Source organism: Flavobacterium sp. MMS24-S5 (assembly GCF_050320125.1).
In the GTDB taxonomy this organism is placed as follows: domain Bacteria; phylum Bacteroidota; class Bacteroidia; order Flavobacteriales; family Flavobacteriaceae; genus Flavobacterium; species Flavobacterium tyrosinilyticum.
This window is the reverse complement of record NZ_CP190016.1, coordinates 1,672,472-1,730,142: the sequence shown is the minus strand read 5'-3', so window position 1 is coordinate 1,730,142 and position 57,671 is coordinate 1,672,472. Positions and strand designations below refer to the sequence as shown.

At 34.1% G+C, this 57,671-nt stretch carries 50 protein-coding genes, 6 tRNA genes, 3 rRNA genes and 4 pseudogenes (2 of these 63 running past the window's edge); 26 read left to right on the top strand and 37 right to left on the bottom strand.

The features are described from left to right. From ACPWTF_RS07805 to ACPWTF_RS07795, 3 genes are all read right to left on the bottom strand, one after another. Positions 1-346, bottom strand: the 5' portion of a protein-coding gene (locus ACPWTF_RS07805) for an RNA polymerase sigma factor (protein ID WP_235831011.1). Its footprint begins 170 nt before the window's first position; only the first 346 of its 516 coding nucleotides appear in the window; it begins with the start codon at positions 344-346; its stop codon lies beyond the left edge, outside the window. An 87-nt stretch (positions 347-433) separates the two neighbouring features. Next, positions 434-835 carry a hypothetical protein gene (locus tag ACPWTF_RS07800; protein ID WP_427875044.1) on the bottom strand — a complete coding sequence of 134 codons (402 nt, stop codon included), beginning with the start codon at positions 833-835 and terminating at the stop codon, positions 434-436. Between the two features lie 7 nt (positions 836-842). Then, positions 843-1,718 (bottom strand): protease complex subunit PrcB family protein, encoded by an 876-nt coding sequence (locus ACPWTF_RS07795; RefSeq protein ID WP_427875043.1) that lies wholly within the window; start codon positions 1,716-1,718, stop codon positions 843-845. Positions 1,719-1,904: 186 nt separating this feature from the next. On the opposite strand from ACPWTF_RS07795, the gene rmuC reads away from it, so the two are divergent. The 4 genes from rmuC (at position 1,905) to ACPWTF_RS07775 (ending at position 5,212) form a co-directional block, all read left to right on the top strand. Further along, the gene (gene rmuC / locus ACPWTF_RS07790) at positions 1,905-3,278 is read left to right on the top strand and encodes a DNA recombination protein RmuC (protein WP_427875042.1); all 1,374 of its coding nucleotides are present in this window, start codon (positions 1,905-1,907) and stop codon (positions 3,276-3,278) included. Positions 3,279-3,416: 138 nt separating this feature from the next. Then, positions 3,417-3,965 (top strand): acyl-CoA thioesterase, encoded by a 549-nt coding sequence (locus tag ACPWTF_RS07785; protein WP_095929541.1) that lies wholly within the window; start codon positions 3,417-3,419, stop codon positions 3,963-3,965. A 42-nt stretch (positions 3,966-4,007) separates the two neighbouring features. Continuing rightward, positions 4,008-4,403 carry a VOC family protein gene (locus ACPWTF_RS07780; protein ID WP_427875041.1) on the top strand — a complete coding sequence of 132 codons (396 nt, stop codon included), beginning with the start codon at positions 4,008-4,010 and terminating at the stop codon, positions 4,401-4,403. Positions 4,404-4,645: 242 nt separating this feature from the next. Continuing rightward, complete coding sequence (locus ACPWTF_RS07775; RefSeq protein ID WP_250837214.1) at positions 4,646-5,212, top strand: YceI family protein; 567 nt, start codon at positions 4,646-4,648, stop codon at positions 5,210-5,212. Between the two features lie 3 nt (positions 5,213-5,215). Here ACPWTF_RS07775 and ACPWTF_RS07770 read toward each other — a convergent pair whose 3' ends face one another. Further along, complete coding sequence (locus ACPWTF_RS07770) at positions 5,216-6,127, bottom strand: TIGR01777 family oxidoreductase (RefSeq protein ID WP_427875040.1); 912 nt, start codon at positions 6,125-6,127, stop codon at positions 5,216-5,218. A 148-nt stretch (positions 6,128-6,275) separates the two neighbouring features. Here ACPWTF_RS07770 and ACPWTF_RS07765 point away from each other — a divergent pair, with 148 nt between their 5' ends. Then, the gene (locus ACPWTF_RS07765; RefSeq protein WP_427875039.1) at positions 6,276-6,884 is read left to right on the top strand and encodes a TetR family transcriptional regulator C-terminal domain-containing protein; all 609 of its coding nucleotides are present in this window, start codon (positions 6,276-6,278) and stop codon (positions 6,882-6,884) included. Beyond that, the gene (locus ACPWTF_RS07760; RefSeq protein ID WP_427875038.1) at positions 6,884-8,188 is read left to right on the top strand and encodes an ABC1 kinase family protein; all 1,305 of its coding nucleotides are present in this window, start codon (positions 6,884-6,886) and stop codon (positions 8,186-8,188) included. The genes ACPWTF_RS07765 and ACPWTF_RS07760 overlap by 1 nt, the downstream gene beginning before the upstream one ends. Before the next feature lie 302 nt (positions 8,189-8,490). On the opposite strand, the gene ACPWTF_RS07755 is transcribed toward ACPWTF_RS07760, so the two are convergent. The 9 genes from ACPWTF_RS07755 to ACPWTF_RS07715 all read right to left on the bottom strand — a co-directional run bounded on the left by ACPWTF_RS07755 (position 8,491) and on the right by ACPWTF_RS07715 (position 15,975). Continuing rightward, on the bottom strand, positions 8,491-9,786 hold the full coding sequence (locus ACPWTF_RS07755; RefSeq protein WP_427875036.1) for a cryptochrome/photolyase family protein: 1,296 nt from the start codon (positions 9,784-9,786) through the stop codon (positions 8,491-8,493). Positions 9,787-9,942: 156 nt separating this feature from the next. Further along, on the bottom strand, positions 9,943-10,413 hold the full coding sequence (locus ACPWTF_RS07750; RefSeq protein ID WP_427875034.1) for an SRPBCC family protein: 471 nt from the start codon (positions 10,411-10,413) through the stop codon (positions 9,943-9,945). Between the two features lie 61 nt (positions 10,414-10,474). Continuing rightward, positions 10,475-10,915, bottom strand: coding sequence for a sterol desaturase family protein (locus tag ACPWTF_RS07745; protein ID WP_427875033.1), 441 nt, complete (start codon positions 10,913-10,915; stop codon positions 10,475-10,477). Positions 10,916-11,151: 236 nt separating this feature from the next. Further along, positions 11,152-11,991: a phytoene/squalene synthase family protein gene (locus ACPWTF_RS07740; RefSeq protein ID WP_427875032.1), complete on the bottom strand. Its 840-nt coding sequence runs from the start codon at positions 11,989-11,991 to the stop codon at positions 11,152-11,154. Positions 11,992-11,995: 4 nt separating this feature from the next. Then, complete coding sequence (locus ACPWTF_RS07735) at positions 11,996-13,462, bottom strand: phytoene desaturase family protein (protein ID WP_427875031.1); 1,467 nt, start codon at positions 13,460-13,462, stop codon at positions 11,996-11,998. Between the two features lie 39 nt (positions 13,463-13,501). Further along, entirely contained in the window at positions 13,502-14,401 is a 900-nt protein-coding gene (locus ACPWTF_RS07730; RefSeq protein WP_095929553.1) for a MerR family transcriptional regulator, read from the bottom strand. Between the two features lie 218 nt (positions 14,402-14,619). Then, complete coding sequence (locus ACPWTF_RS07725) at positions 14,620-15,120, bottom strand: tetratricopeptide repeat protein (RefSeq protein ID WP_248728007.1); 501 nt, start codon at positions 15,118-15,120, stop codon at positions 14,620-14,622. 196 nt (positions 15,121-15,316) lie between these two features. Next, a tRNA-Lys gene (locus ACPWTF_RS07720) sits at positions 15,317-15,388 on the bottom strand. A 185-nt stretch (positions 15,389-15,573) separates the two neighbouring features. Beyond that, positions 15,574-15,975, bottom strand: a complete 402-nt coding sequence (locus ACPWTF_RS07715) for a helix-turn-helix domain-containing protein (RefSeq protein WP_427875030.1) — start codon at positions 15,973-15,975, stop codon at positions 15,574-15,576. Positions 15,976-16,231: 256 nt separating this feature from the next. Between ACPWTF_RS07715 and ACPWTF_RS07710 the strand changes: the two genes are divergently transcribed. Then, a complete protein-coding gene (locus tag ACPWTF_RS07710) occupies positions 16,232-17,149 on the top strand; it encodes a WD40/YVTN/BNR-like repeat-containing protein (RefSeq protein WP_427875029.1) in 918 nt (305 codons plus the stop codon). A 134-nt stretch (positions 17,150-17,283) separates the two neighbouring features. Here ACPWTF_RS07710 and ACPWTF_RS07705 read toward each other — a convergent pair. From ACPWTF_RS07705 to ACPWTF_RS07695, 3 genes are all read right to left on the bottom strand, one after another. After that, positions 17,284-17,366: transfer RNA gene (locus tag ACPWTF_RS07705), tRNA-Leu, on the bottom strand. 44 nt (positions 17,367-17,410) lie between these two features. Further along, positions 17,411-17,482: transfer RNA gene (locus ACPWTF_RS07700), tRNA-Lys, on the bottom strand. 40 nt (positions 17,483-17,522) lie between these two features. Continuing rightward, positions 17,523-17,594 (bottom strand) — tRNA-Lys (locus ACPWTF_RS07695). A gap of 126 nt (positions 17,595-17,720) precedes the next feature. On the opposite strand from ACPWTF_RS07695, the pseudogene ACPWTF_RS07690 reads away from it, so the two are divergent. Next, a pseudogene (locus ACPWTF_RS07690) lies at positions 17,721-18,240 on the top strand (shikimate kinase). On the opposite strand, the gene ACPWTF_RS07685 reads toward ACPWTF_RS07690, so the two are convergent. Both ACPWTF_RS07685 and ACPWTF_RS07680 read right to left on the bottom strand, forming a co-directional pair. Further along, positions 18,232-18,732 (bottom strand): phosphoribosyltransferase domain-containing protein, encoded by a 501-nt coding sequence (locus ACPWTF_RS07685; RefSeq protein ID WP_427875028.1) that lies wholly within the window; start codon positions 18,730-18,732, stop codon positions 18,232-18,234. The pseudogene ACPWTF_RS07690 and the gene ACPWTF_RS07685 sit on opposite strands and share 9 nt — an antisense overlap. Positions 18,733-18,891: 159 nt before the next feature. Beyond that, positions 18,892-19,284 (bottom strand): RNA-binding S4 domain-containing protein, encoded by a 393-nt coding sequence (locus tag ACPWTF_RS07680; RefSeq protein ID WP_248728003.1) that lies wholly within the window; start codon positions 19,282-19,284, stop codon positions 18,892-18,894. A 79-nt stretch (positions 19,285-19,363) separates the two neighbouring features. On the opposite strand from ACPWTF_RS07680, the gene ACPWTF_RS07675 reads away from it, so the two are divergent. Beyond that, positions 19,364-20,557, top strand: a complete 1,194-nt coding sequence (locus tag ACPWTF_RS07675) for an FKBP-type peptidyl-prolyl cis-trans isomerase (protein ID WP_427875027.1) — start codon at positions 19,364-19,366, stop codon at positions 20,555-20,557. 328 nt (positions 20,558-20,885) lie between these two features. Here ACPWTF_RS07675 and ACPWTF_RS07670 read toward each other — a convergent pair whose 3' ends face one another. From ACPWTF_RS07670 to ACPWTF_RS07660, 3 genes and pseudogenes are all read right to left on the bottom strand, one after another. After that, a complete protein-coding gene (locus ACPWTF_RS07670) occupies positions 20,886-21,839 on the bottom strand; it encodes a transketolase family protein (RefSeq protein WP_248728000.1) in 954 nt (317 codons plus the stop codon). Between the two features lie 62 nt (positions 21,840-21,901). Continuing rightward, positions 21,902-22,751, bottom strand: a pseudogene (locus tag ACPWTF_RS07665) (transketolase). Positions 22,752-22,999: 248 nt separating this feature from the next. Beyond that, positions 23,000-23,314: a hypothetical protein gene (locus ACPWTF_RS07660; protein ID WP_427875026.1), complete on the bottom strand. Its 315-nt coding sequence runs from the start codon at positions 23,312-23,314 to the stop codon at positions 23,000-23,002. A 376-nt stretch (positions 23,315-23,690) separates the two neighbouring features. Here ACPWTF_RS07660 and tgt point away from each other — a divergent pair, with 376 nt between their 5' ends. The 10 genes and pseudogenes from tgt to ACPWTF_RS07610 all read left to right on the top strand — a co-directional run bounded on the left by tgt (position 23,691) and on the right by ACPWTF_RS07610 (position 34,243). Next, on the top strand, positions 23,691-24,821 hold the full coding sequence (gene tgt / locus ACPWTF_RS07655; protein ID WP_095931686.1) for a tRNA guanosine(34) transglycosylase Tgt: 1,131 nt from the start codon (positions 23,691-23,693) through the stop codon (positions 24,819-24,821). A gap of 98 nt (positions 24,822-24,919) precedes the next feature. Continuing rightward, positions 24,920-26,008 (top strand): LptF/LptG family permease, encoded by a 1,089-nt coding sequence (locus ACPWTF_RS07650; RefSeq protein WP_095931685.1) that lies wholly within the window; start codon positions 24,920-24,922, stop codon positions 26,006-26,008. Then, the gene (locus tag ACPWTF_RS07645; protein WP_095931684.1) at positions 25,995-26,885 is read left to right on the top strand and encodes a DMT family transporter; all 891 of its coding nucleotides are present in this window, start codon (positions 25,995-25,997) and stop codon (positions 26,883-26,885) included. Before ACPWTF_RS07650 ends, ACPWTF_RS07645 begins: the two co-directional genes overlap by 14 nt. Positions 26,886-26,997: 112 nt before the next feature. After that, complete coding sequence (locus ACPWTF_RS07640; RefSeq protein ID WP_095931683.1) at positions 26,998-27,951, top strand: acetyl-CoA carboxylase carboxyltransferase subunit alpha; 954 nt, start codon at positions 26,998-27,000, stop codon at positions 27,949-27,951. 140 nt (positions 27,952-28,091) lie between these two features. Beyond that, positions 28,092-29,635, top strand: a pseudogene (gene dnaB / locus ACPWTF_RS07635) (replicative DNA helicase). A 134-nt stretch (positions 29,636-29,769) separates the two neighbouring features. After that, positions 29,770-30,123 (top strand): hypothetical protein, encoded by a 354-nt coding sequence (locus ACPWTF_RS07630; RefSeq protein WP_427875025.1) that lies wholly within the window; start codon positions 29,770-29,772, stop codon positions 30,121-30,123. Positions 30,124-30,148: 25 nt separating this feature from the next. Continuing rightward, on the top strand, positions 30,149-30,778 hold the full coding sequence (locus ACPWTF_RS07625; RefSeq protein WP_427875024.1) for a hypothetical protein: 630 nt from the start codon (positions 30,149-30,151) through the stop codon (positions 30,776-30,778). Between the two features lie 277 nt (positions 30,779-31,055). Next, positions 31,056-31,850: a sensor histidine kinase gene (locus ACPWTF_RS07620; RefSeq protein ID WP_427875023.1), complete on the top strand. Its 795-nt coding sequence runs from the start codon at positions 31,056-31,058 to the stop codon at positions 31,848-31,850. A 117-nt stretch (positions 31,851-31,967) separates the two neighbouring features. Further along, positions 31,968-32,633, top strand: coding sequence for a response regulator transcription factor (locus ACPWTF_RS07615; protein WP_095931678.1), 666 nt, complete (start codon positions 31,968-31,970; stop codon positions 32,631-32,633). A 350-nt stretch (positions 32,634-32,983) separates the two neighbouring features. Beyond that, positions 32,984-34,243 (top strand): asparagine synthetase B, encoded by a 1,260-nt coding sequence (locus ACPWTF_RS07610; RefSeq protein ID WP_250837190.1) that lies wholly within the window; start codon positions 32,984-32,986, stop codon positions 34,241-34,243. Between the two features lies 1 nt (position 34,244). On the opposite strand, the gene ACPWTF_RS07605 is transcribed toward ACPWTF_RS07610, so the two are convergent. The 14 genes and pseudogenes from ACPWTF_RS07605 to thrS form a co-directional block, all read right to left on the bottom strand. Next, positions 34,245-35,048 (bottom strand): endonuclease/exonuclease/phosphatase family protein, encoded by an 804-nt coding sequence (locus ACPWTF_RS07605; protein WP_427875022.1) that lies wholly within the window; start codon positions 35,046-35,048, stop codon positions 34,245-34,247. Between the two features lie 68 nt (positions 35,049-35,116). Then, complete coding sequence (locus ACPWTF_RS07600) at positions 35,117-35,284, bottom strand: hypothetical protein (RefSeq protein WP_172426959.1); 168 nt, start codon at positions 35,282-35,284, stop codon at positions 35,117-35,119. A gap of 145 nt (positions 35,285-35,429) precedes the next feature. Continuing rightward, positions 35,430-36,098 (bottom strand): response regulator, encoded by a 669-nt coding sequence (locus ACPWTF_RS07595; protein ID WP_095931674.1) that lies wholly within the window; start codon positions 36,096-36,098, stop codon positions 35,430-35,432. Between the two features lie 8 nt (positions 36,099-36,106). Further along, complete coding sequence (locus tag ACPWTF_RS07590; RefSeq protein WP_427875021.1) at positions 36,107-37,861, bottom strand: hypothetical protein; 1,755 nt, start codon at positions 37,859-37,861, stop codon at positions 36,107-36,109. A gap of 28 nt (positions 37,862-37,889) precedes the next feature. Continuing rightward, a complete protein-coding gene (locus ACPWTF_RS07585; protein ID WP_427875020.1) occupies positions 37,890-39,512 on the bottom strand; it encodes a hypothetical protein in 1,623 nt (540 codons plus the stop codon). Between the two features lie 161 nt (positions 39,513-39,673). After that, positions 39,674-41,398 (bottom strand): tetratricopeptide repeat-containing sensor histidine kinase, encoded by a 1,725-nt coding sequence (locus tag ACPWTF_RS07580; RefSeq protein WP_427875019.1) that lies wholly within the window; start codon positions 41,396-41,398, stop codon positions 39,674-39,676. Positions 41,399-41,565: 167 nt separating this feature from the next. Next, entirely contained in the window at positions 41,566-42,000 is a 435-nt protein-coding gene (locus tag ACPWTF_RS07575; protein ID WP_427875018.1) for a carboxymuconolactone decarboxylase family protein, read from the bottom strand. A 79-nt stretch (positions 42,001-42,079) separates the two neighbouring features. After that, positions 42,080-42,652, bottom strand: coding sequence for a Crp/Fnr family transcriptional regulator (locus tag ACPWTF_RS07570; protein ID WP_427875017.1), 573 nt, complete (start codon positions 42,650-42,652; stop codon positions 42,080-42,082). 23 nt (positions 42,653-42,675) lie between these two features. Further along, positions 42,676-42,999, bottom strand: a complete 324-nt coding sequence (locus tag ACPWTF_RS07565) for a hypothetical protein (RefSeq protein WP_427875016.1) — start codon at positions 42,997-42,999, stop codon at positions 42,676-42,678. Between the two features lie 28 nt (positions 43,000-43,027). Continuing rightward, on the bottom strand, positions 43,028-43,489 hold the full coding sequence (locus ACPWTF_RS07560; RefSeq protein ID WP_427875015.1) for a hypothetical protein: 462 nt from the start codon (positions 43,487-43,489) through the stop codon (positions 43,028-43,030). A gap of 108 nt (positions 43,490-43,597) precedes the next feature. After that, the gene (gene rplT, locus ACPWTF_RS07555; protein ID WP_007810721.1) at positions 43,598-43,942 is read right to left on the bottom strand and encodes a 50S ribosomal protein L20; all 345 of its coding nucleotides are present in this window, start codon (positions 43,940-43,942) and stop codon (positions 43,598-43,600) included. Between the two features lie 171 nt (positions 43,943-44,113). Continuing rightward, positions 44,114-44,311: a 50S ribosomal protein L35 gene (gene rpmI / locus ACPWTF_RS07550; protein ID WP_022827375.1), complete on the bottom strand. Its 198-nt coding sequence runs from the start codon at positions 44,309-44,311 to the stop codon at positions 44,114-44,116. Positions 44,312-44,410: 99 nt separating this feature from the next. Beyond that, positions 44,411-44,906: pseudogene (infC, locus tag ACPWTF_RS07545) on the bottom strand (translation initiation factor IF-3). A 76-nt stretch (positions 44,907-44,982) separates the two neighbouring features. Then, the gene (thrS, locus tag ACPWTF_RS07540; RefSeq protein ID WP_427875014.1) at positions 44,983-46,929 is read right to left on the bottom strand and encodes a threonine--tRNA ligase; all 1,947 of its coding nucleotides are present in this window, start codon (positions 46,927-46,929) and stop codon (positions 44,983-44,985) included. 1,190 nt (positions 46,930-48,119) lie between these two features. Here thrS and ACPWTF_RS07535 point away from each other — a divergent pair. From ACPWTF_RS07535 to pafA, 6 genes are all read left to right on the top strand, one after another. Continuing rightward, positions 48,120-49,630: ribosomal RNA gene (locus ACPWTF_RS07535) — 16S ribosomal RNA — on the top strand. Positions 49,631-49,756: 126 nt separating this feature from the next. Beyond that, positions 49,757-49,830, top strand: a tRNA-Ile gene (locus ACPWTF_RS07530). A gap of 158 nt (positions 49,831-49,988) precedes the next feature. Beyond that, a tRNA-Ala gene (locus tag ACPWTF_RS07525) sits at positions 49,989-50,062 on the top strand. Between the two features lie 132 nt (positions 50,063-50,194). Next, a 23S ribosomal RNA gene (locus ACPWTF_RS07520) occupies positions 50,195-53,079 on the top strand. Between the two features lie 149 nt (positions 53,080-53,228). Beyond that, positions 53,229-53,338: ribosomal RNA gene (gene rrf, locus ACPWTF_RS07515) — 5S ribosomal RNA — on the top strand. The 16S, 23S and 5S rRNA genes sit together here with 2 tRNA genes alongside, the layout of an rRNA operon. A 334-nt stretch (positions 53,339-53,672) precedes the next feature. Further along, a complete protein-coding gene (gene pafA, locus ACPWTF_RS07510) occupies positions 53,673-55,292 on the top strand; it encodes an alkaline phosphatase PafA (protein WP_427875013.1) in 1,620 nt (539 codons plus the stop codon). 124 nt (positions 55,293-55,416) lie between these two features. On the opposite strand, the gene ald is transcribed toward pafA, so the two are convergent. Continuing rightward, the gene (gene ald, locus ACPWTF_RS07505; protein WP_095931877.1) at positions 55,417-56,535 is read right to left on the bottom strand and encodes an alanine dehydrogenase; all 1,119 of its coding nucleotides are present in this window, start codon (positions 56,533-56,535) and stop codon (positions 55,417-55,419) included. Positions 56,536-56,736: 201 nt separating this feature from the next. On the opposite strand from ald, the gene ACPWTF_RS07500 reads away from it, so the two are divergent. Then, positions 56,737-57,195 carry an Lrp/AsnC family transcriptional regulator gene (locus ACPWTF_RS07500; protein WP_073416996.1) on the top strand — a complete coding sequence of 153 codons (459 nt, stop codon included), beginning with the start codon at positions 56,737-56,739 and terminating at the stop codon, positions 57,193-57,195. A 64-nt stretch (positions 57,196-57,259) separates the two neighbouring features. Here ACPWTF_RS07500 and ACPWTF_RS07495 read toward each other — a convergent pair whose 3' ends face one another. Further along, positions 57,260-57,671: the 3' portion of a glyceraldehyde-3-phosphate dehydrogenase gene (locus tag ACPWTF_RS07495; RefSeq protein WP_427875012.1), read on the bottom strand. The gene runs 1,037 nt beyond the window's last position; only the last 412 of its 1,449 coding nucleotides appear in the window; its start codon lies off the right edge, out of view — the gene reads right to left on this strand; the stop codon is at positions 57,260-57,262.

Here is a 57,671-nt window from a genome sequence, read left to right as displayed (position 1 = left end):
GTAAATCCCGAATGTACTCCAGCAGTTTTTCCTGTTCTATCGGAATAGCTTCCAGTTCCTCTTCTTCTACAAAATCGGTATCGGGATCAAAAACATCCAAAAAGAAACTCTCTTTTTTCTTTTTGTTTAAAGTCTCGATAAGCTTGTTTATAAAAATCCGTTTCAGCCAGCCTTCAAAACTTCCTTCAAATTTATATTGGCTTATTTTCTGAAACGCAATTACAAAGGCCTCTTGAAAAACATCTTTTGCGTCATCTTCGTTCTTCATATATTTCAAACAGATACCATACAAAACAGGAGAGAACAACTGATAAATTTTCAGTTGTCCCTCCCTGTCATTTTTCATGCACAGTTTGATATATTTTTCTAACTCGTCTTTCAAGAAATGGTTCAAATTTGATTTTGCAAAAATAGTTTTAAATAGCTTACAAAACTATCTTTTAAAAATAGTTCGAGTGCCGTCTTGACTGTTGCTTACAATTGTTAGGTTTTGATTGTCAAGGTTTTCTATTACGTAAGTTTTGCCTTCAAACGTAATTAGATCATGTTCCGACTGGTCAAAATATCCTTTGCCTTTCTCTATCTGATAAGTGCTGTTTCTTATCTCCACATTGTCTTTATAAGTAATAACCCTTCCATCTTGAGTAAAGATGATTTTTTTATTAAACCCAATTGATTTTGGGGTTGCCACATAAGGATTGTTAGAACCTCCTATAGATTTTTCCCAAATCCAAGTATTTATTATTGATCCTGCCGCTTCTTCTCTAGAAGCATTTACAGAAATCATTGATGTAAAAAGAAAACAGACAATAAAAGATAAAAAGAGTTTCTTCATGATTGCATTATTTTAAGCTTGTAATTTTTTCTTGAATCGTTTTTTTGAAAATTTTTATTTCGGCACTTTGGTCTGCAGTGTCGTTGTTGTCGATATAAACCTTAGTAAGGTTTGCTCCTTGACGCAGTTCAAAATAAATTCCGCCTTGATCTCCAGCATCTGGAGTACCATATGTTTTAGTTTGTCCTTTTAAAGCCAAAATCTCTGCAGGAACATCTTTTAATAGTAAAGTATATTCGCCTCTTTTGATTGTTGGAGTATATCTATACTGTCCAAAATCATATTGTTTTGCTCCAACATTTAAGAATTTTAAAGTGTTGTAATCATTAATTTGATAGAATTTTTGACAGTCTGAGCTTAAACATTGGTTATTGAAGCTTCCAATAATAATATTATCTGCATTTTCTGTAGTTTTATTGAAGATCATTCCTTTTGATGTTTTCGGAATCAAAACAAAATCAGTTGGGTATGTAGGAGTTTGAGTTACGTTTTCACCTACAGCAGGAGTTCTTTCGTAATAGTTTACCACGATTTCACAATTGTTTTCTACAATAGAGCTAATTACAATTTCATAACCGCTTGTAGGTTTAGCGCCAGCAAAAATTCCAACTAAATATTCTTTTGTAAAATCAATATTAGGATCACTTGCAACGGGACAGCTGTTCGCATGTTTTGTGAAATACTCATTCATTTTTTCTTGAGATCCCACAACAATTGCTGCCGGATTATTTTGCAATGTTTTTTCAGTATAATTACAAGAGAAAGGAAAACCAGTAAAATTTACAACTGTATTTGTACCGCAATCTACATAGTTATTTCCGTCATTGAGAGAACAGGCGCTGAATCCGAAGGCTACAAATAAGCCAAGCATTAATTTTTTCATAATTATTTTAATAGGTTTATATTTTAGTAGATAGGGGTTTCAAAAAAAGGTTGCGTTGAGGTAAAAAAAAAATTTTTAAAATAAAATGTTGGTTTAGTTTGGATTGGGAATGAATTAGTGAAATTTCTATTTTAAAAACTAAGCACTACGTATTATTGCGTACTTTTACGTAAAATAGACTTAGTTATGACCGATTATATACCGTTTTTGTTAGGATTTGTTATTGCGCTTTTTATAGGCATATACTTAGGCAGGATGCTTTCTGCGTCAAAATTTCAGTCGGAAAAAGCTATTTCTGAGGAAAGATTAAATGCCATAAACGGTCAATTGCAAATGCAGAAAGAGCAGTTTGAAAATGAAAAAAATAATTTGCAGAAACAATTGCAGCTGAGTATTAATGAGAAAGAAAACATTCGAACAGAAAAAGATAGTTTGGCCATTCAGCTTTCTAAAAAAGAAGTAGATTTTGAAAATTTATGGGAACGCCATAAAGAGCAAAAAAGTGAAATCAACGAACTTCAGGAAAAATTCACCAAAGAATTTGAAAACCTTGCCAACAAAATTCTAGAAGAAAAATCGGCAAAGTTTACAGAACAAAATACCGTGAACATGAAAAACATCCTGACGCCTTTGCAGGATAAGATTCTGGTTTTTGAACAAAAAGTAGAGCAGACCCATAAAGAGAGTATCGACTATCATGCAGCGCTTCGTCAGCAGATTATTGGTTTGAGCGAAATGAATGCGCAAATGAGCAAGGAAACTTTAAACCTAACCAAAGCATTAAAAGGCGATAGTAAAATGCAGGGAAATTGGGGCGAATTGGTTCTAGAACGTGTTTTAGAAAAATCGGGATTAGAGAAAGGAAGAGAATACGAGGTACAGCAAAGTTTTACAAATAGTGAAGGAAATCGCGTTTTGCCAGATGTTGTCATTAATCTTCCTGACGGTAAAAAAATGATTGTCGATTCTAAAGTCTCGCTTTCTGCTTACGAAAAATGGGTTAATGAAGAATCTGAACTTTTAAAAATAGAATTTCTTAAAGAACACGTAATCTCTATAAAAAGACATGTGGAACAGTTGGGCAGTAAAAACTATCACGATTTGTACCACATGGAAAGCCCAGATTTTGTACTGCTGTTCATTCCGATGGAACCTGCTTTTGCCATTGCTTTAAACGAAGATCCTTCTTTGTACACAAAAGCATTTGACCGAAATATTGTAATTGTAACGCCAAGTACACTTTTGGCAACGTTAAGAACAATTGACAGCATGTGGACCAATCAAAAACAGCAGGAAAATGCCTTGGAGATTGCAAGACAAGCCGGAGCGTTGTATGATAAATTTGAAGGTTTTGTTTCTGACTTGGTTCGAATAGGAAATAAAATTAAAGATACTAAAACAGAATACGAAAGCGCCATGAATAAATTGGTTGACGGAAAAGGAAACTTAATTTCGAGCGTGGAAAGATTGAAAAAAATGGGAGCAAAGGCAAAAAAAGCACTTCCAGAAAATATTATTGCAAGAGCGATCAATTCAGATGAAAATGAATTATTGAATTAGAGAAGAGGAAAGAAGCGAGGGAAAAGAAGCGAGGGAAAAGAAGCAAGAGAAAAAGAATATAGAATATAGAATATAGAATATAGAATATAGAATATAGAATATAGAATACAACTAATCAACAATACCAAAAACAAAAACATGAGTACAGATTTTAAGCCCGTTTCATCATCAAAAGTTAGTATATCAGAATTAATGTTGCCTTCGCATACTAATTTTAGCGGAAAAATTCACGGGGGATATATTTTACAGTTATTAGATCAAATTGCTTTTGCATCGGCATCAAAATTTAGCGGGAATTATTGTGTAACCGCTTCTGTAGATACTGTAAACTTTCTTAAGCCAATTGAAGTTGGAGAATTGGTTACCATGAAGGCTTCTGTAAATTATGTCGGAAGAAGTTCTATGGTCGTAGGGATTCGAGTAGAAGCAGAAAATATTCAGACAGGAGTTATTAAACATTGTAATTCGTCTTATTTTACAATGGTTGCCAAAGATAAAGAAGGAAAAAGCGTTCAGGTTCCAGGATTGATTCTGTCTAATTTGCAAGAAGTACGTCGTTTTAGAAAAGCAATAAAACATATTGAAGTTCGAAAAGAAGTTGAAGAACATGAAAAATTAGCCAATATAAATTCTATCGAAGATCTAGCAAGCTTAGAAAAATATAATGTTCTATTAGAAATCAGCTAAATTTTCTTATATTTATTTGATATACATTAAATACTAGAAAATATGATCAAGTTTGGATATACAATTTTATATGTTGAAAATGTCGAAGAATCTATTGCATTTTACGAAAATGCATTTGGTTTTTCGAGAAAATTTGTCACACCAGATGGTGATTATGGCGAATTAATTACAGGAGAAACAACACTTTCATTCGCTTCAAAAAAACTAGCTTCAAAGAATTTGCCCGATGGTTTTATCGAAAGCAGTTTAGAAGACAAACCTTTTGCAATAGAAATTGGTTTTATAGTAGAGAATGTACCAGAAGTTTTACAGAAAGTCACTTCTTTTGGAGCAGTTATGGTTTCAGAACCTGTAGAAAAACCATGGGGACAAGTTGTAGCGTACGCAAGAGATTTAAATGGATTTTTAATCGAGATTTGTACAGAAGTTAAAATGTAATTTTGAGAACATTTCACATCACACAATTCCCATTTCACAACAAAAAATATTCACAAATATTTAGCATAAGTACCAAAACTTTGCATGCATAAATTCCGTAACTTTAAGTATAATTATTGGGTTACGGAATTTTTTCACTGAGTATTGCCGTTCGATTTTTCAGATTATTAAGAATCTGATTTTTTTATTTTTCTCTTAGTCCAGATAAATTGAATGACATAATTGTTTAAATGCAGACGATTATGAAAACAACTACTTTATTATTTTTATTTTTTACGGCCTTTTCAGTCATTGCCCAAGACAAATTTTTCACTAATACGGGAACAATAAACTTTGAGGCGTCTGTTCCTTTATTTGAAGAAGTGAGAGCTGTAAATAGACAAGTTGCTATACTTTTAGAACCTAAAACAAGTACTTTTATTTGTACTGTTATCATCAAAGACTTTCGTTTCAAATTGGATTTAATGCAAGAGCATTTCAATGAAAATTACATGCAAAGCAATCGTTATCCTAAAGCGGTGTTTAAAGGAAAGATTGAAAAATTTGATTTGAAAGATATTAATGAAGTAGAAAAAGAATATCATATAAAAGGGAAACTTAATCTACGCGGAAAATCGAAGGAGATTATTGTAAATGCTTTGATTAAAAGAGTTCCAGAGGGAATTCAGATAATTTCAGATTTTCCAATCGCAGTATCCGATTTTAATATTAATATTCCAACTCCTATAGCATCGAAAATTGCAAAAACAGCCAATACAGAACTAACGGGTATTATTCGTAGCGATGAGACCATGCTGACTTTGAAATAAGAATTACTTTATACAATTAATAAGTGTCTTTTCTAAATCTGTAAATTGAAACTCGAAACCTGTTTTCTGAATTTTTTCTGAAGAAACACGCTGTCCTGTTAAGATGGCCTCACTCATTTGTCCCAACAGAATTTTTAATACAAATGCCGGAACTTTAGGAATCCATATACTATAATCGTATAGTTTGGCCATAGTTTTAGAAAATCTAGAATTTGTTGTATTGTCGGTTACACATGCATTGTAGGCACCTTCGAGTTTGGTGTCTTCAATGCTTTTTAAATAAATCTGGCACAAATCTTCAATATGAATCCAAGGAAGATATTGCTTGCCAGAACCCAAAACAGCACCAAAACCAGATTTAAATGTGGGAACCATTTTTTTTAAGAAACCTTCATTTTTACCAAAAACAATTCCAGTTCGAATTTTGATTGTTCGAATATTTAAAGAACCAATTTTATCGGCGGCATTTTCCCATTTCTGACAAGTAATGCCAAGAAAATCATTGGCTGGAGGGGTATTTTCAGTACAGATTTTATGACTAGTAATGGCACCATAAATTCCAATGCCTGAAGCAGAAATAAATCCTTCCAGTTTTTTATTGTTCATTTCCAAAATAGAATAGATCATTTCAACCGGTCTTACGCGACTTTCAATAATGGCTCTTTTGCGTCTTTTAGTCCATCTCTTTTCGACAATTCCTTCTCCAGCAAGGTGAATAATATAATCGGCATTTAAAACTGCATTTTTGTCAATGTAGTTTTTCTTTAGATCCCATTTATAATAGGTCACTCTTGGATTACTTTCTCTATCAGAACGACTCAAAATGGATACGGAAAAACCTGCTTCGATCAGAACATCTGTCAAATATTTACCGACGAAACCAGTTCCGCCTGTTAATAGAACATTTTGAGCCATAATAGTTTATAATATATTTAACAGTGTATCGTGTTTAAGGATTAGTAAAGGTACTTAAACAATGTTTACCTTTATGGCAAATTCTAAATTTTAATAAAATGGCGACTAAAAAAAGGTAATTACCAAAGATGATATCGTTTCAAAATATATGGAAGAGGTTTTAGAAAAAGGTCAAAAACCAAAATCGGTTTATCATTTTGCCAAAGAAAATGATTTTACTGAAGCTGAGTTTTATACTTTCTTCGGAACATTAGAAGGTTTAGAAAAAGAAATATTTCGACTGTTTTTTGAAAACACGGTTAATCTTCTTCACAAGAATGAAGAATATCAGGGATATGATATGAAGAATAAAATGCTGAGTTTTTATTTTACTTTCTTCGAAATCCTGACAGCCAACAGAAGTTATGTTTTGCAATCCCTTAAAATAGATCGAAATCCAATCAAAAATTTAGTTCAGTTAACAACACTTCGAAATAGTTTCAAAGACTATGTTGCTGAGATTTTAACAGATGATTACAGATTAGAGCAAGAAAGATTCCAGAAATTTCAAGAAAAAGCCATTCAAGAATCTTCTTGGTTACAATTGATGATGACCATTAAATTTTGGATGGAAGATGAATCTCCTGCTTTTGAGAAAACGGATATTTTTATTGAAAAGTCTGTTAACGCTTCATTTGAGTTAATGAATGTTGCACCAATGAATCATCTGATTGATTTTGGAAAATTTTTGTTTAAAGAAAAAGTACACAGCAGATAATGAAAACAATTGATTATATCCCAACTTCTAAAATTGAGCGAGCGGGAAAATTGGTTCAGACTGGTGCTAAGATTGGTGTAAACTATGTAAAGCATTATGCTGAAAAAATGGTAAACCCAGATTTAACCCGTGATAAGCTAAATGAGAACAATGCAGAAGATATTTATGACGGACTAAAAAGCTTAAAAGGAAGCGCCTTAAAAGTAGCTCAGATGCTGAGTATGGATAAGAACTTTCTGCCTCAAGCTTATGTGGAGAAATTTTCTTTATCGCAATTTTCTGTTCCGCCACTTTCAGCTCCTTTGGTTTTAAAAACGTTTAAAAGCAATTTTGGAAAAACACCTTACGAAATTTTCGATGAGTTCAATCCGAATTCTGTAAATGCGGCAAGTATTGGTCAGGTTCATTTGGCAAAGAAAAACGATAAAAAACTGGCGGTTAAAATTCAATATCCTGGAGTTGCCAATAGTATTTCGTCAGATTTGGCTTTGGTAAAACCAATTGCGATTAGAATGTTTAATCTTCAAGGAAAAGATTCTGATAAATACTTTAAAGAAGTTGAAGACAAACTAATTGAAGAAACCAACTATTTGTTGGAATTACAACAAAGTCAGGAAGTTGTTGATGCTTGCAGTAAAATCGAAAATATTACTTTTCCGAATTACTATCCAGAATTTTCGTCAGAGAAAATTATTACAATGGATTGGATGACGGGAATTCATCTTTCTGAATTTACAGCCATAAATGAAGATCAAGAAGCGGGCAATAAGTTAGGACAGGCACTTTGGGATTTTTACATGTATCAGATTCATGTTTTACGAAAAGTGCATGCAGATCCGCATCCAGGGAATTTTTTGGTTAACGATCAAAAGCAATTGATCGCTTTAGATTTTGGTTGTATGAAACAAATTCCAGAAGATTTTTATACGCCCTATTTCGAATTGATCAATAAAAATGTGATTACAGACCAGAAGCTTTTTAATGAGAAATTATTCGAATTAGAAATTCTGCGCAAAGATGATACACCCGCAGAAGTGGAATATTTCACCGAAATGTTTCATGATTTATTGTCGCTTTTTACAAAACCTTTTCAAAACGAAACTTTCGATTTTTCCGATGAAAAATTCTTTAATGCAATTGCCGAATTAGGAAAACGTTTCTCAGAAGATACAAACTTGAAAAAAATGAACGGAAATCGTGGCTCTAAGCACTTTATTTATATGAATCGTACTTTCTTTGGTTTATACAATTTAATGTTTGATCTGAAAGCTAAAATTGTAGTGGATAATTATTTGAAGTATTAAGTTTTTTTTGTTTGAGGTTTCAAGTTTCAGGTTTCAAGTTGGCTGAACTTTATCTATAGAACTTTGTCAAGTTTAAAACTTTGACAAAGTTTTTTTTATTTAGTTGTCATCCTGAGGAACGAAGGATCACACTCGTAAATCGACAAAGTTTGGCGACATTCTGTGCGGAGTTTCTAGTGTGATCCTTCGTTCCTCAGGATGACAAAAATGAATATAAATCTGCTTAATCTGCAAAATCTGCGTGAAACAAATTTAAGCATGCAGTATAAACTTGAAACCTGAAACCTGAAACAAAAAAAACTTTATTTCAAAATCCCCGCCTTATAAGTAGCAATCGCGCGATCTCTCGCAAAAGCATGATCAACCATAGGTTCTGCGTAGCCAAAATCAAACTCGGGAATCCATTTTCTAATATATTCTCCTTTTTCGTCAAATTTCTTTTGTTGGATTTCGGGATTAAAAACTCTGAAATAAGGAGCAGCATCACAGCCTGTTCCTGCTGCCCATTGCCAGTTTCCTACGTTTGAAGCCAATTCAAAATCTAAAAGTTTTTCTGCAAAATACGCTTCGCCCCACTGCCAGTTAATCAGTAAATGTTTGCAAAGAAAACTGGCTACAACCATACGTACGCGATTGTGCATATAACCTGTTTCGTTTAATTGTCGCATTCCAGCATCGACCATCGGATATCCTGTTGTTCCAGAACACCAGCGTTTGAAATCCTCTTCGTTATTTCGCCATTGAATTCCGTCGTAATTGGATTTAAAATTATGATTAACGCAATTTGGAAAACTAAATAGAATCTGAATAAAGAATTCTCTCCAGATTAATTCGCTCAAAAAAGTCTGATTTTTTCGGTTGGCCCAGTTTACTAATTTTCGAATGCTTACAGTTCCAAAGCGTAAATGCGGAGACAGATAAGAAGTGCTATCCAGAGCTGGAAAATCTCTGGTTTCTTTATAATGGGCAATTTGCGTTAAGTTGTGTGGAAGAACTTTTATAGAGCTTCTTTTAAAACCTATTTCAGCTAAATCTGGAAACTTGAATTTATTTTCAGCAAAATTAGATTGATATGGCGTCGAATCATATTCTGGAGCAGATCCAAAGAGATGATATTTTTCCAGCCATTTGTTTTTGTAAGGCGTGTAAACAGTATAAGGAAGTCCGTCTGCTTTGGTTATTTCTTTTTCTTCAAAAATTACATGATCTTTAAAAGATATCGTTTCAATATTATTTTCTTTTAATAAAGATGAAATTAAACTGTCACGTTTAATAGCGAATGGTTCATAATCTTTATTAAAGAAAACATTTTGAATATCAAATTCTTCGACAAGCGATTTCCAAACGTCTTTTGTTTTTCCTTTTTTGATTAAAATGGAAGAATCAAATGGGTTTAATTCTGAGTTTATTTTTTTTAATGAATCATAAATGAAAGTTACTCTTGCATCGTCTTTTGGGAGATGTTCTAAAATATCATCATCAAAAATAAAAAGAGGTACAACAGGAAAATTGGATTGTAAAGCATGAAATAATCCGGTATTGTCTTCTAAACGCAAATCACGTCTAAACCAGAATAAGGTAACTTTTTGTTTTGTCATTATATGTAATTTTTAAACACATAGAAACATAGATTTTTTATTTTTCATTTAAGAATTTTAGAAAGAAACTAGTTTCTCACATATAGCTATGTGTTTTTATGCAAGTGAAACGCCTTTTATAGGTTTAGTATTCTATGTTTCTATGTGTTTATTTTTTTAAGCTTTTTTAGAATTAAACAATTCTTCGATTTTATTAAATCTGTAATCGAAAATACTTTTCAGTTTGTTTTTTACGATTAAACGATTCATGATTCGACCTAAGATTCCGAATGGGAGAGCGTAGTGAACAATGTCGGTCATTTTGGTTCCTCCGTCTGGTGTTGGTTCAAAGAAATGTTTGTGATGCCAAAGTTTATAAGGTCCAAATTGCTGAATATCTACAAAATACTCTTTTTCTTTACAAGCCGTAATTTCGGTAACCCAAGAAGTTTTAATTCCGAAAAGAGGTCTTAAGGTGTATGAAATTATTTGTCCGTGATACATGCGCTTGCCGTCGTAATCCTGAATTTGAAAATTCATATTATCGAGAGTAATAGTCTGCAGGTTTTTCGGACTTGAGAAAAAATCCCAGCAATCTTCTACACTTGCATTAATATGCTGTACGGTAACTATTTTATATAATTTCATAATCACAAATTTTTCTTGCAACAAGGGCAGACATAAAAGGAAAGGGAGCGCCCAAATAATGCTACATTTTATAGTATTTGAATGGCACAAACAACATTCCGAAACATTCTCCTTTTTCTTTTTGTAAATGTTTGTGGTGTATTTTATGGGCTTTACGGAGACCGATGAGGTATTTGTTTTTGGTGTTTTTAAACCATTTAAAACGCTGATGAATCAAGACATCGTGAATTAGAAAATAGCAAATGCCGTAAAGTGTAATTCCGCAGGCAATGAAAAACAAATAATTAAATCCGCCTTGAACGCCAAAGTAGAATAAAATAATACTTGGGGTAGCAAAAATGACGAAGAAAATATCGTTGCGCTCAAAGGTGTTTTCGTATTTCGGCTGATGATGATCCGCATGAAAATACCACATAAATCCATGCATTATGTATTTATGCGTGAGCCACGTAACACATTCCATGAAAAGAAAAACGCCTAAAAAGATTAAAAAAGAAATCATTTTATAAATGTTGAGGTTTTAAAATTATCGTTTTATTGATTTTGAGTTTAGCTTTGGATTATAAAATATTGACTCAAAAGGTTTTGGTTTATATTTTTAAACACATAGAGACATAGATTTTTGTTTTCTTGAAAAGATTGTTGAAAGAAACTAGTTTCTAACACATAGCTATGTTTTTTTATGCAAGTGAAACGTCTTTTATAGATCTAGCATTCTATGTTTCTATGTGTTTAAATTTATACCAGCTTCAATTTGTAGGTCACAAAAGACTGCGCCAAAAGTCCCGCTTTGGTATAATTAGAAACACGAATTCTCGAATTTCCAATCTCATAGTAAGGTGTGTGTTTTAGCTTTTGAAGTAGTTTTTTATAATAAACATAAGCGGTATAAACCCCAAATTTGGCTTCTATTGGTAATTTTACAATTCCTTGATAGGCAATTCTAAAATCTTCTTCGATTTCTTTGATGATTTGATTTTTCGAATCTTCGTTGAAATTATTCAGATTCACGCCTGGGAAATAAGTGCGATTCAAGATCGTATTATCGTCTTTTAGATCTCTCAAGAAATTTACTTTCTGAAAAGCAGAACCTAAACGCATAGCTTCGTTTTTCAGCTGTTCGTATTTATGTTCTTTTCCAGATACAAAAACTTTCAAACACATTAATCCGACAACATCTGCAGAACCATAAATGTAATCTATGTATTCGGTTTGTGTTTGGTAATTTGACTTTATAAGATCCATTTTCATGCTTTTTAGAAAAGCCTGAACGAGATCATCACTAATATTGTATTCTTTTACAGTATGTTGAAATGAATTCAAAATCGGATTTAAGCTAATGCCCAATTGCATTGCTTTGTAATATTCTTTTTCGAAATCTTCAATAAGATATTCTTTTTCATAATCGTGAAATGAATCCACGATTTCGTCAGCAAAACGAACAAATCCGTAAATACTGTAAATGGCATCTCGAATGCTTGGCGAAAGCATTTTTACGGCTAGCGAAAATGAAGTACTGTAATTTTTGGTTACCAGTTTGCTGCATTTGAAAGAAACGGCGTCGAATAGTGATTTCATTTTTTTAAGATCTAAAAGATTTTTGAATTAATTCAGCTGCGAGTTTTCCTGAAATTAAAGCAGGCGGAACACCTGGCCCAGGAACGGTTAATTGTCCTGTAAAATATAAATTCTTGACTTTTTTGCTTTTTAATTTTGGTCTTAAAAAAGCGGTTTGCAAGAGGGTATTGGCCATTCCGTAAGCATTTCCTTTGTAGGCGTTATAATCGCTTACAAAATCATTTTTACAAAATGATCTCTTAAAGATAATATTATTTTTTATTTTTTGTTGCGTAAGTTCTTCAAAACGAGCGATTATCTTTTCGAAATATTCTTCTCGTAGCGCTTCGTTATCTTCGATTCCGGGAGCTAGCGGAATTAAGAAAAATCCAGATTCCATTCCGTTTGGCGCCGCGGTCAAATCTGTTTTGGATGGGAAGTTGGCGTAGAATAAAGGGGCATCGGGCCATTTTGGATTATCGTAAATATCTGCAGCATGCTGGTTGAAATCGACATCAAAAAATAAAGCGTGATGCGAAATGTTTTCTATTTTTTTATTGAAGCCAACAAAAAATAGGAGAGAAGAGGGAGCGAAAACTCTGCTTTCCCAATATTTTTCAGAATACATTCTGTGTTCTTTTTCGAGTAAAATTTCCGAATGATGATAATCGGCACCACTCAAAACAATATCAGCCTTTAGGATTTCGCCATTAATTACAATTCCTTTAGCTATTTTATTTTCGACAATTATTTTATCAATTGGCGAATTGGTTTTAATGGTGACGCCAAGTTCTAATGCCAATTTTTCGATTCCTCGAATAACATCAAACATTCCAGTTTTAGGATGCCAAGTTCCTAAACCGAAATCGGCATAATTCATAAAATTATAAAAAGAAGGCGTTTTAGTTGGTTTTGCTCCAAGAAATAAAACTGGAAATTCGAGAATTTGAATTAATCTTTCATTCTTGAAATTTTTCCGAATATCGGTGCTTACGTTTTTAAAAAACTGATTGAGCTTTAATGCCGTTTCTTTGGTAATTAATTCAAGAGGAGAAACTCCAGGACGATAAACCAAATCTTTGATTGCAATGTCATAATTGCTTTTGGCTTGGTCAATAAAGCTTTGCAGTTTTTGACCGCTTCCTTTTTCGATGGTCTCAAAAGTATATTTGATCTCTTCTAGATTATCGTAAATGCTGATGAAATCATCCATTCCGAAATAAACACGATAGGCCGGATTTAATTTTATCAGTTCATAATAATCAGAAGGTTTTTTATTGAAGTCTTGAAAAAAGCGTTCAAAAACATCTGGCATCCAATACCAGCTTGGTCCCATGTCAAAAGTAAAACCGTCTTCTTTAAATTGTCTGGCGCGACCGCCAATTGTGCTGTTTTTCTCGTAGACAGTAACTTTGTTTCCCTGCTGTGCAAGGTAACATGCGGCTGCCAAAGAAGAGAAGCCTGAGCCTATTATTTGGATAGTTTTTCTCATTTGTTTAACAAATATAGGAAAAACTTAAACAAAAATAAATTAAAGCATGTTAATAGTTTCTTCCATCGAATCAAAAACTCGAATTCTGTCTGTTAGGACTTTCTCATCAATGTATTCCACCATTTTACCCATAAGCCAGATTTCGTTGTTTTTCTGCAATAATTTCTGCCCCATAGATTTTACATATTGATTAATTACGCTTCGGTCTGGCTGAACAGTCATAAAGGAAATAAACGTAATGTTTTCAAAATGTTTGGTTAAATCCTGCAAGTTTTCAATTGGCATGCTTTCTCCTAGATAAATGGTTTTGTAGCCTTTATCAAGAATTTCGTATTGCAGGTATAACAATCCTATTTGGTGAATTTCGTTTAACGGAAGTGATAAAACAAAAATTCGATCGGTTTTGATTGGTTTTCTAATTTGAAGGCTTTCTGTATAAATCAATATTTTCTGCTTGATTAAATGACTCATGAAATGTTCATTTGCAGGAGTAATCGTTTCAGACTGCCATAATAATCCCAACTCTTTTAAAAGAGGCAAAAAATGTTCTTTAAAAACTTCTTTAAATGTTTTTTCGGTAATAAGCCAATCAAATGTGTTGAAGAATAATTCTTGATCAAAGTTCATCATCGCCATTTTAAAAGAAGTGATGGCGTAGTTTTGAGAATTTTTCTTCGAAATTATTTCGCGTACCAGTTGTGGTATTTTTTCTTCAGGATAGGTTGCAATTTTAGAAATCTTATAGCCGTATTCATGCAGTAACGTAATGTTTAAAAGTTTCTGCAGGTTATGAAGATTGTAAAATCTAATATTAGTGTCGGTTCGCATAGGTTCAAGGATATTGTATCTCTTTTCCCAGATGCGTATGGTATGCGCTTTTATTCCAGATAAGTTCTCAAGATCTTTAATGCTGAAAACAGTTTTAATATTGTTTATCATTTTTCGCGATTAAGTCAACAAATGTAAAATAAAATCTTAGATTCGACATTAAAACTAAATTAAAAAGATAGAGAATTAGAGGTTTACGTATTCATAATATATTTTTTACCTAAAATCAGGTATTTATTTCTTAAGAAATATATTACTTTGATAAAAAAGAAAACAGCCTGTCAGATTAAAATCTTGACAGACTGTTCTTGTTTTTTTTGCTTTATGTATTATTTACAGAAAGTAGCTCTGTTTTTTGCGGCGCTTTGGCTTCCTAACTCAATTGCTTTTGTAAAATCCTTACAGCAATTTTTCTTATCGCCAATTTTGTTATAGGCCAATCCTCTTAAATTGTAGGCGACATAATCTTTCGGGTTTAAGCCTAAAGAAGCGGTGCAATCTTCAATTGTTCCTTCGTAATTCTGCAGTTTGTAATTGACATTGGCTCTGCCAGTAAAAGCGTCTGCATTCATGTCGTCCAATTCGATTGTCTTGCTAAAGTCAGCCTGAGCACCTTTTAAATCGTTTAGCTTGAATTTTGCTACACCACGGTTCTGATAAGCTTCAACAAATTTAGAATTCATGCTGATAGCTTTGGTGTAATCGGCGATTGCGCCTTTTGTATTTCCAGCTTCAGCTTTTTTCATGGCTTTGTCAAAATAGCCTGTTGCAGATTGCGCCCAAGTCGAGCATGACACCATTATAAATGATGCTAATAGTAGGTTTTTCATAAAACTAATTTGGGATTAGTGATTTAATTATTTCCCAACGAATTTAAGAAAGTTTTTATCTTGTGAGAAAATTTCTTTTGGTAAATGAAGAAATAGTAAGAGAAAATTAAAGGAGGTTTTTCTAAAGGTATATTTTTAAGACTTGATAGTCCTTAAAAAGAAAAAGGTCAAGTAAAATAAATTACCTGACCTTTTGTGACCCGACTGGGGCTCGAACCCACGACCCATCATTAAAAGTGATGTGCTCTACCGACTGAGCTATCGAGTCTTCATTTCTTCAATGAGGGTGCAAATATAAGTACTTTATTTAGTTTGCAAAGCCTTTTTGGAAAGGAATTTTGAAATTAATTTAAATTGTTATTGTAAGTGCTTACTTTGCAGTGGTATATATTTTGTTTTTTTTCTGTGATAATAAAGGTGCAGAATAAAAAACTGCTGATTTTTCTGAATTATTTATTTGATAAGCTTTTCAAGTCTTTGCATCATCTCTTCTTTTTCTCTCAACATACGCTCGTATAAGGCTATTTTTTCTTCATGCAACTGAATCAATTTGTCGATTGGATTGTTGTTGAAAGTTGGGCTGTAATTTATTAAACCTTGAGTGTCGTGAAAAGTACTAGAAATAATATTTATTGCCTGTTCTTCGTTAAAATTCTGAAATGCTTCTACAGGGATTTTTAATATTGCTGCAATTTGTTTTAGAAGATTTTCCTCAATTACATCTTTCTGCTCCAATAAAGAAATTTTCTTTTGACTCCAGTCTTCTCCTAGATCATAAGCCAATGCTTCTTGTTTTATGTTAAGCATTTCTCTAAAACGTTTCACGTTTCTTCCTTGATGTATTTTTTGTTCCATAATGAGTATTGTTTTCTAAAAGCTTAAAGATAAAGCCATGCAGGTTGAAAAAATCTGATTGCCAAAGATAAAAAAATATCCTGCAAATTATTTTTTTGTCAGATATTATATCTGTTTTGTGTATTGTAAATAAAATTGTCGGGTAGAATTCGAACCATTTACGAGAAGAATTAAAAAATCTTGAATGATGTTTATTAGTTTTATCTTTTAAAAATAATGATATATTAGCTATACAAATCAAGTTAATTGCTTTTTTATGAAAAGACAATACAGGGTATATTTTGTTATTTTGTTTTTTGCAATTGGTTGTAAAAAGAACGCAATAGATAAGCTGGAAGTTAAAAATGAAACTTTTAAAAGTACAACTGATATAGTGAAAACTATAGGTGATACAACTGCTGAAATTTCAAAAAAGAGAAATAGGTATGTTAATAATATTGCTGATATTTCAAAAGACTCAGTTATTGCCTGTAGGTATTTTGAATTAATGTATTCGACAAATGGCGCAAAAACTTGGAAAAATATTAAAACATCATTGATGTTTAAAGATGTAACTTTTACTGATAAAAAGATTCTTGTTGGCATTGATAGTTGGGAAGGAATTCACGAATCGGATTATTCTCGAATACATATTTCAAAAGATTTTGGAAATTCTTGGGAAACAATAACTTTTGATACCAGAAAATTTTTTCCAATGGAAATAATTTCAAATCCAAAGGAGCAACTTTGTGTTCGTACAGCTGAAAATAAAGTCTATAAATTCCAAGGGACTGATTATAAGAAAGATTGGGTGTATGTAAAAACGATACCAGAAACGGAATATACAAGAGATGTAGTTGATTATCCATACGGAATAAATGATGAAAGTGATAACGTGAAGCTTTATAAAAAAAGTAAGAATAAAACGGACACGTTGGTATACTTAGATTTATGCAGTGAAGCTAGAGAAATTCTTCAAAAAGATAACATTGTGCATATTTCAGGAACAGGAACAGATAGGAAAACAGGTAAGCAATATGGGTATTATGGGCAGTTAATCCATGATGAAACATTGAAACAATATAAACTTCCTGGCTGGTTCACAAATATTAAAAAAACCAAATTTAATGTATATATCATGTGTGAAAATGGATTGTATATTGTAAAAGATGGAAAAATAAAACAGCTGTATTAAGTTTTGTAGGAAAATAAGACAACTTTGTTTAGCTCTCTTTATTTAAAAATTGTTCTAACACCAATGCGTCAACTTATTTTAGGACGAGACAAAACATAAAAAAGCCTATTTCAAAACGAAATAGGCTTTTCTAGTGACCATGGAGGGATTTGAACCCTCACGCCCTTACGAGCACCACCCCCTCAAGATGGCGAGTCTACCGTTTCTCCACATGGCCTAAAAAGAAAAAAGGTCGAGTAAAATAAATTACCCGACCTTTTGTGACCCGACTGGGGCTCGAACCCAGGACCCATCATTAAAAGTGATGTGCTCTACCGACTGAGCTATCGAGTCATTGCTTTCAAGAAATTTAATTTGTTAATCACAAAATTTGTGACCCGACTGGGGCTCGAACCCAGGACCCATCATTAAAAGTGATGTGCTCTACCGACTGAGCTATCGAGTCATTTAATTTCTTGAATGCGGGTGCAAATATAAGGAGTTTTTTTTGAAGTTTCCAAGCTATTTTATCATAAATTTGTCTTTTTTTTGGAAAAATTCTCAAATGCTTAGTTTATAAGGTTTTATTAATATGAAAAAAATTGTGTTGTTAGGTTATATGGGCTGCGGAAAGTCTACAATTGCCCAAAATTTGTCAAAAATTACAAATATTCCGTTCTTAGATTTAGATAAATGTATCGAAGAAAGAGTGAATTTATCCATAAATGAGATTTTTGAGAAGCATGGAGAAGTATATTTTCGAAAATTAGAGCATGAAATGTTCGTCGAATTGCTCGCAATCTTCAGAAAATACTATTATTGGTCTTGGAGGAGGAACTCCATGTTATGCCAATAATCATGAATTATTAAAAGGAGATGATGTAGTGTCTGTATATTTAAAAGCATCAATTGATACCTTATATAATAGATTGGTGCATAATAAAAGCAAACGCCCTTTGATTGCCAATATGAATGAGGAAGAAATGAAAGAGTTTATCGCGAAACATTTATTCGACAGAAGTTATTATTACAATCAAGCAAAACATAAAGTTTCGGTTGATGATAAATCTGTCGAAGAAACGGTTCAGGATATTTTAGAAATATTAGCTTAAAGAAGCGTAGTCGCCGTTTTCTGAATTGAAAACAACTTGAACATGCTCTAGTAAAGAAGTTGAAAGTGAAATGCCTTTGAAATCTGCCTTTACAGGATATTTTTTATGATTTCGGTCAACAAGTACTGCTGTTTTGAATTTTTTAAGCGGAACATCTAAGAAATGACGAACAGCATAGATTAATGTAGTTCCAGAGTTCAAGACATCATCAACTAGAACTAATCCTTTGTTTTTGTATTCTTCGGCGGTTAATGAAGTTTGTATTGCTTGTTGCGGATTTTGTTTGTTTATTTTGACTTCGCAGATCGAAACTTTTAAGGTTGAAATATTGCTAAGCGCCGTTGCGATTTTTTCGGCAAAAAGAAATCCGTTAGAAGCAATTCCGGCAATTACAACTTCTTCTTCGTCTACAAAAGTCTCGTAAATTTGGTAAGCGATACGTTTTATTTTATGTTCGATTTCTTGATTGGTCAAGATTATATTGCTGCTCATAGTGTATTTTTTTGCTAAGGTAATTAATTTAAAATCCAATATAGATAATCCAAATTTCAATTTTTTAAATTCCAAATTCCAAGTTTTGAGATAAGTTTATTTTTAGGATTTGGAATTTGATTGCTTTTTTTTGGAATTTGGAATTTCAAGATTGAAGATTTATTCTATTTCTTCCTCTTCATCATAAATATCGTCTCCGTAATCGTCAATGTCTCTTCGGTCTTTCTTGGTCGGACGTCCTGCGCCAGTTCTTCTCGAATGTTCTTTAGATAATTTTAACAACTCTAAATGTGCAAAAGCTTCTGGAGGCGTTTCGTTTTTTTGATAAATATCTACCAACTTAGCTCCAACTCGATTTTGCGGAATGTCTAAAACCGTTATAATTTGTGTAATTTGATCTTTTCTAAATGTAATTCGGTCTGTGGGAAAAACTTCTTTTGAAGGTTTTGCAACTTGCCCATTTACAGTGATCTGATTCTTTTTGCAAGCTTCGGTTACCATGTTTCTAGTCTTGTAATATCGAACGCACCACAAGTATTTATCTATTCTCATAATTTTTCTAAAATCCAAGTTAAATTCTTTACAAAAATAAATCAATATTGTATCTTGCGCACCTAAAAAAATGATAATAATGAATAAATTTAAATATTATTTTGTTTTGTTACTTGCTGGTCTTGCCATCGTTTCTTGTAATAAAAATGACGATGATAAAACAGAAGTTGTTCCTTTGAGGGATTATCAAGAGCAATTTAATACTGATAATGCAGATATTGAAGAGTATTTAAAGACCAATTATATTACTGTGACAGCCAATATGGATGTAACAATTGCGCCTATAACCGATGCTGCTTCACAACCCTCAATAATGTCTTACTTAGACAGTGCTACTTATCCAAAGTTGGTTTCAAGAGAAATTCCATACATACATGGAATAACTTATAAAATGTATTATTTGATTTTAAGAGAAGGTAGTGGTGTTGCTCCAATGAATACGGATGGTGTTTTTACTGCTTATAGAGGAGAATATTTAAAACGTGTAGAAAAGACAGATACAGAGCCAGAACACTTAACAACTACTTTCTTTGATCAGGTTATATATCCAAAGAGTATTATTGATATGTATGTAGGTAATGTTATAAAAGGATGGAGTGAAATCTTTCCTCTGTTTAAAACAGGAACAACGACTTATAATGACGATGGAACCCCAAATTACCAAGATTTTGGTGCTGGTGTTTTATTCATACCTTCAGGATTAGGATACTATGCTGCGCCACCTTCTTCAAGTACCATTCCAGCATATTCACCTTTAATCTTTAGCTTTAAGCTTTATGATATCAGAAGAATGGATCATGAAAATAATGGTTATTCTAATGGTGTTTTATTAGAAAATCCAGATGGTGTGTTTGATTATCAGGAAGATCTTAATGGTGATGGTTTTGTTCGCGATTATAGAGATACAACTACATATCCTAATCCACCTGCTAATCCAGATGATACAGATGGTGATGGTATTCCAGATTTTCTAGATCATGATGATGATGGGGATGGTTATACTACAAGATTTGAACTTACAAAACCTACAGATGCTCCTTTTTCAGGATTAAGCAAATATTATCCTTACGATCCTATTTTGGATAATCCTGCTACTCCAAATGTAGATGAAAGCGAATTGTGGGCTATTCCTAGAAGGCCAACAGGAGAACTTACTGATCCTGCAAAGCCAGAGTCAATCACAAATCCTCGTAAGTATGTTCCTGAGGATTATACAGCGCCAGGAAGATTAAGAATTCATTTGGATAAAACGTATCCTTATCAAAAGAACTAAAATATAGAATTTAAATAGGAAGCCTCGAAATTAATATTTCGAGGCTTTTTTATTGGGTTTTATTGGTATTGATTATTGATGCTGTGTTTTTTTATTTTACGCATTTTACCAATAGTAAAGAGCAACGTTAGAATATTTATGAAGTAGAATAGATCTTAGAGATTTATGGCTCCTTTACCATCAAATGAAAATTTCATTATTACTTGCGGTATTGATGGAGTAATACCAATGCCCAAAAAATCTATTGACATATCTCTTGGTACTAATAAAACTAAAAAAAACCTCGGAATGCAAATTCCGAGGTTTTTTATAAGTAAGAAAACTTAAATTATTTTCTTTTGATAACTCTTTCTACAGCTTCAACAATTGCTTGATTGTTTAATTTGTATTTTTCCATTAACTGCTCTGGAGTTCCAGATTCTCCAAAACTATCTTTAACAGCTACAAATTCTTGTGGAGTTGGATTGTTTAAAGCTAATACGCCAGAAACACTTTCTCCAAGACCTCCAAGGTAATTGTGCTCTTCAGCAGTAACTACACATTTAGTTTTAGCAACAGATTTTAAAATAGCTTCTTCATCAAGAGGCTTGATTGTATGGATGTTGATTACTTCAGCAGAAATTCCTTTTGCTTCAAGAGCTTCAGCAGCAATAAGAGCTTCCCAAACTAAGTGTCCAGTAGCAATGATTGTAACATCTGTTCCTTCGTTTAATAAAATTGCTTTTCCGATTACGAAAGGCTCATCAGCAGGAGTAAAGTTAGGTACAACTGGACGTCCGAAACGTAAATAAGCTGGACCATGGTGATCTGCTAATGCTAAAGTTGCCGCTTTAGTTTGGTTGTAATCGCAAGTATTGATTACAGTCATTCCAGGCAACATTTTCATTAAACCAATATCTTCTAAGATTTGGTGCGTTGCTCCATCTTCTCCTAAAGTTAAACCAGCGTGAGAAGCACAGATTTTTACATTTTTATCTGAATAAGCAACAGATTGACGAATTTGATCGTAAACTCTACCTGTAGAAAAGTTTGCGAAAGTTCCAGTAAAAGGAATTTTTCCTCCAATTGTTAAACCTGCAGCGATTCCAATCATGTTAGCTTCAGCGATTCCGATTTGGAAAAAACGCTCTGGGTGGTTTTTCTTGAAATCATCAAATTTTAATGATCCAATTAAGTCAGCACATAATGCAACAACATTTTCATTTTTTTGACCTAATTCAGTCATTCCCGCTCCAAAACCAGAACGAGTATCTTTACTTCCTGTATTTTCGTATTTTTTCATTTTTTATTTTTTGAGATGCTAAGTTTCTAAGCTGAAAACTGTCTGCTTAGACTGAGCACTTTTTAATAATCTGCTAAAGTTGAAATGTTTTGAGCTAAAGCACTAGCCAATTGATCATTGTTTGGTGCTTTACCATGCCAAGCATGAGTGTGCATCATGAAATCTACACCATTACCCATTTCTGTATGTAATAAAATGCAAACTGGTTTTCCTTTTCCTGTTCTTGATTTAGCATCAGTTAAGCCAGCGATGATAGCATCAATGCTGTTTCCTTCTTTGATTTCTAAAACATCCCAGTCAAAAGCTTCAAATTTAGCGCGAATACTTCCCATTGGCAGAACTTCATCAGTTGTTCCGTCAATTTGTTTACCATTAAGGTCGATTGTTGCAATAATGTTGTCTACTTTTTTAGCAGAAGCGTACATAATCGCCTCCCAGTTCTGACCTTCTTGCAATTCTCCGTCTCCGTGTAAGCTATATACGATATGATTGTCTTTGTTTAATTTTTTAGCTTGAGCTGCTCCCAAAGCTACAGATAAACCTTGTCCTAATGAACCAGATGCAATGCGAACTCCAGGTAAACCTTCGTGAGTTGTTGGGTGTCCTTGTAAGCGAGAATCTAATAATCTGAAAGTTGCTAATTCTGAAACTGGAAAATAACCACTGCGTGCTAGAACGCTATAAAAGACAGGTGAAATGTGTCCGTTTGAAAGGAAAAATAAATCTTCTCCAATTCCGTCCATATCAAAACCTTCTTTGCGTTGCCATTATGTTTTGATATAATGTTACCAAAAATTCAGTACAACCTAATGAACCACCTGGGTGTCCAGAGTTTACAGCATGTACCATTCTAAGAATATCTCTTCTTACTTGGATCGTTAAATCGCTTAATTGTTGTGTGTTAGGCTTCATTTATATGTAAAATTTTAAACTGTAGCAAAAGTAACGGATATTTTGTGGGGAGACAAATGATTTTCTGCTTTAGTTTGTTTCAATTGTTAAATTTTTTTGCTCTTTTTTTATCAGATTTGAATAAAATCAAAGAAATTGATAATTGTATATAAAAGTTTTGCCACAGATTAAACGGATTAGAATGATTTTAAAAATCAGCTGAATCTGTTTAATTTGCGGCAAAAAAAATCTAGAATTTAGTAAGGTGTCTAATTGGTATCGCTTTCGCTATAATAATTATTCTCTTCATCTTCAGAGCCAACATCTTCTTGTGCGTCGTCTAGCTCAGCACCTGGAACATCCAAATCGTTTCCGATTTTATCACTGTTCTGCTTCCATTCGTGATTGTCATTATTAATTATTCTTTCTCCAGAAATATCTTGAGGATCGATATCTTCTAATCTTTCTTCTAATCTTTCTTCTTGATTATAAATATCTTCGTTTGCTGGATAATCCATGTTTTCAAGGTTTTTCTCAATTTGTTCATCCTTGATTTCGTCTAATTTATCTTCTGAATTTATCATGATTTCTAATATTTTAGTTGAATATTAAAATTACAAAAAGAAAGAAATGAGTTTGTTATACTTTAATAATAGGATTGTTGCAGTTTTTACATTCCGATTTTACCGATGAAATTTCTTTTGGAACCGTTTGCGTTAGGGATAGGAGCGGCATCCTTTTGCGATAAATGTCTCGTCTTAATTAAAATGATATGTTCTTGAGCAAAAGATATAGCGGATAGCCCGACCGTTAGGGAACGCCTAAATCAGGATAAGTTCAAATCTTATAAAATAGAATCTGAAATTAAGAAAATATTAGCTAAATTTCTAATTGACAATTTTTCTAATTCATAATATTTCCCTGAAATTAAACTATCTTTGCCGACTGAAAAACGAATTTATGAAGTTTGATTTATTACAAAAAGATCCGCAGTCAAAAGCAAGAGCGGGTAGTATTACTACAGATCACGGAGTTATAGAAACTCCTATTTTTATGCCAGTTGGTACTGTTGCTTCTGTAAAAGGAGTGCATCAGCGTGAATTGAAAGACGATATTAATCCGGATATTATTCTTGGAAACACCTATCATTTGTATCTGCGTCCGCAGACAGAAATTTTAGAGAAAGCCGGAGGACTTCATAAATTCATGAACTGGGATCGTAATATTTTGACTGATTCTGGAGGATATCAAGTATATTCTCTTTCTTCAAATAGAAAAATTAAAGAAGAAGGGGTAAAATTTAAGTCGCACATTGACGGTTCTTATCACTTTTTTACGCCAGAAAATGTAATGGAAATTCAGCGTACCATTGGTGCCGATATCATTATGGCTTTTGATGAATGTACGCCTTATCCTTGCGATTACCGTTATGCACAGCGTTCTATGCACATGACACATCGTTGGTTGGACAGATGTATCAATCATTTGGAAAAAGTACCTTATAAATATGGCTATGAACAAACGTTTTTCCCGATTGTTCAAGGAAGTACTTATAAAGATTTACGTCGCCAGTCGGCAGAATATATTGCTAATGCAGGACAGCAAGGAAATGCAATTGGTGGACTTTCTGTTGGGGAGCCAGCTGAAGAAATGTATGCCATGACTGAGGTGGTTTGCGAAATTCTTCCTGAAGATAAACCTCGTTATTTAATGGGGGTTGGAACTCCAATTAATATTTTAGAAAATATTGCGTTAGGAATTGATATGTTCGATTGCGTTATGCCAACTCGTAATGCAAGAAATGGTATGTTGTTTACAGCAAACGGAACAATCAATATCAAAAATAAAAAGTGGGAAGCAGATTTTTCTCCAATTGATGAAATGGGACATACTTTTGTAGATACAGAATATACAAAAGCCTATTTACGTCACTTGTTTGCGGCCAACGAATATTTAGGAAAGCAAATTGCTACCATTCATAATCTTGGTTTCTATATGTGGTTGGTTCGTGAGGCAAGAAAACATATCTTAGCTGGAGATTTTAGACCATGGAAAGAAATGATGGTTAAAAATATGAGTCAGCGTCTTTAAGAATTTAAAGTTTCAAGTTTCAGGTTTCAGGTTCTCTACAGGACGAAATCCTACAACTTGAAACCTGAAACTAAAAAAACTTGAAACAATAAAACTATATGCTTTCAATAATAGATAAATACATCTTAAAAAGGTACCTCGGGACATTTTCTGTGATGCTTCTTTTATTTGCGCCAATCGGAATCGTAATTGATGTTTCTGAAAAGGTAAATAAAATGCTTGAGAACAAGATTCCGTTTGGAGATATTGCCTTCTATTATTACAATTTCACAATTTATTTTATTAATTCACTGTTTCCGATATTCTTGTTTTTATCGGTAATTTGGTTTACTTCAAAGCTGGCCAACAATACAGAAATTATTGCGATTTTAAGTTCTGGAATTTCATATACACGTTTCTTGCGTCCTTATATTATAGGTGCAACTATCGTTTCTATTTTTGTTTTGCTAATGGGATTTTTTATCGTTCCAGCTGCCAGTGAAGGCTATAACAATTTTAGATACACGTATCTGAAAGGGAATGGAAAGGAACTCATGCGTGGTGAAAACACCAATGTTTTCAGACAAATTAACGATCACGATTTTATTTTTGTAAACAGTTTTAACGAAGAATCAAAAACGGCCTTCAACTTTTCTTTAGAACATTTTGAAAAAGAAAAACTGACGTATAAAATCACTGCAAGCCGCATAAAATGGGATCCTAAAAAGAAGATTTACGTTTTATACGACTATACTAAAAGAACTGTAGGAGAATTAAATGACGTAATTGAAAAATCTCCAGAAAAAAATGTTGCCTTCAAATTTGAATTGGCAGATTTAACTCCAGTAGTTTATATTGCCGAAACGCTAACTTTGGGTAAACTGATCGATTTTATTGAAAAAGAAAGAAAAAGAGGTTCAGGAAACATTAATACCTATTTGGTTGTTCTTTATAAAAAGTACAGTATTCCGGTTTCAGCATTTATTTTGACGATTATTGCGGTTTCAGTTTCTTCTATGAAACGCCGTGGCGGAATGGGAATGAACCTTGCTATTGGAATTGCAATTGCATTTTCATTTGTATTCTTTGATAAAATATTTGGTACACTTGCCGAAAAATCTACATTCTCACCTTTATTAGCTGTTTGGTTCCCGAATATTGTTTTCGGAATTTTGGCAGTTTACTTATTACGTAATGCGAAACGATAATTTAAAAAGTTATTTAAATCTACACTTAATTGTTTTTATCTGGGGTTTTACAGCTATTCTAGGCGCTTTAATTACAATTGATGCCGATAATCTGGTTTGGTACAGAATGTTGATTGCTATGATTTTTCTTGGCGGATTTATTGCATTTAAAAAACAATCTTTTCAAGTTCCGATAAAAGAATTTTTTAAATTGATTTTTGTTGGGTTATTGATAGCATTGCACTGGATTTTCTTTTTTAAAGCAATTCATGTATCCAATGTCTCCATTACGCTTTCCATATTTTCTTTAGGAGCTTTTTTTGCTTCTTTATTAGAACCTTTATTTTATGGAAGAAAAGTGCTTTGGTATGAAGTCTTCTTCGGACTAATAATTATAGCTGGTTTAGGATTGATTCTTCAAGTTGAAATAAAATATCTTACGGGAGTTTATTACGCTTTGGCAGCCATCATTTTAGGGGTTTTATTTACCTTAATGAATGGAAAATTAATTTCAGATCACGAACCTTCAGTAATTACATTTTATGAATTTGGAGCGGGCGTTTTCTTCATCACCATTTACTTTTTATTTCAAGGAAAATTTACAGCAGATTTTTTCGAAATGTCTTTAAATAATTGGGTTTTATTATTGATTTTAGCCTCAATTTGTACGGCTTATGCCTTTACCGCTTCGGTAAAAGTAATGCAGCGATTAACGCCTTATACCGTAATGTTAACGACTAATCTGGAGCCAGTTTATGGGATAGTTTTGGCTTATTTTATCTTGGGAGGAAAAGAAAAAATGAGTGTCGAATTTTACATCGGAGCCGTTATAATTATCATAACAGTTATTCTAAACGGTGTTTTCAAACATTATCAGAACAAGAAAGAAAACTTGTAATAGTTTACTTATTTTTAAATTGCATTTTTATACTTTAAATAACAATTAACTTCGCCAATGATATAATATTTTTATATTTGCGGTTCGATTTACAAACAAAATTCAAAAATCCATGGAATATTTAGATTTTGAGCTTCCAATTAAAGAACTTGAAGAACAGTTAGAAAAGTGCGTTATTATTGGAAAAGAATCTGACGTTGACGTAACGCCGACGTGCAAGGAAATCAACAAAAAATTAGTAGAGACTAAAAAAGAAATATATAAAAACCTTACCGCTTGGCAGAGGGTACAATTGTCAAGACACCCAAATAGACCTTATACTTTAGACTACATTAGAGCAATCTGTGGAGATACTTTCTTAGAACTTCATGGAGACAGAGGTTTTAAAGATGATAAAGCAATGGTTGGTGGTCTTGGAAAAATAAACGGTCAGTCGTTTATGATTGTTGGACAGCAAAAAGGTTACAATACAAAAACACGTCAGTACCGTAATTTCGGTATGGCTAATCCAGAAGGATACCGTAAAGCTTTGCGTTTGATGAAAATGGCAGAGAAATTCGGAATCCCAGTTCTTACTTTGGTAGATACTCCAGGTGCATATCCAGGACTTGAAGCTGAGGAGAGAGGACAAGGAGAAGCTATCGCTAGAAACATTTTTGAAATGGTTCGTTTGCAAGTGCCAATCATCACAATTATTGTTGGTGAAGGTGCTTCAGGTGGAGCTTTAGGAATTGGTGTTGGAGACCGTGTTTATATGTTAGAAAACACTTGGTACTCTGTAATTTCTCCAGAATCTTGCTCTTCTATTTTATGGAAAAGCTGGGAGTACAAAGAGCGTGCAGCAGAAGCATTAAAACTGACTTCTTCTGATATGAAAAAACAAAAATTGGTTGATGATGTAATTCCAGAGCCACTAGGCGGAGCGCATTATGACAGAGAAACTACTTTTAAAACAGTAGCGGAATATATTACAAAAGGATATAACGAATTGAAAGACTTATCAACAGCCGATCTAATTGCCCAGAGAATGGACAAATACAGTAATATGGGCGAGTATAAAGAGTAAATTCATATTTAACGATTAAAAATCCGAAGCCCTGCGGTTTCGGATTTTTTTTTGGTTATGAACAAATCAATATTATTTATAAACAATTATTAGTTATAACTCGATAGCAGATTTTTTTTAAATTTTGCTACTTTCGCTATATGGAAAATTTCAAAAATGTAAACCCTGTTAAGGTCGACAAAACCACAATTATCAATCTAGAAAAAGGTAAGCTTCCTCCTCAAGTTATAGACTTAGAAGAGGCTGTTTTGGGTGCGATGATGATTGATAAAAAAGGGGTAGATGATGTAATTGATATTTTACAGCCAGATGCTTTTTACAAAGACGCGCACAAACATATTTTTGAAGCGATTTTACAGCTTTTTACCGAAACACAGCCAATTGATATTTTAACGGTTTCGACACAGTTAAAGAAAAACGGAAAGTTAGATTTGGCTGGAGGCGATTTTTATCTGATTCAGCTTACGCAAAAAATTGCCTCTTCGGCCACATCGAGTTTCACTCGCGTATTATTCTTCAAAAATTTATTCAAAGAAGTTTAATTCGTATTTCATCTGAAATTATCGAAGAATCGTATGATGAAACTACAGACGTATTCGATTTGCTGGATAAAGCCGAATCTAAATTATATGAGGTAACGCAAGGAAATATCAAGCGTAGTTCTGAAACCGCTCAGAGTTTGGTTCTTCAGGCGAAAAAACGTATTGAAGAAATCGCGGGTAAAGAAGGTTTGAGTGGTGTGGCAACAGGATTTGAGAAACTAGATGAAGTAACTTCTGGATGGCAACCTTCCGATTTAATTATTATTGCGGCTCGTCCCGGGATGGGTAAAACGGCTTTCGTACTTTCGATGGCGAGAAACGTAAGTATTCAGTTCGGACATGCAGTTGCGATTTTCTCTCTGGAGATGGCGTCGGTTCAGTTAATTACAAGGCTTATTTCTTCTGAAACAGGATTGTCTTCAGAAAAACTAAGAACAGGTAAATTAGAAAAACACGAATGGGAACAGCTAAGTACTAAAGTGAAAAACTTAGAAAAAGCGCCATTATTTATTGATGATACACCGTCGCTTTCAATTTTCGATTTACGTGCAAAATGTCGTCGTTTGGCTTCACAGCACGGAATTAAGTTAATTATTATTGACTACTTGCAGCTGATGACTGCAGGGGGAAGCGGAAAAGGAGGAGGAAACCGTGAGCAGGAGATCTCGACAATTTCTCGAAACTTAAAAGCTTTGGCAAAAGAGTTGAACGTTCCTGTAATTGCACTTTCTCAGTTATCGCGTGCCGTTGAGACCCGTGGATTTAGTAAACGTCCGCTTCTTTCGGATCTTCGTGAATCTGGAGCGATCGAGCAGGATGCCGATATCGTATCGTTTATCTATCGTCCTGAATATTATAAAATTGAAGAATGGGATGATGACGAAGCATCTTCGACACAAGGTCAGGCAGAGTTTATTATAGCCAAACACCGTAACGGTGGTCTTGAAAATATTCGTCTTAAATTCTTAGGACATTTAGGTAAGTTTGATAACCTTGAAGAATTTACTGGAGGTTACGATGATTTGCCATCTAAAATGAATCACGATGATAATCCTTTCATAACGAAAAATTTACCATCTGCTAACGAAGCTTTCGGAAGTAATTTAAATGATGATGATGACGACAGCGATGTTCCATTTTAAAAGTTAAAAAGCCTTATTATTAAGGCTTTTTTTATGTTTTTATGTTAATCGTTTAATAAAAATCAGTAGTTTAGCTAAACCAATTACAAACTATTAGTTTTTTATAAATTATTAACCAATAACAAATTTAAATTATGAATGAAGAAACCTTTCCAGGGCCTATTCAGATTCCTGTAAAAACTGCAAATGAGTGGGAAAAGAGGTACGATGACGATAACTCAGTCGAAGACTCTAAGAACAAAGTAAAAGCTTTCTTAATACCTCGTGAAAGCTTAGAAAAAGTGTTAGAACTTAAAACGGAGGCTGTTTGGGCTTATTTGGGTATAAACGACCAAAAAGAAAAAACATTACTTTTCGTAGGTGCCAAATATGATCCGGAAACTAAAAAATGGATTAATGTTTACGGTAAAGGAGATGGAGTAGAAGGTGGTGAAGGTGCTGCTGATGATGTAGTGTATGATGGAATACGTCCTAGTCCACCGTATTAATATAAAGCATACATAGTAAAATAAAATGAATAATTTTTTAATATATGGTACTTATTTGGTTTTATTACTAAATTTAGTAGCCTACTCATTTAGCTTTTTCCGAAAGGGGGAAGCTAATGTTTTTTTTGTCTCTTACTTAGCATTTTGTTGCCTAATGCAGTATTCAATGGAGTTGTTGTATCAGTTAGGAATGACTAATTTAATCATTGTCAATATTTATTTTATTGGTCAGATGATATTATTAGGAATTTTTTACAACTCATTGATAAAAGTAAGAAGCCAAAAAATATTTATTAAAACCAGCTTAGCAATCGCATTATTAGTTTTAGCAATACAATTTTATAGGACTCCAAGCGAATTTCTTAAATTTAATTTGTTTGAAATTACTATAACAAATTTGCTCATCGTTATTTTTGCTTTGTTCCATGTCTACAATATGCTCACAGGAGACAAGATATATTATTATACCACTATAGGTTTAGTCTTCTATCTATTAGCAAGTACTGTGTTTTATTTAATTGGAAATCTTTCTATTGGATTAAGTGATGATTTGAAGCTCTTGACATGGATGATAAACAATTTCCTGATTCTTGGTTTGCAATTTTTTATTTTATATGATTGGATAAAAAACTTCTCGAAAAAAACAGTTTTTTAGAATTGAATATTTATTAACCTTCATAAAACTTTACTTTGAAAAAAATGTTTTTTTGCAGCAGTAGTAGTTTTAGTTTCGTGTCAAAATCTAACGGCACGTAAAGATGAGATTAATTTAAGGGCGACTTTTTTATTAATAGAGTTAAATTAATCTCTATCAGAAATTTATTTTTGATAGAGATCTTTTTTGATAGCAATTTTGAAGAACTGATAACATTCAAAATAAATAATTATATCTTTGATTTTATGATCAATATTGATTTATTTAAAATTATATAATGATGAAGACTCATGCAATTTCGGAAAAAGAACTTGTTGCAATTATATTATACATTTCTCTTTTTTTTATAGTGGTTGCCGTAGTGTTAATCGTTTTCTTTTATTTCTCCAGAAAAAAAATAATTCAACAAGAGCTCGAAAAATTAGATTTAATATTACAATATCAAAAAGAGCAGCTTCATGCCATAATTTTTACGCAGGAAGAGGAACGTAAGAGAATTGCGCAAGATTTACATGATGATATCAGTTCTAAATTAAATATAGTATCGCTGAACACGCATCTGCTTACATCTCCTAATCTTACTGAAGCAGAAACTGCAGAAATCACTGGAAATATAATTGCTTTAACAACGAAGGCATTAGACAATTCTAGAAAAATTGCGCATAATTTACTTCCGCCGGTTTTTGAAAAATTTGGTTTAAGCGCAGGTATTGAAGAATTATGCGAAGAATTTGAATCGAGCAAATCGGTAAAAACGTATTATAAAAATGACATCGATTTTGATGAGAAAGACATAGACAGGCATTTGCATGTTTTTAGGATTCTGCAAGAATTAATGAATAATTCGATTCGTCACGGAAAAGCGTCAGAGATATGGATTTCTTTCGCCAATAAAGACGGAATAAATACTTGTGACTATATAGACAACGGCATTGGTTTTAATTGTTCAAATACCGAAAACCAAAAAGGTTTAGGTATGAAAAATATCGATAGCCGAATATCATTTTTGCAGGGAACAATCGAAATTAACTCTGAAATTAATAAAGGGATTGTTGTAAATTTTACTTTTTAAGGCAAATTATGCGTTTTATTAAGGTTTTTGGTCAATAAAATAAAGGTATTTAGATTTTTTCTAATTCATATTTTGTAATTTCGACAAACCAAATTAAACGACCAAAACCAAAATACGATGAATGCTTCTATTAAAATTGCTCTAGTCGATGATGAAATTTTGTTTAGAAAAGGAATTTCTTTTTTACTACAGAGAGAAGAAAATATAGATATTCTCTTTGAAGCCTCAAATGGTGACGAGCTTATTACGCAACTGAACGAAAGAGAAATAACGCCCGATATAATAATAATGGACTTAAAGATGCCGGTCTTAAACGGAGTCGAAGCCACAAAAATTATTAGAAAAACGTTTCCCGATATTAAAATTATTGCATTGACTAGCTACGATACCAAATCGTTTGTAGCAAATATGATTCAAGTTGGAGCAGTAGCTTACTTAATAAAGAATACAACTCCAAAAGATTTAATTCATACCATCAACGAAGTAGCAAAAAAAGGATTCTATTACAACGAAAATGTTTTAAAAACAATTCAAGAAACCATAGTATCGCCTAAAAATGCAAGAGGCGGTTTAGAAACCAATTTCCTTTCGCCGCGCGAAATAGAAATTCTGCAATTAATTTGCCAGCAGAAAACTACAGCAGAAATTGCAGAACATCTTTTTTTAAGTCCCAGAACTATAGAAGGACACAGAAATAATTTATTGCTTAAAACAGAATCGCGAAATATAGCTGGCTTAGTTGTTTATGCTATTCAGAATGAATTGGCAGTTTTAACAATCTAAAATATTATGCTGTCAAAAATTGAATTGACAGCACATAATATAATATGATTGTTATGACTAGAACGCATAGTCCTATTTTCTGAATTATATTCAGACCCTTTTGTTGGTTATTACTTTCATTAAACTTCATAGTTGGTTATTTTTTTTACAGCGATTAGTTTTATGAACCTGGGATAGCAAATGTATAGAGAATATTCTTCCTAATTACAGGTGTTTTTACCTGTTTTTTTATGGTTTATAAATGAAGTTTTCTTCGAGCTTTTTATTTAACATTCTTTATAAGTAAGAAAAGATTCTAAGTATTCCTTTTTTGCTCATGGCTTTTATATCTTTACTAAAATAATTTTCTGATGAATAAAAGTTTATTCTACCTTTTTATACTATTAATGTCATTTAATGCAAAAGCTTCGTTTATCTTACTTCCGATGGATGAAACGACGCAGCAAAATCATTTAAAAGCATACGGAATTACTTACTGGTGTTTGAGTAGGGATTATAAAGCAAGTTGGCTTTTAAATTATCGTGGCGGTTCTTTCTTACTTCCTGATGCTGATGAAATTAGAAAAGAATGTAAAATAAGAGGAGTTAGTTTTGAAGTGATTTCAGATAGTGAACAGGCTTCTATTTTAAACGAAATTTCGAGCCCCTCTCAAAATATGGAATCGGTAATTTTAGAGAAAGCACCTAAAATTGCTGTTTATACTCCAAAAGGAAAGCAACCTTGGGATGATGCCGTAACTTTGGTTTTAACTTATGCCGAAATTCCTTTTACTCCCATTTATGATGAAGAAGTTTTAAGCGATCAGTTATTAATGTACGATTGGCTTCATTTGCATCATGAAGATTTTACCGGACAATACGGGAAGTTTTATGCTGCCTACAAAAATACACCTTGGTATATTGATCAAAAAAGAGATGCAGAAGCTTTGGCGACAAAATTAGGTTATGCAAAGGTGTCGCAGGAAAAAGGAGCGGTTGCAAAAAAAATTAGAGATTTTGTAATTGGTGGCGGTTTTATGTTTGCCATGTGTTCTGCAACAGATAGTTTTGATATTGCTCTGGCAGCAGATGGGGTGGATATTTGCGAAGCTATGTTTGACGGAGATCCTAGCGAATCTAATTATCAGTCAAAATTAAATTATAATAATTCTTTTGCTTTCAAAAACTTTACTTTAGAAAGAAGACCAGAAGTTTACGAGTTTTCGGATATCGACATGACGACAAAAAGACGCATTGTGATGGATAAAGATTATTTTACGTTAATGGAATTTTCTGCAAAATGGGATCCGATTCCAAGTATGTTATGTCAAAACCATACACAATTAGTAAAAGGTTTTATGGGACAGACGACTTCTTTTGATACGTCTTTAATAAAATCGAATATCTTGATTATGGGAACATGCGAATTAAATGGCGAGTCAAGATACATTCATGGAGAAAAAGGCAAGGGAATGTTTACTTTTTTTGGAGGACATGACCCAGAAGATTTTCAACATCAGGTTGGAGATCCGCCAACGGTTTTAGATTTGCACCCTAATTCGCCTGGATATAGATTGATTTTGAATAATGTTCTATTTCCAGCAGCTAGAAAAAAGAAACTTAAAACTTAGATTAGTTGAGAGAAAACTCAAACCAGATCGGAATATGATCGGAAATTTTTCTTGCATTTTGTAAAGAATCAAAATCTTCGTAGAATTTAATAATTCCAGAATTACTAACCTGTAGATTCGATGTTTTATAAAAGATATTGTCAAATTCAGATGCAAGACAAATATTGTTTTTGCATTGCTGTTTTAGAGTAGTTTTTTGATTTTTTAATACAGAAGCATATCCATTTTTTTTCAACGGATTAAAAACAGTGTGCTTTTCTGGGCAGTTAAAATCGCCTAAGAAAACAAGATTTAAATCAGGATATTCGTTTGGTAAAAACTTGAAGTATTTGATTTCGGTTTCGGGTTGTTTTTTTTGGGTTATGGCATGAAAATTAACGAGAGTGATCGTCTTTTTATTAATTTCAAACGTGGCGAAATAGGGTTCGCGATCAATTTCTACGCTATATTTTCTTTCTAACCAAGGTTTGCTTTTCAATTTGGCTTTATTAGTTTTCCAAATAAAAGCATACCGTTCCTTTTTGTAACTGCTTCCAGAAGTAGGATCACTTATGCTGTAATCCCATTTATTTCCTTTTTGATTGAGCACTGCGGCAAGTTTTGCAACAGTTTGAGCACCTCCGTTTCCGGCAACCACTTCTTGAATTGCGATTATATCATAATTAGAAATTATTTTGGCGATATAATTTAAATGAGAATCAGATTTTGATTTTCCAAAGTTTTCGATATTCCATGATATCACTTTGGTTTGTGCAAAAGATATAAATACAAATAATAATAAGACGAGGCTGAGCGTTTTTTTCATGAAAAATTTAATGGAACTAAGATACAAGTCTTCTCTTCCAGCAATAATTAAGCCTTTCTTAAAATTAATTAATGTTTTTTATATCGATTTTTTAGAGCTGTCCCGATAATTATAATTTGTAAAACTAATAATGCTGGAATAAATATTATTTTCCAATCAATTTCTAGCCATCCAGTTTTTTCAGAAATAACTGCAAAGCTTATTGATAAAAAGAGGCAAAGTAGCATTGTTTTCATAAGGATTCTATTTTGTGTAGTATTAAGTCTAGAGAATATAATACTCGCTTTACTTTTTGGTTTCATTGATAGGTTAATAGGTCATCACAAATTTAGGAGTATAAAAAGTGTTATCCTTACGGGAAACCGTAAAGCGTATAAAAAATTATACTAGTCCAAAATCTTTTGCAATCGCAATTAAATGCACATTATTATTAGCTTTAAAATAAATTTTCAACTTATTGATTCTTTTTTCTATACTACTTGTTCCGTTAGGAGTTATAGATGAATCTTTGAATTCTCTAGAAATACTTTCTAAAATATGTCCCTGAGATAAAAGTTTTAAAATTGAGATATCGTAAGATTCAATTTCAATTAAAGCTTTATCATTAAAATTAAAAGACAAATCAGAAGAAAGAATTTTTTCTTCGTTATTAAAAGTGCTTTCGATAGCATTTCTTAATTCAGAAATACTATTTCTTCCTTTTGTAACATAAGCATTAATGCCAAGTTCATTAAAAAGAGTTTTAATTCTATAACTTTTATCTTCTATAGAAAAAACTATTTTTTTTAGTTCTGGCTGCACTTTATTTACAGCTTCAACAAGTTCATCGCCACTATTTAAAGTTACTTTTCTATGATCAGATTTAAACGATAAGTCTGTAATCATTAAATCGTAAGGTTCTTTTTCAGCCAATGCCTTTTTTACTTTAAGTAATCCTTCGTCGCAATATTTCACGTGATGAATTACGGGAACTTGTAATTCTTCAAGTACTTGAACAACGGCAATGCTGATACTATCTAGATCTTCGGCAACTAAAACTTTTTTAAACATATATTTTCTTATATTGGAAATTTGAAATTTACTTTAAAACCATTTTCTGAATATGGGTCAAAATTAAGAGTTCCTTTTATTGTTTTAATACGGTTTTCCACATTTTGTAGTCTTTTTTCTAAAATAATATCTTTTGGGTCGATTTTGCTACCATTATCAGTATACATAATCAGGATGTTTTTCCCTTCTTTTTTAAACGTTATGCTTGCTAGAGAGGCATTGTTGAGTGTTTTCATCTGATCGAGAATTTCTTGAAGCACGCGAAAAACGGTTATTTTCTTGACGCGATCAATTTTTGACCAAGAAAAAGTATTTAAGCCATTTATAATAATACTTAGCTTTTGGCCGGTATATCCAGAAATCATTTCTTTAAGCTCACTTGCAAAATTTTCATTGGTTTGGATGGCATTATTTTCTCTCGAAATACTTCGTGTTTTGGAATAAATGCGGCTCAGGTAATTAAGAAATTGTTCTTTATTACTGATGTTTTCAAGGTTGTTGTTTTCGGCAAATGATAAAGTTTCATGAATATCTTTTTCAAGGTCGTTTTCTAATTTATCAGAAATTCGAATTTCGTTTTTAAAAACAGCATCATTTTTCTCTCTTTTGCCTTTTAAAGTCAGGTAAAAAACTAGAAAAATGAATATAAAAATGGTTATAGATAATGCAATATAAGAGATAAAACTCCTGTTCTTTTGTCTTTGCATTTCCAATTTATGCTCTGCTCTTTGAATTTTAAGCTCTAAGTTTTCTTCTTTATCCTTGGTGAAATTATATTTTATATTGGCAAATTGATTTTTTTGTGTTAAACGAATTTTATTAATACTGTCTCTAAAACGAATATAAATCTTAGAATATTTTTTTGTATCATTTCCCGTACTGGTTCTTATTAAAGTTTCGAGAGCATACTTTTTTTGCTTATAGGTATTTACAACGCACGCATGTTTATAAGCTGTTTCGGCATATTTTTTTGCCAAAGCAGGATTTGAACTTAAGTAATAATCAGAAAGATTTGAATAACTATCGGGTAAGTTTTGCCTATCATTTAATTTAAGTCTAATTTTGAGAGCTTCTTGGTAGTAGGGTAGTGCTCTAGAATTATTTAAATTGGCATAAGAAATACCTATATTGTTCCTCATTACAGCATAATCTAATGCTTCATAATCTTTTAAAGAATTTGTTTTTTTCCTATTGCCATAATAACCAGTAGTGGTTAGTTGTGTATAGATTTTAATCGCTTTTTTATAATCGCCCTGATACATGTAAACTAATGCAATATTAGCTAATGCATTTGCTTCCCTTCTTGGACTTGCATTGAGATTGTATGCTTTTTTAGCATATATGAGCGCATTGTCATAATCCTTTGTTGCAGAATAATTTTCTGAAATAATTTTGTATGTTTCCCAAGCAAACCTTGGTTTTTTTAGGTATTTAAGTTGGGGTAATACTTTAGTAGCAGTAGCCTCACTTTCCAGATAATTGCCTTCATAATGCTGAATTAGCGCTATAGAAATTAATGCGTCGACATAATCTATTCTGTTTTTTTCAGGGTCTGAAAGGTGAATTATGGTTAGATAATTTTTATAGGCTTTCAAATATTCATTTTGGTCAAAATCATTGTCAGCTATTATGGTCAACCTTTTTATTTCTGCGGTATTGTCAGTTTTTTTTATAACTGCCGGAATTTCTTTTTCGCAAGAAGTCGGAATGACCAGCAGAAAAAGAACGGAAACTAAAATTGGAACAAAAGCAGATATTTTCATTTGATGAACCTTATGGTTAAAGCATTATTTATATTGGAAGTTTTACAAAAACCTTAAATCCCTGATTTGGATTTAAAGCAACATTAAAGGTTCCTCGTGCTGGTTTAAGGCGATTTTCGATAGTAGCAAATCTCTTGTTTAAATTAACATCATCCTGAATTTTGGTAGAGTTGTCAGCATAGGTAATTACTATAGTTCTCTCATTCTTCTTAAATGTGATACTTGCCAGCGAAGCATCACTGATAATTTTTGCCTGATCAAAAATTTCTTGAACAACACGGAAAATAGTTATTTTTTTTACACGATCAATTTTAGACCAGGATAATGAGTTTAAACCATTTATAATAATATTTAAATTAGAAGTTGTATATCCTGAAATCATTTCTTTTAGGACTTTTTCGTAATCTTTATTAACTATGATTGCACTATTTTCTCTTGAAATATTTCTTGTTTTTGAATAAATATTGGTCAAGTTATAAAGAAATTTTTCCTTGTTTTCAGGGTTTTCTAATTTGTGATTTTTTGCAAAAACTAATGTATCATAGATATCTGTTGTCAGTTCATTATGCAATTTGTTTGATATGCGTATTTCGCTTTCAAAAACTGCATCATTTTTTTCCTTTCGCCCTTTATGAGTAATATAATAAGCAATAAAAAACAAAGCGAAAGTACTGATAGAAATTACTATGTAGGAAATAAAACTTCTATTTTTTTGCCTTTGAAGCTCTAATTCGTTTTCTGCTTTTTGATTTTTGAGTTCTAAATTTTCTTCTTTATCTTTCTTTGAAGTATATATAATATCGGCAAATTGATTTTTTGCTTTTTTCCTGCTAATAAGGAGACTGTCAATTTTTTTACTATAAACTTTCCAGTGTTTTTTTGAATTTCCAGCATTATCCGCTTCCAGTAGATGGGCTAACATGTTAATTTCATTTGTTGCCGATTTTGCTTTTTTAGAGTAATAGTAGGCTTTCTCTGCATTAATTTTTCTTAGCTCTGGATTATTGTATTTCGAGTAATATAAATAAAAAGCATAGTAATTGCCAATTAGTTCATAATCGTCATCAAGTGTAAGAGTCAATTCTAAACTTTCGCTAAAGCATTTGAATGAAGCGTCTTTATGGCCTCCAAGTCGTAAATAGCAAAGACCTAAATTATACAATATCGCTGCACGCTGAATATTTGTGTTTGAAGGTGTGATTTTATCTTCAATTCTGTATCTAGAAATTGGTTCTAATAGATCTATTGCCTCTTGATATTTTTTCTGGTGCATATATGCAAATGCAATTTCAGATAATATCCGTGCTTTTCTAAAAGTTGAGATTGCCTTTTTTAATGCTTTTCTATGATAATATAGCGCCTTTTCATAGTCGTACGTATACAAATAGTTATAGGCCATGAAGGTGTAAGCATTAACGGCATACTTTACATTGGTAGTTTTTTCTAAATAAGGGAATGCTTTTATAAGGGTAGTTTCTGCTTCGGAATAATTGCCATATTGCTGAAAGATTTCTACCATACTGTTTAATGCACCTACATAATCATCTGCATAATCAGCTTTTGGAACGCATAATAATTGTGTTTTGTTGAAATAAAAAAGAGCACTGTCATTTTTTTCTAAATCCCAAAAAGCATTTGCTTTTTGCATCATTTGTTTTATTTCGGCTGAATGGTCAGTTTTATTATAATTTACTCGGTCTTCATTTGTTTCAGAAGACTGTATAGAAAAAAATAGTCCTAAAATTAGAGCAAAGATTAGCAAATAAAAAACAAGATGCTTTTTTTGAATAAAGAAAAATAGGTCTTTAATCATTATACTGGAAGTTTAATTAAAACTTTGAAACCCTTTCCTGCTTCTGAATGAATTTCAATCTGGCCTTTGGCAGCATGAATTCGGTTCTCAATATTATGCAAACCATTTCTTAAAACCATTTTGTTTGTATCAATTCCTTTTCCGTTATCGGTGTAATTGATTATTATTGTATTCTCCAGTTCTTTAAAGGTTAATGCTGCTAGAGTTGCATCGCTATGTTTTTTCATGTTTACAAGTAATTCCTGTATAGTTCGATAAATTGATATTTTTTTATTTTTATCAATTTTATCCCAAGAAATAGTATTCAAACCATTTATTAATAGATTAATATGTGGCGTGCCAAATCCTGAGATCATCTCTTTCAGAGAGACTATATAATTTTGATTACTAATAATAGGAGTATTATCCTTCGAAATATTTCTTGTTCGAGAATAAATATTGTCAAGACTTTTTAATAAATGATTTCTGTTTTCTTCAGAAGAAAGATTTCTGTTTTCGGCAAATGCCATTGTATGGTAAATATCGTTCGCTAGCTCATCATGTAATTTTTTTGAAATTCTGATTTCGCTTTGATAAGTTGCTTCAATTTTTTGGCGATTAGCTCGTACAGTAAGAAAAAAATATAGAAAAACAATCAGACATGAGGCAAATATAATTATGACATATGAAACAATATTTCTGCTTTCCTGTTTTGTTATTTGGAGCTCATTTTTAATTTTCTGTGCTCTTAATTTCAAGTTTTCCTCTTTTTCTTTTTTAGAGTCGTATTTGATTTTTGCAAATTGATTTTTAGCTTTTTGCCTTACTTCATAGATACTGTCGATCACTTTTGTATAAATAAGTGCATTTTTTTTTGAATCAATATCAGAACTATTTTCTATAATAAACTTTAAAGCAACTAAGCGGTCATCGGTGTTGCCTGATAATGTGTAATTTTTATAGCTTAATTGAGCATATTTCATAGCTAAATCAGCTTTGTTGTTTTGATAGTATTCGGCAAGATTGGAGTAAGTTCTGCCCAAACCATCGGTATAATTTGCTTTTAACTTTATTTTTAAACTCATTTCAAAAAAAGACAATGCTTTTGGATCCTTAAGTTTATAATAGCAATAACCTATATAATCTAATATTTTAGAATAGTTTTCAGGGCTTTGCTGTACAATTTTCTCATTACTTATAGAAAGAAAAATGGGTAATGTTTTCTCAAACTTTTGTTGCTTTAGGTAAATAACTGCGATATTATTTTTAGCTTCAAGTTTGTTAATTCTACTGGTATTTAAAGTAAAAGCTTTAGAATAATAGTATATAGCAGTTGGATAGTCATAAGTGTAATAATAATTTCTTCCTAAAACACTATAGATATTCCATACATAATCTTGATTTTTTATTCGGTGTAAAAACGGAATTGTTTCCATTGATGTTTTAATGCTTCCCATAAAATCCTCATGTTCCTGTTGAATTTCGGCCATGTAATACATGCAGGAAACATAATTTTTAATATCTTCTTTAAGATCGCAAGCTGCTCTAGCCTTATTGTAATAAAAAAATGCGCTGTCAGTGTTGTTGTGATTCTTGTAAAATTGGTCTGCTTTGCTTATCAGCTTATGAATTTCGTTCTCTCTTTTTGTTTTTTTTGAGTTATCTGTATTTTGATTTTCACAAGAAAAAAGCAGTAATAAAGTAGTTGTTAAAAAAGTAATTATTTGTATTCTAGGTGGTATCATGCGCCAAAAATAAAAAAATCTAGAAATCATGAAAGAGTATAAATACGGTATTTTAAAATATTTTCAATTTACGCTTTTTTTTATTCTGATTTCTAAATAAATACGAAAAGCCCTTTATCGATAAGGGCTTTTAAGTTCTAATTGCTTGTAAATATTCTCTTTATAAATTATGATGCACGCATTCCAGTAGTAATTGCTAATCTATTCCAAGAGTTAATTGTGATGATAGCCAAAAGTATTTCTGCAAGGTATTTTTCGTCAAATAATTTAGCAGCATTTTCGTAAACTTCATCAGAAACATGATTGCCAATTAAGGTTACTTGTTCTGTTAAAGCTAAAATTGCTTTTTCTTCTTCGGTGTAAAAATCAGCATCGCGCCAAGCACTAATTAAGTAAATTCTTTGTTCAGAAATGCCATGTTTTCTAGCATCAGCAGTATGCATATTAATACAAAATGCACAACCATTAATTTGAGAAGCTCGGATTTTGATTAATTCTTTATGAACAGGAGTTAATGAAGTTGTAGAAATATATTTCTCTAAGTTCATTAATGCTTGATAAGCTTCTGGAGCAACATTCGGAATAACAATTCTTGGTTTCATTTTTATATGTTTTAAAAGTTCATTACAAAGGTCAGCAATGTTTGCTTTTAAAATCTTGAACTACTTCAAGAAATTCCAATCAGACTTTTCCAGCTCGTATTTTACTCATAAATTCTGCAGAGAAATCTAAATAGGAGGCAAGCATATATTGAGGAACGCGTTGAACAAATTCTGGGAAATGGTCATTAAAATGATGGTATCTTTCTTCTGCCGACATTGTAAACAAGAACTTGATGCGCATTTGCATAGCGCCAAAACTTTTTTGCATCACTATTCTGAAATACTTTTCTAGATTTGGTATTTCAATCAACAGTGATTCTAAAATTGTTTTGTCAATGGCAATAACTTCTGAATTCTCTATAGCCTGTAAATAGAAGCTTGAAGGAACATGATTATGGTAACTTAGATAATCCGTAATCCACCAATTTTCGATGCCAAATTGCAAAGTTTGTTCAGCTCCTTTAGAGTTGATGATATATTGCCGAATACAGCCTTTAGTAATAAAGTACATGGTATTGCAAATTTGGCCTTCTTGAAGTACATGCTCTTTCTTTTTTATTTTCGAAAGTTCTAGACATGATTCTAATTTATCAATATCTGAAGGTTCAAGAGAAATGAATTTTTTGATATGCAGGATAAGTGAATTTTGCATTACTTTGAAATTTATATAGATGATTAATTGTAGAAATTAATATCAAAGTTACTATTTACTTTTATGCCATTGCTAACCGCAGCAGTCCACTCTGCATGTTCAATAAATTCAGTGATTTGGTCGGCTATCAAATTGTAGCACTTTTCATTTTTTTGATTCTTAAATTCAATCTTTACAATAATGTCAGATATTGAATTGTCTTTGTTAATTGTAAATTTAACTTTGGCAAAAAAATCTCTTTTTTCGTTGCTTTGAATAAATTTTTTAGGGAATACAAACGAAGAGAAAAAATCTTTTTGGATTTGAATTTTTTGCTCTAGAAAGTCTCCAGCTTTTGGATATATCATACAGTAATCATCTACCCCATAAGGATATTCAAGGGATGTGTATTCTACTCATCACATATAAACTGTCAGCGGTCTTCTCTATGTTTTTAATGAAGTTTTGGCCATATTTTGCATTCAACAATTCATTAGATGCTTTGCAGTAGCAATTTGTTACTAATGGGTATCCATCCGCACCATCTGAACTCCAAATTGATGAGAACTCAGGTTCAAAAGATTCAGAATAATCAATTCCCTTTTCTTTAAGTAAATTTATTAAATAAGGATAATGTCTATTGTAATCGCTGTCAAGATATCCTTCGGGAATAATATTATAAAAGACTTCTCTAGATTTAAAATCTAATTTAGCTCTCTTAATTTCCGAGAGACATCCAATATCACGTTTGTCAATTATACCAACGATGGTTTGTATGGAGTTTTTATCGAAATTACTCTCTTGAGCTTTTATCAAAAGCATTTGTGTAAGGGATAAAATTACAAAGAGTTTCTTCATTTCTTTATTGTGTTTACATCGAAAGATAATAAAAACAAAAAACCATTCGAATAAACGAATGGTTTTTTTATAATAAGTAAGTAATCTTAAATTGAGTTTATAAAACGTTTATTTTACTTTATTAAGAATAGCTTTGAAAGCTTCTGGGTGGTTCATAGCTAAATCTGCAAGAACTTTACGGTTCAATTCGATTCCGTTAGCTTTAACTTTCCCCATGAATTGAGAATAAGACATTCCTTCCAATCTAGCTCCAGCGTTGATACGTTGAATCCATAAAGCACGGAAATTTCTTTTGTTTTGTTTTCTATCGCGGTAAGCGTAGCACATTGCTTTCTCTACTGCATTCTTAGCAACTGTCCAAACGTTTTTACGTCTTCCAAAGAAACCTTTGGCTTGCTTCATTATTTTTTTTCTTCTTGCTCTTTTAGCAACTGAATTTACCGATCTTGGCATAATTTTAATGTGTTTTTGTAGCAGGCGTCCTGAATTGAATCAAAGGAACTTAAAGCCATACTCCAAGGTTATATAAATAATTTTTTTAACCTAAAGAATAAAAAAAGTTAGAGGTTAGAAGTTAGAGGTTAGGAGTTTTACTCATAACAAATAACTTTTAACGATTAACAATTATATAATTCTTAATTGTTGTTTGATGCTTTTCATATCTGTTTTGTGAACTAGCGCTGAGTGAGTCAAAGCTAATTTACGTTTTTTAGATTTTTTAGTCAAGATGTGACTTTTAAAAGCATGCTTTCTTTTAATCTTTCCAGAGCCAGTAACTTTAAAACGTTTCTTAGCGCTAGATTTTGTTTTCATTTTAGGCATTTTTCCTAGTGTTTTAATTTATTCTTACTTACTTATATTTTTTGTTTCAGGTTTAAAGTTTCAAGTTCAATGCTGAACACTGAGACTGAAAACTGAACACTATTTCTTTTTCTTCGGAGCAATGAACATAATCATTCTCTTTCCTTCCAAAACAGGCATAGCTTCAACTTTGCCATGTTCCTCTAAATCTTGAGCAAGACGTAATAATAGAATTTGACCTTGATCTTTATAAATGATAGAACGACCTTTGAAGAAAACAAAAGCTTTTAATTTAGCTCCTTCTTTTAAGAATTTCTCCGCGTTCTTTCTTTTAAATTCATAATCATGCTCGTCAGTTTGACTGACCAAATCGTATTTCCTTTACAACAACCTGAGAAGATTTAGCTTTTAACGCTTTATCTCTTTTCTTTTGTTCGTAAACAAATTTCTTGTAGTCCATGATTTTACAAACCGGTGGTTCAGCGTTTGGCGAAATTTCAACCAAATCCAATTCAAATTGGTCAGCTAAACGTAGCGCATCGGCAATTTTAAAAACCCCTGGTTCAATGTTTTCACCTACAAGACGTACTTCAGGAACACGAATAAGATTGTTTATTCTGTGCGCATCTTTTTTCTCTACTCGAGGTTGAAAACCTCTGTTACTTTTTATTGCTATGACTTTCTAATTTAAGTTAAACTGTAAATACTTTTAATGTCTTTTTTATTTCTTCGTCTACAATCGAAGCAAATTCTTCGATAGAAACTGTGATATTACCTTTCCCTTCTTGTCCGTGACGACGAATAGAAATCGTTCCGTTTTTCTCTTCTTCCTCACCAACGATAAGCATAAATGGAATTTTCTGCATCTCTGCATCTCTAATTTTCTTACCGATAGTTTCATTTCGGTTGTCAATTAGGGCGCGAATTTCGTGATTTTCTAGCAAATCTAAAACTTTTTTAGCATAATTTTCGTATTTCTCGCTCAAAGACAAGATAATAGCTTGTTCAGGCATTAGCCAAAGTGGGAAATTTCCTGCTGTATGCTCTAGCAAAATTGCTATAAAACGTTCCATAAATCCAAAAGGAGCTCTGTGAATCATAACAGGGCGATGTAATTCATTATCAGCGCCTTTGTAAGTCAACTCAAAACGCTCAGGTAAGTTGTAATCTACCTGAATTGTTCCTAATTGCCATTGTCTTCCCAATGCATCTTTTACCATGAAATCTAATTTCGGACCATAAAATGCAGCTTCACCATATTCTACAACAGTATTAAGACCTTTGTCTTTTGCCGCATTGATGATAGCATTTTCTGCCTTTTCCCAGTTCTCATCAGTACCAATGTATTTTTCTCTGTCTTCTTGATCTCTTAATGAAATCTGAGCGGTAAAGTTTTCAAAACCTAATGAACCAAATACATACAATACAAGGTCAATTACTTTTTTGAACTCTTCATCTAATTGTTCTGGAGTACAGAAAATATGCGCATCATCTTGAGTAAACCCTCTAACGCGAGTTAAACCATGTAATTCTCCAGATTGCTCATATCTATATACAGTACCAAATTCAGCATAGCGTTTAGGTAAATCTTTATAAGACCAAGGTCTTACATTGTAAATCTCACAGTGGTGAGGACAGTTCATTGGTTTCAATAAAAACTCTTCTCCTTCAGCTGGTGTGTGAATCGGTTGAAAACTATCAGCTCCATATTTAGCGTAGTGACCAGAAGTAACATAAAGTTCCTTTTGACCAATATGCGGACTAACTACTTGCTCGTATCCAGCTTTCTTTTGTGCTTTCTTTAAAAATTGCTCCAAACGTTCTCTTAAAGCAGCCCCTTTAGGTAGCCATAAAGGTAAACCCTGACCAACTTTCTGAGAAAAAGCAAATAATTCAAGCTCTTTTCCAAGTTTACGGTGATCGCGACGTTTCGCTTCCTCAAGAAGTTCAAGATACTCAGTCAAATCTTTTTGTTTTGGGAACGAAGTTCCATAAACACGAGTTAACTGTTTGTTTTTCTCATCACCTCTCCAGTAAGCACCAGCAACACTCATGATTTTTACAGCTTTGATAATTCCAGTATTTGGAATATGTCCACCACGGCATAAATCAGTAAAAGTCGAGTGGTCGCAGAATGTAATAGTTCCGTCTTCAAGATTTGAAATCAATTCAGTCTTGTAAATATTGTCTTTGTACATTTCCAGCGCTTCCGCTTTAGTTACAGGGCGCATTTTAAAATCGAACTTCCCTCTTGCAATTTCAAGAATACGATCTTCAATCTTTTTGAAATCAGCTTCGGAAATTTTCTGATCTTCAAAATCCACATCATAATAGAAACCATTAGCAATTGCAGGCCCAAGAGTTAATTTAATTCCAGGGTACAATTCCTCAAGAGCTTGCGCCATTACGTGCGAAGTAGAATGCCAGAAAGCTTTTTTACCTTCAGTATCATTCCAAGTATATAAAATAAGATTACCGTCGGTCGTTAATGGAGTTTCGGTTTCAATAGTTGTACCATTAAAAGATGCAGAAATCACGTTTCTAGCAAAACCTTCGCTAATGTTTTTAGCGACCTCCATTGGAGTTACGCCTTGAGCGAACTCTCTAATTGACCCATCGGGTAAAGTAATCTTGATCATTGTTTATAATTTTGTGAATGCAAATATACATGATTACAAAAATACATACAATATATAAGTACAAGTTTACTCATTATATATAAGTATAGTTTTTGTTATGCTATATATAAGATAATTCTAATTGCATGTATATATAAGGAGAAACTATACGCTGTCCGTCTGAGCGAAGCCGAAGCCTTTTTTAGAGTCATCGAAAATCCGACAGTTTTCCAAACGAGTCGGGTTTGTTTTTTTATGCATATATATAAGAGGAAAATCTAGGTTGTCAGGCTGAGCGAAGTCGAAGCCCTTTTAGTGGCGGCATTTGGAATTTTAAAAAATTGGAATTTAGAATTTATTGGGAGCCTGATCCCGCTATCCGCTTCAATCTTTTCATGGCGAACCCCGCCATAAAAAGGATTTCCGCTTCTATCGGGGCTAGGGCGCCGGTTTTCAGAGGCGGCTTAAAGGGGAAAGGAGCGGATTTTGGAAGGTAGGGAAGGGAAAACTTGGCGTCTCGGCGCCTTTTCGGGATAAAAAAGGGAAGAGAGCGGCTTTTAGAAATATGGAATTTCTTCAAAAACGGGCTTAAAGGCTGAAAACTCCATAAAAAGAGAATGCTGAAACTGGCGGAAAATGCCAAAATAATGAAGGTATGCAGAAAAAACTCACAATTATTCAAAAAAGTTTAAAATGTAAACAGTCTGTTATGAGTGAGTTAAGAAATAAAGCAAAAAAAGATTGAAATTATATAAAAAAAAGGCTTGGAAATGTAAATAAAGGTTCTACTTTTGCACCCGCAACAGCGAAGGCGTTCATCGAAATACTGGCAGGAAAGGAGAATCAGACGGAAAGAAATTTTCAAAAAAAAGATTCGAAAAAGCTTGCGAGATTTGAAAATGCTTTCTACATTTGCACCCCGCAAAACACGGAAAGTTCATTGAGATACTGGGAGAAAAATTAGAGAAAAGGGGGTTGGAAAAATCTCAAAAAAAAAACTTTAAATTTTTCTTGCAGGAAACAAAAAGAAGTTTTAGTTTTGCACCCGCTTTGAGAAATAAGCGAAACACAAAAAGAAGACACGTTCGTAGACATATTGAATTGACAGCCGTTTTAAGAGAGGTCTTAAAACAAAAAGAATAAGAGCAGTAGAATCGGAAGATTCGAAAAGAACCGATAGGAAGAGCATCGATTATATAATATTAAAATATACGATGAAGAGTTTGATCCTGGCTCAGGATGAACGCTAGCGGCAGGCTTAACACATGCAAGTCGAGGGGTAGAAGTCTTCGGATTTTGAGACCGGCGCACGGGTGCGTAACGCGTATGCAATCTGCCTTTCACAGAGGGATAGCCCAGAGAAATTTGGATTAATACCTCATAGCATAACCAGACCGCATGGTTTGGTTATTAAAGTCACAACGGTGAAAGATGAGCATGCGTCCCATTAGCTAGTTGGTAAGGTAACGGCTTACCAAGGCGACGATGGGTAGGGGCCTGAGAGGGAGATCCCCCACACTGGTACTGAGACACGGACCAGACTCCTACGGGAGGCAGCAGTGAGGAATATTGGTCAATGGGCGCAAGCCTGAACCAGCCATGCCGCGTGCAGGATGACGGTCGCTATGGATTGTAAACTGCTTTTGCACAGGAAGAAACACTCCGACGTGTCGGAGCTTGACGGTACTGTGAGAATAAGGATCGGCTAACTCCGTGCCAGCAGCCGCGGTAATACGGAGGATCCAAGCGTTATCCGGAATCATTGGGTTTAAAGGTGCCCGTAGGCGGTCTTGTAAGTCAGTGGTGAAAGCCCATCGCTCAACGGTGGAACGGCCATTGATACTGCAGGACTTGAATTATTGGGAAGTAACTAGAATATGTAGTGTAGCGGTGAAATGCTTAGAGATTACATGGAATACCAATTGCGAAGGCAGGTTACTACCAATGGATTGACGCTGATGGACGAAAGCGTGGGTAGCGAACAGGATTAGATACCCTGGTAGTCCACGCCGTAAACGATGGATACTAGCTGTTGGGAGCAATCTCAGTGGCTAAGCGAAAGTGATAAGTATCCCACCTGGGGAGTACGAACGCAAGTTTGAAACTCAAAGGAATTGACGGGCGCACAAGCGGTGGAGCATGTGGTTTAATTCGATGATACGCGAGGAACCTTACCAAGGCTTAAATGCAGACTGACCGATTTGGAAACAGATCTTTCGCAAGACAGTTTACAAGGTGCTGCATGGTTGTCGTCAGCTCGTGCCGTGAGGTGTCAGGTTAAGTCCTATAACGAGCGCAACCCCTGTTGTTAGTTGCCAGCGAGTCAAGTCGGGAACTCTAACAAGACTGCCAGTGCAAACTGTGAGGAAGGTGGGGATGACGTCAAATCATCACGGCCCTTACGCCTTGGGCTACACACGTGCTACAATGGCCGGTACAGAGAGCAGCCACTGGGTGACCAGGAGCGAATCTATAAAGCCGGTCACAGTTCGGATCGGAGTCTGCAACTCGACTCCGTGAAGCTGGAATCGCTAGTAATCGGATATCAGCCATGATCCGGTGAATACGTTCCCGGGCCTTGTACACACCGCCCGTCAAGCCATGGAAGCTGGGGGTGCCTGAAGTCGGTGACCGCAAGGAGCTGCCTAGGGTAAAACTGGTAACTAGGGCTAAGTCGTAACAAGGTAGCCGTACCGGAAGGTGCGGCTGGAACACCTCCTTTCTAGAGCCCAAAGTGTTAGCCGAAAGGCACGCTTGGGAAATAAGATGCCGGACTAGAGGTTTGGAATCTGAGATTGTATTGCTCTTGCTGTTAATTTAAAAAAATGATAAAAATTAAGTAAAACAGAGTCTCGTAGCTCAGCTGGTTAGAGTACTACACTGATAATGTAGGGGTCGGCAGTTCGAGTCTGCCCGGGACTACTAAAACTTCAGATTTAAGATTGTAGATTTTAGATTTAAGAAGTGAAACTGAAAAGCTTGATTTTAAAGGAAATTCTGGAAGCTGGGATTCACCAAAGGAAATTAGAGAAGAATTAAGAAATCTAAAATCTGAATTCTAAAATCTAAGATTTAAAAATGGGGGATTAGCTCAGCTGGCTAGAGCGCCTGCCTTGCACGCAGGAGGTCAACGGTTCGACTCCGTTATTCTCCACAATCCCGATGAATCGGGAAAAAGTTCATTGACATATTGAGATAAGAAAATAATAAGAAAGTAGAAAGCGTTTTTTGCAATTTATTGCAAAAGACAAAACAAAACGGTCTTGTTTTAATTGACAAGATTGGTGCAATAAGCAAAATAAGGGCGCATGGGGAATGCCTAGGCTCTCAGAGGCGATGAAGGACGTGATAAGCTGCGAAAAGCTGCGGGGACGGGCACACACCGATTGATCCGCAGATATCCGAATGGGGCAACCCGCTATGTTGAAGACATAGCACACCGATAGGTGGGCAAACCCGCTGAACTGAAACATCTAAGTAGGCGGAGGAGAAGAAAACAAAAGTGATTCCGTAAGTAGTGGCGAGCGAACGCGGATTAGCCCAAACCATTTATGTTACGGCATAGGTGGGGTTGTACGACCGCGACATTTCATGTGCAAGGAACCGGAAGCTTCTGGAAAGGAGCGCCATAGAGGGTGACAGCCCCGTATGGGTAACGAGCATAATGGATAGCGGTATCCTGAGTAGGGCGGGGCACGTGAAACCCTGTCTGAATTTGGCGGGACCATCCGCTAAGGCTAAATACTCCTGAGAGACCGATAGTGAACCAGTACCGTGAGGGAAAGGTGAAAAGAACCGTGAATAACGGAGTGAAATAGATCCTGAAACCATGCGCTTACAAGCGGTCGGAGCCCTTTCGTGGGGTGACGGCGTGCCTTTTGCATAATGAGCCTACGAGTTAACGCTGCTGGCAAGGATAAGTGGTTAAGCCATGGATCCGCAGCGAAAGCGAGTCTGAATAGGGCGCTTTAGTCAGTAGTGTTAGACGCGAAACCGTGTGATCTACCCATGGGCAGGTTGAAGCTGTGGTAACACACAGTGGATGAACCGAACCGGTTGACGTTGAAAAGTCTTCGGATGACCTGTGGGTAGGGGTGAAAGGCCAATCAAACTCGGAAATAGCTCGTACTCCCCGAAATGCATTTAGGTGCAGCGTTATTTTAGTTATATAGAGGTAGAGCTACTGATTGGATGCGGGGGCTTCACCGCCTACCAATTCCTGACAAACTCCGAATGCTATATAATGATTGATAACAGTGAGGGCTTGGGTGCTAAGCTGCCAAGTCCGAGAGGGAAAGAACCCAGACCATCAGCTAAGTGCCCCAAATATATGCTAAGTTGAAAGAACGAGGTTTGTCTGCCCAGACAGCTAGGATGTTGGCTTGGAAGCAGCCATTCATTTAAAGAGTGCGTAACAGCTCACTAGTCGAGCGGACGAGCATGGATAATAATCGGGCATAAGCATATTACCGAAGCTATGGATTTGTATGTAAATACAAGTGGTAGGGGAGCATTCTGACAGGGCTGAAGGTGTATCGTAAGGTATGCTGAACCGGTCAGAAAAGAAAATGTAGGCATAAGTAACGATAATGCGGGCGAGAAACCCGCACACCGAAAAACTAAGGTTTCCACAGCTATGCTAATCAGCTGTGGGTTAGTCTGAACCTAAGGCGAACCCGAAAGGGACAGTCGATGGCCAACGGGTTAATATTCCCGTACTTCTTATTGCTGTGATGGGGTGACGGAGTGATGAAAGCGCCGCGAACTGACGGAATAGTTCGTTAAAGCACCTAGCTATAGGGTCTCTAGGCAAATCCGGAGATCTTGGTGAAATGCGATAGTACTCGGAGTCTTCGGACAAAGAGATAGTGCGCCTAAGGGCTTCCAAGAAAAACCTCTAAACTTCAGGCAGTAAGAACCAGTACCGTAAACCGACACAGGTAGTTGAGGAGAGAATCCTAAGGTGCTCGAGAGATTCATGGCTAAGGAATTAGGCAAAATAGACCTGTAACTTCGGGAGAAAGGTCGCCCCGAGCAATCGGGCCGCAGTGAAGAGCTGCCCAGGCGACTGTTTATCAAAAACACAGGGCTCTGCAAAATCGTAAGATGAAGTATAGGGCCTGACACCTGCCCGGTGCTGGAAGGTTAAGAGGAGATGTTATCTTCGGAGAAGCATTGAATTGAAGCCCCAGTAAACGGCGGCCGTAACTATAACGGCTGTAAGGTAGCGAAATTCCTTGTCGGGTAAGTTCCGACCTGCACGAATGGTGTAACGATCTGGACACTGTCTCAGCCATGAGCTCGGTGAAATTGTAGTAACGGTGAAGATGCCGTTTACCCGCAGTGGGACGAAAAGACCCTGTGCACCTTTACTATAGCTTAGTATTGACCTTGGATAAATGATGTGTAGGATAGGTTGGAGACTATGAAGCGGCGTCGCCAGGCGTTGTGGAGTCATTGTTGAAATACAACCCTTTGTTTATCTGAGGCCTAACCCCGCAATGTGGGGGACAGTGCTTGGTGGGTAGTTTGACTGGGGTGGTCGCCTCCAAAAGAGTAACGGAGGCTTCTAAAGGTTCCCTCAGTACGCTTGGTAACCGTGCGTAGAGTGCAATGGCATAAGGGAGCTTGACTGAGAGACATACAGGTCGATCAGGTACGAAAGTAGAGCATAGTGATCCGGTGGTTCCGCATGGAAGGGCCATCGCTCAAAGGATAAAAGGTACGCCGGGGATAACAGGCTGATCTCCCCCAAGAGCTCATATCGACGGGGGGGTTTGGCACCTCGATGTCGGCTCGTCACATCCTGGGGCTGGAGAAGGTCCCAAGGGTTGGGCTGTTCGCCCATTAAAGTGGCACGCGAGCTGGGTTCAGAACGTCGTGAGACAGTTCGGTCTCTATCTACTGCGGGCGTTAGAAATTTGAGTGGATCTGATTCTAGTACGAGAGGACCGAATTGGACAAACCTCTAGTGTATCTGTTGTCCCGCCAGGGGCACCGCAGAGTAGCTACGTTTGGAAGGGATAAGCGCTGAAAGCATATAAGCGCGAAACCCACCACAAGATGAGATTTCTTTTAAGGATCGTGGAAGATGACCACGTTGATAGGCTACAGATGTAAAGGCAGTAATGTCATAGTCGAGTAGTACTAATAATCCGTAAGCTTATGCACAAACTTTTCCCCCCGAGCAATCGGGGGAGGAAACTTTCTAAAAAATCATATTTGTTTCTTTATCTCAGTATGTTAAGATATTGTTTAATCGATAATGGCCAATTTATAATGGCAATTAATGATTAAAAGCTGCTTGCAGCGAATAGCCTTAAGGTGGTTATTGCGGCGGGGCTCACCTCTTCCCATCCCGAACAGAGAAGTTAAGCCCGCCTGCGCAGATGGTACTGCAGTTTTGTGGGAGAGTATGTCGTCGCCTTTCTTTTGAAAACCCTATCCGAATCGGATGGGGTTTTCTGTTTTTAAGAAGTTTTGATCTGACCGAACATGATGGAATAATAGCCTCAGATTAAGCAGGTGCCGCGTTAGTGATGGGAGCGGCATCCTTTTGCGGGGCACGAAGGGCTTCTTTTTCCCATAAACATCCATCCGCAAAAGATACAGCGGACAGCACGGCCCGGAGGGAAACGCCATTGGCATTAGAAACCTTGTGTGTATAAGTGTTAAATTATAGACAATTATAGGCGGTTAAATATTGATACTTTAGACTTTTTGGATTTGAATGAGTATTTTTGTGTTCAAATTACTTTTTAAACATGAAGAAAAATATTTTATTGTTAGCGCTTCTTGCTGTAACAGGCTTAAGTGCGCAACAACGTCCAAAGTTAGTGGTGGGTATAGTTGTAGATCAAATGAAAATGGAATATTTATATCGTTTTTCAGATGATTTTTCTCCAAATGGCTTTAAAAGACTAATGAATGATGGATTTACTTTCCAGAATATGCATTACAATTATATGCCAACTTATACTGCTCCTGGACATGCTTCAATCTACACAGGTACAACTCCAGCGACTCACGGAATTGTAGGTAACGAATGGTTTAGCAGAACGCTTGGTAAAGAAACGTACTGTACTGACGATGCTGGTGTTAAAACAGTAGGTGATGGTACGGCAGAAGAAGGTGCTATGTCTCCAAAAAACCTTCAAAGCACTACAATTACTGATGAAGTTAGAATGGCTACTAATTTTACTGGAAAAGTTATCGGAATGAGTTTAAAGGATCGTGGTGCTATATTACCAGCTGGTCATTTTGCGAACTGGGCATTTTGGTACAGTAAAACGGGTTCTTTTATTTCTAGTACTTTTTATGGGGAGAAATTACCTGAGTGGGTTACCGAATTCAATAATGAGAAAAACTACTTAAAATATATTAATAAAGGTTGGGATTTATACAAACCAGCTTCTGTTTATAATGAAAGCCTTCCTGATAATAATCCGTATGAAGGGAAGTTATATGGAAGTGCTGCACCAGTTTTTCCATACGATTTAAAATCAATGTATGAGAAAAATGACGCTGGTGTTATTAGAGCGACGCCTTTCGGAAACGATTTGTTAGCTGAATTTGCAAAAAGAGCTATTGAGAAAGAAGAATTGGGTAAAGACAATGTTACAGACTTTTTGACCGTTAGTTTTTCTTCTACAGATTACGTCGGGCACTTGTTAGGGCCAAGATCTATGGAACTTCAAGATACTTACTTGAGATTGGATCAAACCATTGCTGATTTTTTAGCATATCTTGATAAAACGGTTGGTAAAGGAAATTATTTGCTCTTCTTGACAGCTGACCATGCTGGTGCGGAGAATGTAATTTATCTTAAAGATCGTAAGTATAATGTAGATAATTATCCATCTAAAGAGGTTAAGAAAAGCTTACAGGAATTTTCGACTAAGACTTTTGGAGTAGATTTAGTTCAAAATTATTCAAATTTTAATGTGTTCTTCAATAAGCAAATTATTAAGGATAAGAAATTGGATCTTGATAAAGTTAAAGATGCTTTTAAAAAGTTTTTAATTACTCAGCCGCAAGTTAAAAAAGTTTATACGGAAGAGGAAATTTTAGCTAATGCTGGAAATGATTATGCTCTTAATTTTGTAGCAAAAGGATATGATGTTACACAAAATGGTGATTTAGTTATTATAGATAAACCTGGAATGATAGAATATACACCAACAGGAACATCACACGGAACAATTTATAGCTACGATACACATGTACCTGCTATTTTTTATGGTTGGCACATCAAAAAAGGAGAATCCTACGATAAAAAAGCTATTACAGAGATTGCTCCGACAATAGCGCAGAAAATTAAAGTTACGTTTCCAAATGGTACAGAAGCGAAAGTTATGACTGAAGTTTTAGATAATAAAAAATAAAAAAATATAATGTTTAGAAAAACCTGTCTTCATGACAGGTTTTTTTATGGCATAAAAAAAGGCTTTTCAATTAAGAAAAGCCTTTTGTAATAGTGACTTAGTAAGCACTTGTTTAAGTATTAGCCTATGCGTTTGCTAATACTATTTCTTCGTTAAAAGGTAAATTCCAAGCTTCTGCAACTCCTTTGTAAAGGATTTTTCCATTTGCTACGTTTAATCCTTTATTTAATTCTTCATTTTCAGCACAAGCTTTTTCCCATCCTTTGTTTGCTAATTGTACAGCATATGGTAAAGTTGCATTTGTTAAAGCTAAAGTAGAAGTGTAAGGTACGGCTCCTGGCATATTAGCTACACAATAGTGAACGATATCGTCGATAATGAAAGTTGGGTTTTCGTGAGTTGTTGGAGTACAAGTTTCAATACATCCTCCTTGGTCTACCGCTACGTCAACAACAACAGTTCCTGGACGCATTAATTTAAGCATATCACGAGTAATTAAGTGAGGTGCTTTTGCTCCTGGAATTAAAACTGCTCCCACAATTAAGTCAGCATCTTTAATTGCTCTTGTGATATTGTAGTGATTAGACATTTCTGTGTTTACGTTTGCTGGCATGATGTCATCTAATTGACGTAAACGTGGTAAGCTTAAGTCCATAATAGTAACTTGAGCACCTAATCCGGCAGCCATTTTAGCAGCTTGAGTTCCTACGATTCCTCCACCTAAAACTAATACTTTTGCTGGCGGAACACCTGGAACACCTCCTAAAAGAATTCCTCTTCCTTTTAATGGTTTTTCAAGGTATTTTGCTCCTTGTTGGATTGCCATACGACCAGCAACTTCAGACATTGGAACTAATAATGGTAAGCTTCTGTCTGTTTTTTCTACAGTTTCATAAGCTAAACATACAGCTCCTTTTTCTAACATTGCATGCGTCAATTCTTCAGAAGAAGCAAAGTGGAAGTAAGTAAATAATAATTGATCTTTTTTGATCAATGGATATTCAGAAGCAATTGGCTCTTTTACTTTGATGATCATTTCAGCGATAGCGTAAACTTCTTCAATAGTTGGTAAAACAACTGCACCAGCTTCAGCATATTCTGCATCAGCGAAACCGCTTCCTAATCCAGCAGTAGATTGAACATAAACTGTATGTCCGTGTTTTTTCATTTCAGAAACACCTGCAGGAGTTAAGGCAACTCTGTTTTCATTATTTTTTATTTCTTTAGGAACACCTATTATCATTTTGTTATATTTTTTTGTTTTTATTGAAATTGTTTTACAAATCTACAGATAGAGAATAAATTATGGTTTAATGCATAATAAATAAGAAAATATTATTTTATTTTTTACTTTTACAGAAAAATATTCTGTTTAGGAGCGGATTTTATTCTTTAAAAAGAAAAAAAGACTAAATCGGACTAATTTTAATAAAACGTTTTCGTTATGGCTTTAGATGAAATTGACAAAAAAATCCTACGTCTGTTACAGGAAGATGCGCACTACACTTTAAAAGACATCGCAAACAAAATAAATTTGTCTTTAACGCCTGTTCATGATCGGGTGAAACGTCTTGAAAAAGATGGAATTATAGAAAAATATGTGACGCTTTTAGATAAAAAAAAACTTGGAAATAATTTGACGGTTTATTGTCAAGTTACACTGACAAAACAGACTTATGATACTTCAGAAGGATTTAATCAGTCGATTTTGAATTTGCCCGAGGTTGTAGAATGCAATTATGTTTCAGGAAACTTCGATTATATGCTGAAAATCATAATTCCAGACATGGAAAGTTACCATCATTTTCACCAGAAAAAATTATCAATATTGCCTGAGGTTTCACTAATAAATACCGTTTTTGTAATTTCAGAAGTAAAGAGTACTACTGTTCTTCCTATTTAAACCAAAACAAAAAACCATCAAGAAAATCCTGATGGTTTTAAGAAAAAAAGTTAGTTTGGTTGAATTAATAATAAGTATAACGTCTTACTTTGGCAATATATTTTGCTAAGCGAATTACTTGATGACTGTAACCATATTCGTTATCATACCAAATATACAGTACAATGTTTTTTCCATCTTTTGAAACAATTGTTGCATTGCTATCATAAATTGATGGTGCTGAAGTTCCAACAATATCAGAAGAAACTAATTCGTTGTTTAATGAGTATTTTATCTGCTCTACCAGTTCTCCTTCAAGAGCATACTTCTTCATGATTTTATTGATTGCCGTAATAGAGGTAGGCTTCTTAACTTCTAAGTTTAAAACCACAAGTGATCCATTAGGAACAGGAACACGAATCGCATTCGAAGTTAATTTGCCTTCCAAAGATGGTAAAGCTTTTGCTACAGCGCTTCCTGCTCCAGTTTCGGTAATT

What these genes read in the sequence shown, in the direction of transcription:
- ACPWTF_RS07800 (WP_427875044.1), bottom strand. Translation starts at nt 835, where the DNA reads ATGAAGAAACTCTTTTTATCTTTTATTGTCTGTTTTCTTTTTACATCA.
- ACPWTF_RS07795 (WP_427875043.1), bottom strand. Translation starts at nt 1,718, where the DNA reads ATGAAAAAATTAATGCTTGGCTTATTTGTAGCCTTCGGATTCAGCGCC.
- rmuC (WP_427875042.1), top strand. Translation starts at nt 1,905, where the DNA reads ATGACCGATTATATACCGTTTTTGTTAGGATTTGTTATTGCGCTTTTT.
- ACPWTF_RS07785 (WP_095929541.1), top strand. Translation starts at nt 3,417, where the DNA reads ATGAGTACAGATTTTAAGCCCGTTTCATCATCAAAAGTTAGTATATCA.
- ACPWTF_RS07780 (WP_427875041.1), top strand. Translation starts at nt 4,008, where the DNA reads ATGATCAAGTTTGGATATACAATTTTATATGTTGAAAATGTCGAAGAA.
- ACPWTF_RS07775 (WP_250837214.1), top strand. Translation starts at nt 4,646, where the DNA reads ATGAAAACAACTACTTTATTATTTTTATTTTTTACGGCCTTTTCAGTC.
- ACPWTF_RS07770 (WP_427875040.1), bottom strand. Translation starts at nt 6,127, where the DNA reads ATGGCTCAAAATGTTCTATTAACAGGCGGAACTGGTTTCGTCGGTAAA.
- ACPWTF_RS07765 (WP_427875039.1), top strand. Translation starts at nt 6,276, where the DNA reads ATGGAAGAGGTTTTAGAAAAAGGTCAAAAACCAAAATCGGTTTATCAT.
- ACPWTF_RS07760 (WP_427875038.1), top strand. Translation starts at nt 6,884, where the DNA reads ATGAAAACAATTGATTATATCCCAACTTCTAAAATTGAGCGAGCGGGA.
- ACPWTF_RS07755 (WP_427875036.1), bottom strand. Translation starts at nt 9,786, where the DNA reads ATGACAAAACAAAAAGTTACCTTATTCTGGTTTAGACGTGATTTGCGT.
- ACPWTF_RS07750 (WP_427875034.1), bottom strand. Translation starts at nt 10,413, where the DNA reads ATGAAATTATATAAAATAGTTACCGTACAGCATATTAATGCAAGTGTA.
- ACPWTF_RS07745 (WP_427875033.1), bottom strand. Translation starts at nt 10,915, where the DNA reads ATGATTTCTTTTTTAATCTTTTTAGGCGTTTTTCTTTTCATGGAATGT.
- ACPWTF_RS07740 (WP_427875032.1), bottom strand. Translation starts at nt 11,991, where the DNA reads ATGAAATCACTATTCGACGCCGTTTCTTTCAAATGCAGCAAACTGGTA.
- ACPWTF_RS07735 (WP_427875031.1), bottom strand. Translation starts at nt 13,462, where the DNA reads ATGAGAAAAACTATCCAAATAATAGGCTCAGGCTTCTCTTCTTTGGCA.
- ACPWTF_RS07730 (WP_095929553.1), bottom strand. Translation starts at nt 14,401, where the DNA reads ATGATAAACAATATTAAAACTGTTTTCAGCATTAAAGATCTTGAGAAC.
- ACPWTF_RS07725 (WP_248728007.1), bottom strand. Translation starts at nt 15,120, where the DNA reads ATGAAAAACCTACTATTAGCATCATTTATAATGGTGTCATGCTCGACT.
- ACPWTF_RS07715 (WP_427875030.1), bottom strand. Translation starts at nt 15,975, where the DNA reads ATGGAACAAAAAATACATCAAGGAAGAAACGTGAAACGTTTTAGAGAA.
- ACPWTF_RS07710 (WP_427875029.1), top strand. Translation starts at nt 16,232, where the DNA reads ATGAAAAGACAATACAGGGTATATTTTGTTATTTTGTTTTTTGCAATT.
- ACPWTF_RS07685 (WP_427875028.1), bottom strand. Translation starts at nt 18,732, where the DNA reads ATGAGCAGCAATATAATCTTGACCAATCAAGAAATCGAACATAAAATA.
- ACPWTF_RS07680 (WP_248728003.1), bottom strand. Translation starts at nt 19,284, where the DNA reads ATGAGAATAGATAAATACTTGTGGTGCGTTCGATATTACAAGACTAGA.
- ACPWTF_RS07675 (WP_427875027.1), top strand. Translation starts at nt 19,364, where the DNA reads ATGAATAAATTTAAATATTATTTTGTTTTGTTACTTGCTGGTCTTGCC.
- ACPWTF_RS07670 (WP_248728000.1), bottom strand. Translation starts at nt 21,839, where the DNA reads ATGAAAAAATACGAAAATACAGGAAGTAAAGATACTCGTTCTGGTTTT.
- ACPWTF_RS07660 (WP_427875026.1), bottom strand. Translation starts at nt 23,314, where the DNA reads ATGATAAATTCAGAAGATAAATTAGACGAAATCAAGGATGAACAAATT.
- tgt (WP_095931686.1), top strand. Translation starts at nt 23,691, where the DNA reads ATGAAGTTTGATTTATTACAAAAAGATCCGCAGTCAAAAGCAAGAGCG.
- ACPWTF_RS07650 (WP_095931685.1), top strand. Translation starts at nt 24,920, where the DNA reads ATGCTTTCAATAATAGATAAATACATCTTAAAAAGGTACCTCGGGACA.
- ACPWTF_RS07645 (WP_095931684.1), top strand. Translation starts at nt 25,995, where the DNA reads ATGCGAAACGATAATTTAAAAAGTTATTTAAATCTACACTTAATTGTT.
- ACPWTF_RS07640 (WP_095931683.1), top strand. Translation starts at nt 26,998, where the DNA reads ATGGAATATTTAGATTTTGAGCTTCCAATTAAAGAACTTGAAGAACAG.
- ACPWTF_RS07630 (WP_427875025.1), top strand. Translation starts at nt 29,770, where the DNA reads ATGAATGAAGAAACCTTTCCAGGGCCTATTCAGATTCCTGTAAAAACT.
- ACPWTF_RS07625 (WP_427875024.1), top strand. Translation starts at nt 30,149, where the DNA reads ATGAATAATTTTTTAATATATGGTACTTATTTGGTTTTATTACTAAAT.
- ACPWTF_RS07620 (WP_427875023.1), top strand. Translation starts at nt 31,056, where the DNA reads ATGATGAAGACTCATGCAATTTCGGAAAAAGAACTTGTTGCAATTATA.
- ACPWTF_RS07615 (WP_095931678.1), top strand. Translation starts at nt 31,968, where the DNA reads ATGAATGCTTCTATTAAAATTGCTCTAGTCGATGATGAAATTTTGTTT.
- ACPWTF_RS07610 (WP_250837190.1), top strand. Translation starts at nt 32,984, where the DNA reads ATGAATAAAAGTTTATTCTACCTTTTTATACTATTAATGTCATTTAAT.
- ACPWTF_RS07605 (WP_427875022.1), bottom strand. Translation starts at nt 35,048, where the DNA reads ATGAAAAAAACGCTCAGCCTCGTCTTATTATTATTTGTATTTATATCT.
- ACPWTF_RS07600 (WP_172426959.1), bottom strand. Translation starts at nt 35,284, where the DNA reads ATGAAAACAATGCTACTTTGCCTCTTTTTATCAATAAGCTTTGCAGTT.
- ACPWTF_RS07595 (WP_095931674.1), bottom strand. Translation starts at nt 36,098, where the DNA reads ATGTTTAAAAAAGTTTTAGTTGCCGAAGATCTAGATAGTATCAGCATT.
- ACPWTF_RS07590 (WP_427875021.1), bottom strand. Translation starts at nt 37,861, where the DNA reads ATGAAAATATCTGCTTTTGTTCCAATTTTAGTTTCCGTTCTTTTTCTG.
- ACPWTF_RS07585 (WP_427875020.1), bottom strand. Translation starts at nt 39,512, where the DNA reads ATGATGCAAAAAGCAAATGCTTTTTGGGATTTAGAAAAAAATGACAGT.
- ACPWTF_RS07580 (WP_427875019.1), bottom strand. Translation starts at nt 41,398, where the DNA reads ATGATACCACCTAGAATACAAATAATTACTTTTTTAACAACTACTTTA.
- ACPWTF_RS07575 (WP_427875018.1), bottom strand. Translation starts at nt 42,000, where the DNA reads ATGAAACCAAGAATTGTTATTCCGAATGTTGCTCCAGAAGCTTATCAA.
- ACPWTF_RS07570 (WP_427875017.1), bottom strand. Translation starts at nt 42,652, where the DNA reads ATGCAAAATTCACTTATCCTGCATATCAAAAAATTCATTTCTCTTGAA.
- ACPWTF_RS07565 (WP_427875016.1), bottom strand. Translation starts at nt 42,999, where the DNA reads ATGATATATCCAAAAGCTGGAGACTTTCTAGAGCAAAAAATTCAAATC.
- ACPWTF_RS07560 (WP_427875015.1), bottom strand. Translation starts at nt 43,489, where the DNA reads ATGAAGAAACTCTTTGTAATTTTATCCCTTACACAAATGCTTTTGATA.
- rplT (WP_007810721.1), bottom strand. Translation starts at nt 43,942, where the DNA reads ATGCCAAGATCGGTAAATTCAGTTGCTAAAAGAGCAAGAAGAAAAAAA.
- rpmI (WP_022827375.1), bottom strand. Translation starts at nt 44,311, where the DNA reads ATGCCTAAAATGAAAACAAAATCTAGCGCTAAGAAACGTTTTAAAGTT.
- thrS (WP_427875014.1), bottom strand. Translation starts at nt 46,929, where the DNA reads ATGATCAAGATTACTTTACCCGATGGGTCAATTAGAGAGTTCGCTCAA.
- pafA (WP_427875013.1), top strand. Translation starts at nt 53,673, where the DNA reads ATGAAGAAAAATATTTTATTGTTAGCGCTTCTTGCTGTAACAGGCTTA.
- ald (WP_095931877.1), bottom strand. Translation starts at nt 56,535, where the DNA reads ATGATAATAGGTGTTCCTAAAGAAATAAAAAATAATGAAAACAGAGTT.
- ACPWTF_RS07500 (WP_073416996.1), top strand. Translation starts at nt 56,737, where the DNA reads ATGGCTTTAGATGAAATTGACAAAAAAATCCTACGTCTGTTACAGGAA.